This is a genomic window from Bartonella sp. AP58NXGY, from assembly GCF_042195785.1.
Classification (GTDB): Bacteria; Pseudomonadota; Alphaproteobacteria; order Rhizobiales; family Rhizobiaceae; genus Bartonella.
On the sequence record NZ_JBHIOY010000004.1, the window covers coordinates 115,344 to 173,014 of the forward strand.

General features: G+C 35.7%; 52 protein-coding genes, 2 tRNA genes and 1 pseudogene. 30 read left to right on the plus strand and 25 right to left on the minus strand.

Annotated elements, in window-relative coordinates:
* Positions 1 to 137: 137 nt before the first annotated feature.
* The 3 genes from pcsA to ACFINC_RS04255 are packed head-to-tail and all read left to right on the plus strand — an operon-like array spanning position 138 to position 2,422.
* Positions 138 to 956 carry a phosphatidylcholine synthase gene (pcsA, locus tag ACFINC_RS04245; RefSeq protein WP_375616241.1) on the plus strand — a complete coding sequence of 273 codons (819 nt, stop codon included), beginning with the start codon at positions 138 to 140 and terminating at the stop codon, positions 954 to 956.
* 21 nt (positions 957 to 977) lie between these two features.
* Complete coding sequence (locus tag ACFINC_RS04250; RefSeq protein WP_375616242.1) at positions 978 to 2,024, plus strand: enoyl-CoA hydratase/isomerase family protein; 1,047 nt, start codon at positions 978 to 980, stop codon at positions 2,022 to 2,024.
* Positions 2,021 to 2,422, plus strand: a complete 402-nt coding sequence (locus tag ACFINC_RS04255; protein ID WP_375616243.1) for a DUF6163 family protein — start codon at positions 2,021 to 2,023, stop codon at positions 2,420 to 2,422. The genes ACFINC_RS04250 and ACFINC_RS04255 overlap by 4 nt, the downstream gene beginning before the upstream one ends.
* Positions 2,423 to 2,784: 362 nt before the next feature.
* Here ACFINC_RS04255 and ACFINC_RS04260 read toward each other — a convergent pair whose 3' ends face one another.
* The 9 genes from ACFINC_RS04260 to ACFINC_RS04300 form a co-directional block, all read right to left on the minus strand.
* Positions 2,785 to 3,144, minus strand: coding sequence for a hypothetical protein (locus ACFINC_RS04260; protein ID WP_375616244.1), 360 nt, complete (start codon positions 3,142 to 3,144; stop codon positions 2,785 to 2,787).
* 109 nt (positions 3,145 to 3,253) lie between these two features.
* The gene (locus ACFINC_RS04265) at positions 3,254 to 4,063 is read right to left on the minus strand and encodes an MBL fold metallo-hydrolase (RefSeq protein WP_375616245.1); all 810 of its coding nucleotides are present in this window, start codon (positions 4,061 to 4,063) and stop codon (positions 3,254 to 3,256) included.
* A 10-nt stretch (positions 4,064 to 4,073) separates the two neighbouring features.
* Positions 4,074 to 4,847, minus strand: coding sequence for a TatD family hydrolase (locus ACFINC_RS04270; RefSeq protein WP_375616246.1), 774 nt, complete (start codon positions 4,845 to 4,847; stop codon positions 4,074 to 4,076).
* Positions 4,837 to 6,396: a methionine--tRNA ligase gene (gene metG / locus ACFINC_RS04275; protein ID WP_375616247.1), complete on the minus strand. Its 1,560-nt coding sequence runs from the start codon at positions 6,394 to 6,396 to the stop codon at positions 4,837 to 4,839. Before metG ends, ACFINC_RS04270 begins: the two co-directional genes overlap by 11 nt.
* A 76-nt stretch (positions 6,397 to 6,472) precedes the next feature.
* Positions 6,473 to 7,516, minus strand: coding sequence for a DNA polymerase III subunit delta' (locus ACFINC_RS04280; RefSeq protein ID WP_375616248.1), 1,044 nt, complete (start codon positions 7,514 to 7,516; stop codon positions 6,473 to 6,475).
* Positions 7,513 to 8,157, minus strand: a complete 645-nt coding sequence (tmk, locus tag ACFINC_RS04285; protein WP_375616249.1) for a dTMP kinase — start codon at positions 8,155 to 8,157, stop codon at positions 7,513 to 7,515. Before tmk ends, ACFINC_RS04280 begins: the two co-directional genes overlap by 4 nt.
* A gap of 30 nt (positions 8,158 to 8,187) precedes the next feature.
* Positions 8,188 to 9,351 carry a D-alanyl-D-alanine carboxypeptidase family protein gene (locus tag ACFINC_RS04290; RefSeq protein ID WP_375616250.1) on the minus strand — a complete coding sequence of 388 codons (1,164 nt, stop codon included), beginning with the start codon at positions 9,349 to 9,351 and terminating at the stop codon, positions 8,188 to 8,190.
* Between the two features lie 1,076 nt (positions 9,352 to 10,427).
* Positions 10,428 to 11,327 (minus strand): septal ring lytic transglycosylase RlpA family protein, encoded by a 900-nt coding sequence (locus tag ACFINC_RS04295; RefSeq protein WP_375616251.1) that lies wholly within the window; start codon positions 11,325 to 11,327, stop codon positions 10,428 to 10,430.
* Between the two features lie 586 nt (positions 11,328 to 11,913).
* Positions 11,914 to 11,989 (minus strand) — tRNA-Lys (locus ACFINC_RS04300).
* A gap of 1,244 nt (positions 11,990 to 13,233) precedes the next feature.
* On the opposite strand from ACFINC_RS04300, the gene lexA reads away from it, so the two are divergent.
* Complete coding sequence (gene lexA / locus ACFINC_RS04305; RefSeq protein ID WP_375606879.1) at positions 13,234 to 13,938, plus strand: transcriptional repressor LexA; 705 nt, start codon at positions 13,234 to 13,236, stop codon at positions 13,936 to 13,938.
* A gap of 485 nt (positions 13,939 to 14,423) precedes the next feature.
* Positions 14,424 to 15,737: a 30S ribosomal protein S12 methylthiotransferase RimO gene (gene rimO / locus ACFINC_RS04310; RefSeq protein ID WP_375616252.1), complete on the plus strand. Its 1,314-nt coding sequence runs from the start codon at positions 14,424 to 14,426 to the stop codon at positions 15,735 to 15,737.
* A 954-nt stretch (positions 15,738 to 16,691) separates the two neighbouring features.
* Here the strand turns inward: rimO and ttcA are convergent.
* The 4 genes from ttcA to ACFINC_RS04330 form a co-directional block, all read right to left on the minus strand.
* Entirely contained in the window at positions 16,692 to 17,567 is an 876-nt protein-coding gene (ttcA, locus tag ACFINC_RS04315; RefSeq protein WP_375616253.1) for a tRNA 2-thiocytidine(32) synthetase TtcA, read from the minus strand.
* A gap of 265 nt (positions 17,568 to 17,832) precedes the next feature.
* Positions 17,833 to 18,450 carry a 30S ribosomal protein S4 gene (gene rpsD / locus ACFINC_RS04320; protein WP_375606882.1) on the minus strand — a complete coding sequence of 206 codons (618 nt, stop codon included), beginning with the start codon at positions 18,448 to 18,450 and terminating at the stop codon, positions 17,833 to 17,835.
* A 170-nt stretch (positions 18,451 to 18,620) separates the two neighbouring features.
* Positions 18,621 to 19,448, minus strand: coding sequence for a glutamate racemase (murI, locus tag ACFINC_RS04325; protein ID WP_375616254.1), 828 nt, complete (start codon positions 19,446 to 19,448; stop codon positions 18,621 to 18,623).
* Positions 19,441 to 20,277 (minus strand): RNA methyltransferase, encoded by an 837-nt coding sequence (locus ACFINC_RS04330; protein ID WP_375616255.1) that lies wholly within the window; start codon positions 20,275 to 20,277, stop codon positions 19,441 to 19,443. The genes murI and ACFINC_RS04330 overlap by 8 nt, the downstream gene beginning before the upstream one ends.
* Positions 20,278 to 20,525: 248 nt before the next feature.
* Between ACFINC_RS04330 and sfsA the strand changes: the two genes are divergently transcribed.
* The 3 genes from sfsA to radC are packed head-to-tail and all read left to right on the plus strand — an operon-like array spanning position 20,526 to position 22,877.
* Complete coding sequence (sfsA, locus tag ACFINC_RS04335; RefSeq protein WP_375616256.1) at positions 20,526 to 21,242, plus strand: DNA/RNA nuclease SfsA; 717 nt, start codon at positions 20,526 to 20,528, stop codon at positions 21,240 to 21,242.
* Positions 21,235 to 22,065 (plus strand): type I methionyl aminopeptidase, encoded by an 831-nt coding sequence (map, locus tag ACFINC_RS04340; protein ID WP_375616257.1) that lies wholly within the window; start codon positions 21,235 to 21,237, stop codon positions 22,063 to 22,065. Before sfsA ends, map begins: the two co-directional genes overlap by 8 nt.
* 17 nt (positions 22,066 to 22,082) lie before the next feature.
* Complete coding sequence (gene radC / locus ACFINC_RS04345; RefSeq protein ID WP_375606887.1) at positions 22,083 to 22,877, plus strand: DNA repair protein RadC; 795 nt, start codon at positions 22,083 to 22,085, stop codon at positions 22,875 to 22,877.
* Between the two features lie 45 nt (positions 22,878 to 22,922).
* Here the strand turns inward: radC and ACFINC_RS04350 are convergent, their stop codons facing one another.
* The 4 genes from ACFINC_RS04350 to ACFINC_RS04365 form a co-directional block, all read right to left on the minus strand.
* On the minus strand, positions 22,923 to 23,135 hold the full coding sequence (locus tag ACFINC_RS04350) for a DUF3126 family protein (protein ID WP_375606888.1): 213 nt from the start codon (positions 23,133 to 23,135) through the stop codon (positions 22,923 to 22,925).
* A 608-nt stretch (positions 23,136 to 23,743) separates the two neighbouring features.
* Positions 23,744 to 24,517 (minus strand): alpha/beta fold hydrolase, encoded by a 774-nt coding sequence (locus ACFINC_RS04355; protein WP_375616258.1) that lies wholly within the window; start codon positions 24,515 to 24,517, stop codon positions 23,744 to 23,746.
* Positions 24,514 to 25,026, minus strand: coding sequence for a DUF192 domain-containing protein (locus tag ACFINC_RS04360; protein ID WP_375616259.1), 513 nt, complete (start codon positions 25,024 to 25,026; stop codon positions 24,514 to 24,516). The genes ACFINC_RS04355 and ACFINC_RS04360 overlap by 4 nt, the downstream gene beginning before the upstream one ends.
* A gap of 260 nt (positions 25,027 to 25,286) precedes the next feature.
* Entirely contained in the window at positions 25,287 to 25,862 is a 576-nt protein-coding gene (locus tag ACFINC_RS04365) for a cold-shock protein (protein ID WP_375606891.1), read from the minus strand.
* 324 nt (positions 25,863 to 26,186) lie between these two features.
* On the opposite strand from ACFINC_RS04365, the gene ACFINC_RS04370 reads away from it, so the two are divergent.
* The 5 genes from ACFINC_RS04370 (at position 26,187) to ACFINC_RS04390 (ending at position 31,056) form a co-directional block, all read left to right on the plus strand.
* Entirely contained in the window at positions 26,187 to 27,320 is a 1,134-nt protein-coding gene (locus tag ACFINC_RS04370; RefSeq protein WP_375616260.1) for an ABC transporter substrate-binding protein, read from the plus strand.
* 113 nt (positions 27,321 to 27,433) lie between these two features.
* A complete protein-coding gene (locus tag ACFINC_RS04375; RefSeq protein ID WP_375606893.1) occupies positions 27,434 to 28,510 on the plus strand; it encodes a branched-chain amino acid ABC transporter permease in 1,077 nt (358 codons plus the stop codon).
* The gene (locus tag ACFINC_RS04380) at positions 28,510 to 29,580 is read left to right on the plus strand and encodes a branched-chain amino acid ABC transporter permease (RefSeq protein WP_375616261.1); all 1,071 of its coding nucleotides are present in this window, start codon (positions 28,510 to 28,512) and stop codon (positions 29,578 to 29,580) included. The genes ACFINC_RS04375 and ACFINC_RS04380 overlap by 1 nt, the downstream gene beginning before the upstream one ends.
* Positions 29,577 to 30,359: an ABC transporter ATP-binding protein gene (locus tag ACFINC_RS04385; protein ID WP_375616262.1), complete on the plus strand. Its 783-nt coding sequence runs from the start codon at positions 29,577 to 29,579 to the stop codon at positions 30,357 to 30,359. The genes ACFINC_RS04380 and ACFINC_RS04385 overlap by 4 nt, the downstream gene beginning before the upstream one ends.
* Positions 30,346 to 31,056, plus strand: a complete 711-nt coding sequence (locus tag ACFINC_RS04390; RefSeq protein WP_375616263.1) for an ABC transporter ATP-binding protein — start codon at positions 30,346 to 30,348, stop codon at positions 31,054 to 31,056. The genes ACFINC_RS04385 and ACFINC_RS04390 overlap by 14 nt, the downstream gene beginning before the upstream one ends.
* A gap of 88 nt (positions 31,057 to 31,144) precedes the next feature.
* Here ACFINC_RS04390 and gatA read toward each other — a convergent pair whose 3' ends face one another.
* Both gatA and gatC read right to left on the minus strand, forming a co-directional pair.
* The gene (gene gatA, locus ACFINC_RS04395) at positions 31,145 to 32,632 is read right to left on the minus strand and encodes an Asp-tRNA(Asn)/Glu-tRNA(Gln) amidotransferase subunit GatA (RefSeq protein WP_375616264.1); all 1,488 of its coding nucleotides are present in this window, start codon (positions 32,630 to 32,632) and stop codon (positions 31,145 to 31,147) included.
* Positions 32,633 to 32,663: 31 nt separating this feature from the next.
* A complete protein-coding gene (gene gatC, locus ACFINC_RS04400) occupies positions 32,664 to 32,951 on the minus strand; it encodes an Asp-tRNA(Asn)/Glu-tRNA(Gln) amidotransferase subunit GatC (RefSeq protein WP_375616265.1) in 288 nt (95 codons plus the stop codon).
* Between the two features lie 163 nt (positions 32,952 to 33,114).
* Here gatC and ruvX point away from each other — a divergent pair, with 163 nt between their 5' ends.
* Positions 33,115 to 33,594, plus strand: a complete 480-nt coding sequence (ruvX, locus tag ACFINC_RS04405) for a Holliday junction resolvase RuvX (RefSeq protein ID WP_375616266.1) — start codon at positions 33,115 to 33,117, stop codon at positions 33,592 to 33,594.
* On the opposite strand, the gene ACFINC_RS04410 is transcribed toward ruvX, so the two are convergent.
* Entirely contained in the window at positions 33,579 to 35,198 is a 1,620-nt protein-coding gene (locus ACFINC_RS04410; RefSeq protein WP_375616267.1) for an acyl-CoA dehydrogenase family protein, read from the minus strand. The genes ruvX and ACFINC_RS04410 overlap by 16 nt on opposite strands.
* Positions 35,199 to 35,323: 125 nt before the next feature.
* Between ACFINC_RS04410 and ACFINC_RS04415 the strand changes: the two genes are divergently transcribed.
* The 4 genes from ACFINC_RS04415 to dprA are packed head-to-tail and all read left to right on the plus strand — an operon-like array spanning position 35,324 to position 39,420.
* Entirely contained in the window at positions 35,324 to 36,289 is a 966-nt protein-coding gene (locus tag ACFINC_RS04415) for an aspartate carbamoyltransferase catalytic subunit (protein ID WP_375616268.1), read from the plus strand.
* Positions 36,286 to 37,587, plus strand: coding sequence for a dihydroorotase (locus ACFINC_RS04420; RefSeq protein WP_375616269.1), 1,302 nt, complete (start codon positions 36,286 to 36,288; stop codon positions 37,585 to 37,587). The genes ACFINC_RS04415 and ACFINC_RS04420 overlap by 4 nt, the downstream gene beginning before the upstream one ends.
* Before the next feature lie 11 nt (positions 37,588 to 37,598).
* Positions 37,599 to 38,231 (plus strand): glycerol-3-phosphate 1-O-acyltransferase PlsY, encoded by a 633-nt coding sequence (plsY, locus tag ACFINC_RS04425; protein WP_375616270.1) that lies wholly within the window; start codon positions 37,599 to 37,601, stop codon positions 38,229 to 38,231.
* Complete coding sequence (gene dprA / locus ACFINC_RS04430; RefSeq protein WP_375616271.1) at positions 38,206 to 39,420, plus strand: DNA-processing protein DprA; 1,215 nt, start codon at positions 38,206 to 38,208, stop codon at positions 39,418 to 39,420. Before plsY ends, dprA begins: the two co-directional genes overlap by 26 nt.
* Here the strand turns inward: dprA and ACFINC_RS04435 are convergent.
* On the minus strand, positions 39,350 to 39,556 hold the full coding sequence (locus ACFINC_RS04435; protein WP_007347924.1) for a hypothetical protein: 207 nt from the start codon (positions 39,554 to 39,556) through the stop codon (positions 39,350 to 39,352). The genes dprA and ACFINC_RS04435 overlap by 71 nt on opposite strands.
* Before the next feature lie 265 nt (positions 39,557 to 39,821).
* Between ACFINC_RS04435 and topA the strand changes: the two genes are divergently transcribed.
* The 7 genes from topA to ACFINC_RS04470 all read left to right on the plus strand — a co-directional run bounded on the left by topA (position 39,822) and on the right by ACFINC_RS04470 (position 48,556).
* Entirely contained in the window at positions 39,822 to 42,395 is a 2,574-nt protein-coding gene (gene topA, locus ACFINC_RS04440; protein ID WP_375616272.1) for a type I DNA topoisomerase, read from the plus strand.
* Positions 42,396 to 42,398: 3 nt separating this feature from the next.
* Entirely contained in the window at positions 42,399 to 44,675 is a 2,277-nt protein-coding gene (rnr, locus tag ACFINC_RS04445) for a ribonuclease R (RefSeq protein WP_375616273.1), read from the plus strand.
* Positions 44,676 to 45,043: 368 nt separating this feature from the next.
* Entirely contained in the window at positions 45,044 to 46,216 is a 1,173-nt protein-coding gene (locus tag ACFINC_RS04450; protein ID WP_375616274.1) for an MFS transporter, read from the plus strand.
* Positions 46,217 to 46,317: 101 nt separating this feature from the next.
* A complete protein-coding gene (gene rpmG / locus ACFINC_RS04455) occupies positions 46,318 to 46,485 on the plus strand; it encodes a 50S ribosomal protein L33 (protein ID WP_004864083.1) in 168 nt (55 codons plus the stop codon).
* A gap of 340 nt (positions 46,486 to 46,825) precedes the next feature.
* Complete coding sequence (locus ACFINC_RS04460; protein ID WP_375616275.1) at positions 46,826 to 47,389, plus strand: thermonuclease family protein; 564 nt, start codon at positions 46,826 to 46,828, stop codon at positions 47,387 to 47,389.
* Between the two features lie 27 nt (positions 47,390 to 47,416).
* Positions 47,417 to 48,046, plus strand: a complete 630-nt coding sequence (locus tag ACFINC_RS04465; protein WP_375616276.1) for a uracil-DNA glycosylase family protein — start codon at positions 47,417 to 47,419, stop codon at positions 48,044 to 48,046.
* Positions 48,047 to 48,064: 18 nt separating this feature from the next.
* Positions 48,065 to 48,556 carry an Lrp/AsnC family transcriptional regulator gene (locus ACFINC_RS04470; RefSeq protein ID WP_375606910.1) on the plus strand — a complete coding sequence of 164 codons (492 nt, stop codon included), beginning with the start codon at positions 48,065 to 48,067 and terminating at the stop codon, positions 48,554 to 48,556.
* 28 nt (positions 48,557 to 48,584) lie between these two features.
* Here the strand turns inward: ACFINC_RS04470 and cobT are convergent, their stop codons facing one another.
* The 3 genes from cobT to glpD all read right to left on the minus strand — a co-directional run bounded on the left by cobT (position 48,585) and on the right by glpD (position 53,047).
* Positions 48,585 to 49,592 (minus strand): nicotinate-nucleotide--dimethylbenzimidazole phosphoribosyltransferase, encoded by a 1,008-nt coding sequence (gene cobT / locus ACFINC_RS04475; RefSeq protein WP_375616277.1) that lies wholly within the window; start codon positions 49,590 to 49,592, stop codon positions 48,585 to 48,587.
* A 382-nt stretch (positions 49,593 to 49,974) separates the two neighbouring features.
* Positions 49,975 to 50,955 carry a tRNA dihydrouridine(20/20a) synthase DusA gene (gene dusA, locus ACFINC_RS04480; RefSeq protein WP_375616278.1) on the minus strand — a complete coding sequence of 327 codons (981 nt, stop codon included), beginning with the start codon at positions 50,953 to 50,955 and terminating at the stop codon, positions 49,975 to 49,977.
* A gap of 562 nt (positions 50,956 to 51,517) precedes the next feature.
* Positions 51,518 to 53,047, minus strand: a complete 1,530-nt coding sequence (glpD, locus tag ACFINC_RS04485; protein ID WP_375616279.1) for a glycerol-3-phosphate dehydrogenase — start codon at positions 53,045 to 53,047, stop codon at positions 51,518 to 51,520.
* Positions 53,048 to 53,066: 19 nt separating this feature from the next.
* Between glpD and ACFINC_RS04490 the strand changes: the two genes are divergently transcribed.
* The 5 genes from ACFINC_RS04490 to ACFINC_RS04510 all read left to right on the plus strand — a co-directional run bounded on the left by ACFINC_RS04490 (position 53,067) and on the right by ACFINC_RS04510 (position 56,664).
* A complete protein-coding gene (locus ACFINC_RS04490; protein WP_375616301.1) occupies positions 53,067 to 53,267 on the plus strand; it encodes an OstA-like protein in 201 nt (66 codons plus the stop codon).
* 122 nt (positions 53,268 to 53,389) lie between these two features.
* Positions 53,390 to 54,256 (plus strand): DsbA family protein, encoded by an 867-nt coding sequence (locus tag ACFINC_RS04495; RefSeq protein WP_375616280.1) that lies wholly within the window; start codon positions 53,390 to 53,392, stop codon positions 54,254 to 54,256.
* A 254-nt stretch (positions 54,257 to 54,510) separates the two neighbouring features.
* On the plus strand, positions 54,511 to 55,011 hold the full coding sequence (gene accB / locus ACFINC_RS04500) for an acetyl-CoA carboxylase biotin carboxyl carrier protein (protein ID WP_375616281.1): 501 nt from the start codon (positions 54,511 to 54,513) through the stop codon (positions 55,009 to 55,011).
* Positions 55,012 to 55,025: 14 nt separating this feature from the next.
* Entirely contained in the window at positions 55,026 to 56,384 is a 1,359-nt protein-coding gene (gene accC / locus ACFINC_RS04505; RefSeq protein WP_375616282.1) for an acetyl-CoA carboxylase biotin carboxylase subunit, read from the plus strand.
* A 204-nt stretch (positions 56,385 to 56,588) separates the two neighbouring features.
* A tRNA-Thr gene (locus ACFINC_RS04510) sits at positions 56,589 to 56,664 on the plus strand.
* 100 nt (positions 56,665 to 56,764) lie between these two features.
* Here ACFINC_RS04510 and ACFINC_RS04515 read toward each other — a convergent pair.
* Positions 56,765 to 57,547, minus strand: a pseudogene (locus tag ACFINC_RS04515) (DNA adenine methylase).
* Positions 57,548 to 57,671 lie beyond the last annotated feature (124 nt).

Genomic DNA, 57,671 nt, shown 5'->3' on the forward strand with positions numbered 1-57,671 from the left:
TTCAAATGAATACTCTCTTTTTATTACATGAAACTATTCTATTATATTATGTATTAAATAATGCGATATAAAAAAGTAACCTTTTTATGATTTTTTTATGCTGAATCATATCATGGATAAAAGATGGCGTATAATAGATGGATGAAGACTTTAAAAACGAGGATAAAAAAACCTTGAAACGTAAGCTAACAAAGAAAATCAAAACAAATGCTAAATTATTACGCCATAAAAAAGTAACAATGCCACAAGCAAAGGCTTTTTCTGTTCATTTACTAACAGCTTCGGGATCATTTTTAGCATTTCTTTCTCTTATATCGGCCTCTCAAAAAGAATGGACAGCTATGTTCTGTTGGCTTGGGCTTGCACTTCTCGTTGATGGTATAGATGGACCAATTGCACGCAAACTTGATGTTAAATACGTACTTCCAACATGGTCTGGAGAGCTCTTAGATAATATCATCGATTACGTGACTTATGTCTTAATTCCTGCTTTTGCACTCTATCAAAGTGGTTTTATGGGGGTAGGGTTATCATTTTCATTGAGTGCAATCATTGTTATTTCATCTGCTATTTATTATGCAGATACTGGAATGAAAACCAAAGAAAACTTTTTTAAAGGATTTCCTGTTGTTTGGAATATGATGGTTTTTACGCTTTTTGTCGTAAGACCAGGGGAGTGGATTACTTTTATCATCATTGTTTTATCGGCTATTATATCTTTTTTGCCAATTTATTTTATCCATCCAGTAAGAGTTCTTCGTTTACGTAGAGTTAATTTTCCAATTTTTCTCTTATGGTGTGTTTTTGGTGTTTCTGCATTCTTTTATCAACTAGAGGCTCCAGATTGGGTTAAAATAGGAATTTCGGTAACAGGAATTTATATATATTGTATTGGCGCAATCATGCAAATGTTTCCTCAACTTGGGGCAAAAAATATAGAAAAAACAATAAAATAGTTGTTTTAAGAAGGGTGTGAGATGAAAATTGACTTTGGAGCAGGTGATGATATTTCTTTTACGAAAGAAGGGTGTGCTGGTATTATAAAGCTTACACGTCCTTCAGCATTAAACGCTCTTAATCAACGAATGGTTTCCGCTTTAAAAAAAGCTCTCAAGATATGGGAGACAGATAACGATATTTCTTGTGTCTTAATTGAAGCGGAGGGGCGTGCTTTTTGTGCTGGTGGAGATGTTGTAGAAATCTATCATATGGGAAAAAGTCCCTCTGCTTATCAATACTTTAGGGATGAATATAGTTTGAATGCTTATATCAAACGTTTTTCAAAACCCTACATCTCTTTTGTAAACGGTATTTGGATGGGGGGAGGGGTAGGTATTTCTCTATATGGTTCACATCGAATTGTTACAGAAAATACAGTTTTTGCTATGCCAGAAGGTGCGATTGGATTTTTTCCAGATGTGGGCGCAAGTTTTTTCTTACCATCTTTGCCCAATCATTTTGGCATTTATCTTGCATTAACTGGCGCATGCATAAAGTGGGGAGATTGCTTAAATTTAGGATTAGCAACACATGCTGTTCCTGAAACTGAATTCGATATGGTTAGAAAAGCTATTATCGAACAAGGAGATCCTCTTTTAGCTTTAAACGAGCGATCCGTTACAAAAGACTATGAAACGAGTTACGAAATACGTTGTATTATTGATACTTGTTTTAGTGCCCATAGCTTAGAAGAATGTTTTGAGTTGCTTCATAAAAAAAGTAAAGAAGGTATTTTATTTGCTAAAGAATGTTATGATATTTTGCAGTCACGTTCTCCAATAAGTTTAAAAGTTATCTGGAAACAAATGAAACAAAATTCACTTCAAACGTTGGAAGATTGTATGAAAATTGAAAACCGCATTGCACATCATATGATTAATTCACATAATTTTCATGAAGGTATACGTGCTATGTTAATTGATAAGGATAAAAGACCTCAATGGCAGCCAGATAAACTCTCAAATGTAACAGATGAAATGATAGATTATTACTTTCAACCTGTTGAACAAGAGTTATTATTGTGAAAAATAATCCTCACAAACGGGTTTCAAAAATCAATTTAATTTATAACTGTTACTTACGGTTTTTGGCACTTATTTGCTTAGTCCTAGGTATTTTTTATTGGATACGCCTTGTGGGTGTCTTCCCAGGTATTTTATGGCGTTTTGACCTTATGCCTTGGCAGTGGCAATTTGCCTCAGCTATATTGGCGATTCTCTATCCTATTGCCTTAATTGGACTTTGGATGTATTCACCATGGGGAATTATTTTATGGTGTATTGCAGCATTGATTGAAACAATAGCAATATATTATTCTGATTTTATTTATCAGCCATTTGTACCATTATTTCATGGAATATTATTTTTAACTTTTATGATACTACAAATTATGATGATTTTTTTTAAAAAGAGTAAAAAATAAAAAACTATAATGATTGAAATTTTCGAGCCAGAATAACAGGCTCGATTTTCAATCTTGAAAGGTTATCAGTTTTTTAAGTAAAGGCTATGCATCTCAATTGTCAAACACGAGTATTAGGAAGTACCCATAGTTAATGTTGCTATCATTCCTTAAAGTGGTGATGGCATACCCTTTTATCCTTTCTATAAAAGTTCCATAATATATATTATGCGATAATTTGGTAAAGCAATCCTCCTTTAAAACATCATCATATTTATATCATACAATCAATTTACTTTTAAAATAAAATTTGGTCTTTAAAGTACATTCTTTAAAGACCAAAAATAGTGATAGTGAAATTACGTATAATAAAATAAGGAAAATTATTGTGCTATTTTACAACGTTTCATACGTGCAAGATCACTTAAAACAGCATTACGATTATTTAAAGCTGAAATTTCATTACTTTCGCTTGATTTAGGGTCTATAAAAAACAAAGAAGGTAAAAATACAATACTTGCGGCTGCTAAAGCTACGTTTTTATTTCTTGCCTTAGAACGTTCTAAAATTGTATCATTAATCTGACGTTTATTAGCAAAAAACTCCCGTTGAATATCGGCACAACTCATTGTTCCGTCATGTAATGTTGTCGTTGAAATATTTTTTTCTAAACGCCCCCCACATGCTGTCAAGGAAACTGCTAAAACGGCAATACATACACCCCGCTTAAAATTCTTATACATAAAAACCTCATTTTAAACATAAAAAAGTGACATTTATGTCAAAAATAAAACAAAATAAAGGATATTCTTCAAAAAACTTTATTTAACGTAAAATATTGCATGAATAAACTTATGCAGTTGTTTCGAAAGTAAGTCCTTGATACGCAGGTTTTACATAGGATGGGACGTAATTTACGACCGCATTATAATCCAGCGATCTATCCATATGTGTGAGTATTGCTTGTTTTGGCTTTAAATGTTCTATCCATTGTAATGCTTGATCAACAGAAAAATGACTCGGGTGAGATTTAAATTGAAGAGCTTCAATGATGAGAACATCCAAACCCGTTAATTTGGATAATGTTTTTTCAGGAAACTCACTAACATCTGTACAATAGGCAACATTTCCGATACGGAAACCTAAAGAATAAATATTTCCATGGTGTTGTAAATGCGTATTAACGCTTATTGCTCCACCCTCCCCTTGAATAATAAATTGGCTATCTTCATTAATAAGATGCTCTTTTAAAATAGGAGAATAAGATGAATTTTTTGGTGTTTGAAAACAATATCCGAAAGCATTTTTGAGATGTTCTAGTGTAAATCTGTCAGCATAGATATCTATTAAACATTTTTGTGCAAGTGCATAGCTGCGTAAATCATCAATACCGTGGATATGATCTGCATGAGAATGCGTGTAAAGAGCAGCATCAAGATGGTCCACATGCGCTTCAATCATTTGTGAGCGAAAATCTGGCCCCGTATCAATAACGATTGTTGTTTTTTTTCCTGATGGTTTAATGCGTTCAACTAATAAAGAACTTCTGTAGCGTTTATTTTTAGGATTATTCGGATCACATGTTCCCCAATCACCATTAGGTCTTGGCACTCCTGGAGAAGGACCACAACCTAATATTGTAAATCGGTATTGATCACACATAGCTTTTGCCTTATTTCATTTTGCTAAATAAACGAAAAGCATTACGGGTTGTTATTTGAGCTGTTTCTTCAATGCTTAAGCCAATTGTTTCAGCCAAAACAGCTGCTGTATAGCATACAAAAGATGGTTCATTTGTTTTCCCCCGATGAGGGGTAGGTGCTAAAAATGGTGCATCTGTTTCCACCAACAGATGTTCATGGGGCACAATTTTTGCTATTTCACGGATTTCAAGAGCGTTTTTAAAAGTAATAATACCTGAAAAAGAAATATAACCACCAAGCTCAATTCCAGCACGAGCAAGTTGCATTCCAGATGAATAACAATGAAGGATAAAGGGAAAAGCTCCTTCTTTTATCTGTTTGCGCAATATTTTTTCCATATCGATATCGGCATTGCGTGAATGGATAACAAGAGGAATCTGTGTTTCTCGAGAAGCGATGATATGTTCTTGAAAAACTTTCTTTTGTTCTTCTGGTGTAGAGTAATCATAATGATAATCAAGCCCCCCTTCCCCAAACGCAACAATTTTAGGATGATTCGAGAGCTGTATAAGCTCTTCCGCTGTAATATTTTGTTCTTCATGCGCATGATTGGGGTGTGTTCCAACGGAACAAAAGACTTGATCATAGCTTTGCGCAATGGCTAACAGCTTATCTAACTTATGAACGTGGGTTGAAATTGTTATCATACGTTTAACGTTAGCATCTAAAGCCCGTTGGATAACATTATCCAAATCTTGTGAAAAATCTTCAAAATCAAGATGACAATGTGTATCAATCAACATGATGAGTATCTTCTTTCTTCAAGATATAACGAGGAAAAATTGGTTCTGGTGGTGGAAGATCAAGTCCTTCTTGAATTTTCGCATGGCTTATATGATATAACAACCGATCATCTTCAGCAATCGCAAGGCTATCAAGAAGTTTTGCTGCTGATTGAGGTATGAAAGGCAAAAGCATTATTCCTATTCGCCGCAAGATTTCTACAGTTATATAAAGAACTGTAGAAAATCGATCTCGATCATTTTTACGTAAACTCCAAGGTTGTTCGTTGGCAAAATAGCGATTGGCATCTGCTACAATTGAAAAAATAGCTGAAAGGGCTAAATGCATACTATAAGAAGACATTGCTTGATGTACAGTTTCCAGCACTTGAAGAGATTGTTCTAAAAGCTGTTTATCTTGAACTAAGAATGAAGTTGGTTTCGGGACTTGTGCATTACAATTTTTGGCAATCATAGATAAAGAGCGCTGTGCCAAATTACCAAGATCATTAGCAAGATCAGCATTAATACGGTTCACTAAACTCTCATGGCTATAACTACCATCTTGTCCAAATGGCACTTCACGGAGAAGAAAATAACGGACCTGATCAAGACCGTAATGATCAACCATTTCAAAAGGATCAACGACATTTCCAATGGATTTTGACATTTTTGCACCACGATTAAGTAAAAAACCATGTGCAAAAATATTCTTAGGCAAGTCAATTCCAGCAGACATTAAAAATGCTGGCCAATAGACTGCATGGAAACGAATAATATCCTTACCAATAACATGTGTATTTGCAGGCCAAAAATCACGTTTTGTTGAATTTTCATTGAAAAAACCAATTGCTGATAGATAATTCGTAAGCGCATCAACCCAAACATACATTACGTGCTTTGGATTATCAGGAACAGCAACGCCCCAATTAAAACTTGCGCGTGAAATAGAGATATCTTTTAAACCCGATTTGATAAAACTTATAATTTCATTACGCCGCTCAAGTGGAGCAATAAAATCAGGATGTTTTTCATAATATTCAAGAAGAGCCTTTTCATAACGAGAAAGTCTAAAAAAATAACTTTCTTCTTCATTCCATTCAACTGGAGAGCCTAATTCCTTCTCGCGACGGATATTGTCTGGTCCAACTTCCGTATCTTTCTCTTCATAATAGGCTTCTTGGCGAACCGAATACCACCCCGTATAACGGCCGAGATAAATATCGCCATTTGCTTCCATCTTTTTCCAAATTTCTTGACACGCTTGATAATGGCGTTCTTCTGTCGTACGGATAAAATCATCGTTAGAACAGTTTAATACCGCAAGCATTTTCTGAAACACAGCACTATTACGATTTGCAAGGTCTTTCGGTGCCATGCCCAATGCTGCTGCAGTTTGTTGCATCTTGAGACCATGCTCATCTGTACCAGAAAGAAAAAATACATTTTTTCCATTCAATCGTTGAAAGCGGGCTAAAACATCGCTTGCAATTGCACTATAGGCATGCCCAATATGTGGAGTACCATTAGGATAAAAAATGGGAGTTGTTATGTAATATGTGTCACGCATGTCATATCCATTGTAAAATGCCATAAAGAGAAGATACAATGACATAACGTCTGTTCATCACATTGTCACGGAAAAACTAATTTTCGTGAATGATCTTATGAATTCTAAAAAGAACGTTAATAACAAACTGCTTCTTATCGAGATTAAAAACTTGTACTTCCTCTATTTCTTGATGAATTTCTTGCCACTTTTGCGCATATTTTTTTGAGAGAAATAGATCTCCTTTTTCGACGAGCATGATAGCTTTTTTTTGAATTTTATCAAGAATTTCATCACAAAATTGTTGAAATTGAAATAGGGAAGAAACAGATGAAAATGTTTGTGCAAGATTATGTACAATAGTTGCATTACAAACAGGTTTCTCTAAGAGAGCATCTATCATTTTAATAACTTCAAGACCGCCATGGCGAATAAGTAAAGCAGCTTTTCGAGGGCTTCCTTTAGATTTTTTAATAATCATTTCAATAGTTTTCTCATCAGGTAAATCCTGATTGGAGAAAATATGTGTAATGACTTTTTTCATTTCTTCATTACTCAATGGACGAAAAGAAATTTTTTGACACCGTGAATGAATTGTTGGAAGTAATTTTCCTGAAGAATGCGCGATAATAATAAAGAGAGTCTTGGCAGGTGGTTCTTCAAGTATTTTAAGAATTGCATTTGCTGCATTTCTATTCATATCATCTGCAGAATCAATCATAACAATACGCCATCCATTATCTTGCGATGTTTGGCTTAGAAAATGCATAATATCACGGATATCATCAATAAGTATTCCTGTTTTAAACTTTTGCGTTTTTACATCAAATCGACGTGAAATATACAAAAGTCCAGGATGACTGCCTTGCGTAATTTGACACCATGGAATAGAATGGGGATCAGGGTTTAGGAAAGTATCCTTTTGAGAACTTAAAATATTCCAAGCAAGGTGAAAAGCTAATGTAGCCTTTCCAATTCCATATTCTCCTTCAAATAATAATGCATGATGCAAACGCTTTTCTTTAAGCATTTGTGTCAAAAAGTGGCGAACATCCTCATGACCAAAGAGAACATTATTCTGAGATGGTGATAAAATTGTATCAATATCATCATATTGGTGTGAGATATTTACATTACTCATGAAAACTGATCCAACAATACCTGATGACAAATGTTTTTTATTTGATCTGCAATGGATTCCACAGAACTAGTAGCATCAATGACTCGAAATCTATGGGGTTCCTGTTTAGCCAATTGAAGAAAAGCTTGACGCCTTTGCTCTTGAACTTCCAACTGATCTTTTTCAAAATAATCAATTACTTCTGTTTTTTTTCTTCGCAAATTTGCGCGCTTCATGCCCCATATTGCTGGCATATCTAATAAAAATGTTAAATGGGGCATGATACCATTGAGTGCAATACACTCTAAAACAGAAAGAAGAGAGGAGCTAATTCTATCATTGAGTCCTTGATAAACGCGTGTAGAATCAATAAAGCGGTCACATAAAACGATTTTACCTTTTTGCAAAGAAGGTGCGATAACTTCATGAACATGGTCGGCGCGTGCCGCTGTAAACAAAACAGCTTCAATCAACGGTCCATACTGTTGTGTTTGCCCCGATAACGCAATATGTCTGATTGCTTCTGCTCCTGCTGTTCCTCCTGGCTCTCGTGTTGTAACAACATCATAACCTTTTTGAGAGAGATATTCAGCAAGCAAAGAAATCTGTACTGTTTTTCCTACTCCCTCCCCTCCTTCGAATGTGATAAAATAACCTGACACGTATGAACCTTAACTTTATTTAATGCGTACCTACAAATATTTCCGTAACCATCCAATTGTTATTTCATAGAATGCATCTTTTACTTTTTCAAAGAAACTTCCTTTCTGAACATCCATTCCGGCAAAAACTGGTTTTTCCAAAAGAACCTTTTTATCTTCTAAAATTTGAATAAATCCAATCGATTGCCCTGAAACGATGGGAGCTTTCAATGGACCATGATATTTAATTTTTGCTTTGACATTTACTTTTTTTTCATTCGAAAGCATAAAACTTATTGGTTTTTTTACAATGAGTGGAACAAAGTTTTTTCTCCCACCATAAACAGAAGCACGACCAACCGTTTCTCCTTTTGTGAAAATCGTTTTGAGATCAAATGCAGTCATTCCCCATTGAAGAATACGTTCTATTTCTTTTGTATACTTTTTACCATCTTGCAAACCATTGATTGCTAAAAAAAGACGTCGATGATTTTTATACATAGTGGCAACCATTGAAAATCCTTCTTTTTCACTATAGCCAAAACCAAATCCTTCTACACCAATTTCCTTAGAAATAAGAGGGTTTTTGTTACGTTGAAAAATATTATTCCACGTAAAATGAGGTTCACGATAAAGTGCATAATAATCTGGATATTCCTGAGCAATGTAACGTGCTAATATAATCATATCACGCACTGTTACAAATTGCCCCTCTTCGGGAAGCCCTGTTGCATTAACAAAATGACTCTGAAATAATCCAATCATTTTAGCGCGCTGATTCATCAGCTTTGCAAAAAGAGCCTCATCTCCTGATATCCCTTCAGCAAGAATAATAGCAGCATCATTTCCATTGACAATAATTAAACCACGCAAAAGATCAGAAACGCTGATTTCTGTCTTTATCTTTGCAAACATAGTGGTTGTACCGGAAGGTGCTCCACCTTTGCGCCAAGCATTTTCACTGACTTTGAATTTGTGCGTACTTTTTAACAATCCTTCTTTTAATTGATGAAAGACAACTTCCGCTGTCATCAATTTTGCTAATGAAGCAGGAGGAAAAGGAATAGCACTTTGTTTTTCATAGAGTATTGTCTCTGTATCATCATCAAGTAACAACAATTGTGGTGCGGAAGTTTGAAAATCTTGCGCTCTCCCCCACGTATCAAATGCCAATACTCCCCATAAGGTTAATAAGATTCTTAATGCTGTATACATAGCCGCTTCTCCCATCCAAAGATCAGCATAAAGAATCTACTATATAGGAAAAAACTTTTTGATTTCTGCAAAGTGATAAATTATTTATAACTCAAAAAAAAGATTTTATTTGTATTCAGTCTTAGCAAAAGTAGTATAATACGCTTTTATCTTCCTCGTAGGTTCAGTTTAACGTTTTAAAGTATGAGAGACAAAAGACTTTTTTACTGTTGTTTTTTATTTATAATACATTGATTTATTAAGATAAATTATCATTTTTAAAGTTAGAGCTAACTGAAAATACTGTAAGCTTCTCTTATCATCCCCTCCTCTCATATTGGATTTATTAAAATTGCTTGTCTATGCCTCATAAGAAGATTGGTATATAGGTAAAAATTATTAAAGAAGAGAGTAAAAATACTTCTTATAATCCTCTCAAGTGTTAAGGATTATCGTAAAGCATTGAGGACAAAGTGTATGTTGGTGTGGGTTTATTCTTTATAAGTGAAAAAATAGTGATGCCTAAAGGTGTTATAATTATACTGTTCACGAATATTCTCGTAAAATTGGCTTGAAAGTATTGAGATATATCTCCTTAAAATAAGCGCGTGAATTAGAAATAAACAAGTGTATTTTGTTTGAGGCATCCTATTTTACAGGAGGAAGTTTCCCTCATTAAAGAACGTAATAAACAAAAGTATGAGGTAAAGCATAATCTCTTTATAAGATATTGCCATAGATGCTTAAGTTGTAAAGCCGCATCAAAAGAAAATATTTTTTAAGCTTTTTATTCTTCCCAAATTAGATTGTATAGCTGTTTTAGAGATAACACAAACAGACTTCATACAATACGCTTATCCTCATCTGGCAAAAGCTGTTATCGCAGGAAAAGTATGTTCTTTATTAAGCAAGTAATGTCATAAAACTACAAATAGAGCGGCAATGGATTGGAGAAACCTACCGAATTTATAATAATACTCAACCGCACTCTTTTAAAAGGACAACACACTTTAAGATGAAAGCACTACACCACATCCGAGACTTTTTATCATTTTTTATTTGAAAATTATATTGATTAAAAACTAACACATTTTTTCTTAAAACAGTTGTAGCCAATTTGCTTTTGTCTTCTTGTTTAGCTTATTTATAGAAGCAACTTGATCGAATGGTATCGGCTTATCAACCATGATAGGACCAACTTCTGGCAATTTCACTGCAACAGTTTTATTGCGTTGTTCCTGTTCAATAGCAGTTGCTTTAGCTAATTCTTCTTTGTTTCCTGTATTGCGCTGCTCCTTTAATAAAACAGTTTCTCTTTTTTTCGAAACATTCTCCGACGCTAATGAATATGACACGGCGTTTCCTGGAGTATAAGAGGCCATTAAATATGCAGCATCATAATAGCCAATGGGTGCTTCAGCGATATATTCCACCTTAACATCTGCTACTCCCTTATCGACATAACCAAGTATTGTCGCAGCTTGCCTTGATAAATCAATGATTCGGTCTTTCATAAAAGGTCCACGATCATTCACTCTAACAATGATTGAAGACCCATTTTTCAAATTAGTAACACGAGCATAGCTAGGTAAAGGCATTGTAGGATGAGCGGCAGTCAAAAGATTCATGTCATAAATTTCACCATTGGCCGTTAATCGTCCATGAAAGTCTGAACCATACCATGATGCCTCACCAACACGTTTATAAGTTGGATCATTTTGAGGATAATACCACTTCCCCTTTATTTGGTAAGGCTTACCAACAATGGCACGCCCACGTTTTTTTTCTTCCGATTGATTTTTCTTATTTGATACTTGTTTAGGTAGAACAGAAGTATTTACGTCAACTGGTTTATTATGATAAGAACTCTTTATCGAAAAAAGTGCAGTTTGGCTTGCGCAGCAAGACGCCAATAACTGAGAAATGACCATCATAGAGAATAATTGAAGTGTCGGTTTAATGATAGAAGTAAATTTTTTTTTGCTATTTAAAAGCATCTGTTCAGTCCACTTATCCTGTTAAGTACTACTGTAAAACCATGTCACGCCTTCTATACGTGATAGGAAAATTCACATTTTATGATTTTCCTGGCGCATATACTATCTTTGAATTTTTTCTCTATCAAAAAATTAACATATTGTTAACCTTTTTATAGTTCTCATAAGAAATAAATGCACTATTGTAGATGTAAAAAAAATAAAAAATAAATAAATCAATATCTTATTGAAAAAATCATCCCATAATATAAACTGTGAATAAGTATGGTGATTTGAACAATTTATTTTGTGAATTTTGTGAATCATGTAGCATGGTAAGTTTAAAAATCAGTCCGTGTATTGCTAAAATTAACGGTCACGCCTGCTGCGCTAACGCAGGTATAGCCGGATCACAAGTTTAAAGCACTTTTGGGTTGACAAAAGAGAGCATGGCATCACTTTGTACCAAAACAGCCGATAAAAAATAATCAGCAGTAGAATTAATCAAAGAAATCCAAAAATGTCCAAAAGTAATCAAAAAGAACTCAATAGAATTAAAGGAATCGAAATCTCTGAATTTTGTATAACTATTGATTTTATTTGAATTTGGTGAGCGCGCAGGGATTCGAACCCTGGACCTACTGATTAAAAGTCAGTTGCTCTACCAGCTGAGCTACGCGCTCCCACACAAGCTATCTAGTTTGCGGAAAGTGAAAGGAACATACGGTTGACTTTTCATTTGGTCAACACCTTTTGAAAAAAAATATTATTATTTTCTCTAGTTATCAATAATTTTCTCTTTTCCCATCATTATATAGCTCCCCTTTATCTTCTTTTTGAAGTCTCAATAAAGGGGGTATCTAACTATAAAAATATTTCATGGATTCGAAACGCTAAAATTATGAGAAATCCGCAAGCTTCTCCCTCATACATATGAGCTGTTGAGCATAATGAGTAAAGCAAAAATACTTCTCGCTATAGATCGTATATCATTTTTATATCGTTACATTTTCTTTTCCAATTTTCAAATATGAATACAGTTTTATAATACAAAATATTGGTCTATAATAATTTATCGTTTTATGTATTGAATAAGGGATCTGAATACCTTTGAGATTTTATTATTTCAAATCCCTTTATATTGAAACAATCAAAATCATTTGCTCGACCAATAAAAGTGAGGGAATAAAACTATATAAAAAAAGAAATGAAAATGATTCTTATGCCTTCTTTCAATAACTAAAAATTATCGAAACATTAAGGGGATAGCAAAATAGTATGATAGTGTCAGCACGTTTGATATAAAAATGCGGCAACCCAATAGATTTTATATTATTCATCACAAAATCTTGATGAAAGCAAGCACATCGAGAGATATCATTTTTTTAATGTACCAATGAGCAACAATAGCATTCTGAGGGTATAACTTTTATTCATACACAATGGCTATATAATGAAAGCCAATTTATTCTATAAAATAAAGCAGACATAATAATACAAAATGATTCTCGATACACATTGAGTGATCCATTCTATTATTGACAATAATGCCTTCTAATTCACTTTTTATATCAGAAATTACAAGATACGTATATATATTTTTAAAAGAGAAAGATACCACTGATCATAAACTTTAGTGTCGAATAATTCAGTTTATTTCAGAGCTATAAAATATTTTTATATATGATGTAATATTAATGTATTTATATAATATATAAATAATGTTTTAATAATGTTATTAAAGAAATAATTTTATATTTATAATACATTAAATATAAATATAAATAAACATATTAACTTATTAAATTCACTTATAAGATCAAAAATAAAGCAAATAATTTTTATTTAGCAAAAAAAACTTGTAGAATTATTATGTATACACGTATTTTTACTTTATTCCTTTTTATTATTTTGATTGGAACATTGAATGCTGACATGTAAACAATATGAGTTACTCTTGTTTATTCACAATCATATAAAAGAAACAGGGGTTTCTCCTTCTTTTGAAGAAATGAAAAACGCATTAGAACTTTCTTCAAAGTCTGGTATTCATAAGCTTATTATAGCTTTAGAACAAAGAGGTTTTATACGTCGTTTGCCCAATCGTGCGCGTGCAATGGAGGTGATTCGACTCCCTGAGAAAATAACATTCAATCTTTCTTTAGCACGTAAGATTTCTCCCAGTATGATAGAAAAAAATAAAAGAGAAATATCAAAAAACTTGAGTAATTTTGAGGTAGAAGAAAAAAAAAATACCACCATTCCCATTATGGGACGCATTTCTGCAAGCGTTCCTGCTTCTGCTATACTGCAACAAACAAGCACACTTTCTCTTCCACACGATATGGTTAATACAGGTGAGCACTATGCACTAGAAGTTAAAGATAATTCTATGGTGGAAGCTGGTATCCTTGATAAAGATACGATCATTGTGAAACGCCAAAATACAGCAATATCAGGTGAAATTATTGTCGCGTTTATTGATAAAAAAGAGGCAACATTAAAACGTTATCGACGCAAAGGAGCCTCTATTGCATTAGAAGCTGCGAATCCTCACTATGAAGTACGTACATACAAATCCGAGCGTGTAGAGATACAAGGCAAGCTTACTGGACTTATTCGTAAATATTAAATAACAATCGCATTTTATAGTATGCTATACATACGCCAATAAAATACAGTAAAAAAACCGTTGGATATTTTTAATATTGTGCCACAAGAAATTGATTTTCTTCTCACTCCTCAAAAGACATCCTCCCCCAATCTGATCTGTGAATAATTCAGATTCTTGTTGAATGAATTTTCTTTTTTCCCTTCCCTTTTACGCGCTTCACTTACGCAAGGCTTGATAAGTAAGCTTAGAAATATTCATCACACGCTCTAAAGTACTGAATGTTTTAAGGAGTTTGCTTTTTATATCATCGCTCTCAACGATGGTATTTTACAGTATAATAAGATAAAATCATATGCATACATAAAATCACGTAAAATATTGTAGAAAAAAATCAAATAAATTTGTAACAGATTGTATTGCATATGTATAAAAATAAAGAACATTTTTTCTTTTTAAGCCAATAAAAGAGTCATTCAATTGTTCATAGTCATTATAGGATTATTATGGTCGCACCTCGTATTAGTTTTGTCTCCCTCGGATGTCCAAAAGCACTCGTAGATTCTGAGCGAATTATCACAAGCCTCCGCTCTGAGGGATATGAAATTTCACATAAACATCAAGGAGCTGATGTTGTTATTGTAAATACCTGTGGTTTCCTTGACTCTGCCAGAAAAGAATCATTAGCCAATATTGATGAAGCTCTCAAAAAAAATGGAAAAGTTATTGTAACTGGGTGTCTTGGTGCTGATCCTGATGTTATTCGCCAAGCATACCCTAATGTATTGGCCATTACCGGACCACAAGCTTATGAAAACGTTATACAAGCTGTTCATACAGCAATTCCTCCCGTTCATGATCCTTTTCTTGATTTAGTTCCTCCCCAAGGTATTCGTTTAACCCCTCGCCATTATGCCTACTTAAAGATTTCTGAAGGATGCTCTAACCGGTGTAGTTTTTGTATCATCCCTACGCTGCGTGGTGATCTCACTTCACGCCCCATCAGTGATGTTCTTCGCGAAGCTGAAAAACTCGTACAAGCGGGCGTAAAAGAACTTTTGGTTATTTCACAAGATACCAGTGCTTATGGCATTGATCTTAAATATCTCGAGAATTCTTGGAAAGACCGCACGATCAAAACAAAATTTTTTGACCTTTGTCATGAACTAGGCGATATGGGTATTTGGGTACGTATGCATTACGTTTACCCTTATCCCCATGTTGATGACGTTATCGAACTTATGGCTGCAAAAAAAATTCTCCCTTATCTGGATATACCTTTTCAGCATGCATCACCGGCTGTTTTGCGTCACATGAAGCGTCCTGCACTTATGGAAAAAACAAATCGTAGAATTGAAAAGTGGCGAAAAATATGCCCAGATCTTGCTTTGCGATCGACATTTATTGTTGGTTTTCCTGGTGAAACGAACGAAGATTTTAATATACTCCTAGAATGGCTAGAAGAAGTAAAAATTGAACGAGCTGGGTGCTTTAAATATGAAGAGGTAAAAGGAGCAGTTGCCAATAATTTGGGGTTAGAAAATATTCCTGAAGACGTGAAAGAAAACCGCTGGCATCGTTTTATGGCAAAACAACAACAAATTTCTACACATCTTTTAAAGAAAAAAATTGGAAAAAGACTCCAAGTGCTTATCGATGAAAGTCAAGGAAAAGTTGCTAAAGGACGTAGTCAATATGATGCTCCAGAAATAGATGGTGCTGTCCATATATCATCACGACGTCCACTGCGTGTGGGTGAATTTGTCACTGTTAAAATTGAACAATCGGATGCCTATGACCTTTATGGCATAGCCGTTTAACAATTGAACGCTTTCTAGTCTCTAAATGACGAAGCTTCCTATCAAAGTCGATTTATAAAAAAGTGACTTCTCACAATGAGCCGTGTTCGAAGTGTGTGATGCACTTCATGAGAATTTACAGGAAATCCCTGCCTTGAATACTCGCTATACATTCTAAAAATGTAATATCAGATTTATATATTCTCTTAGTGCTCCACCCTAAATGATAGGGTTTTATAGCACAACAGGATAAAATAAAATCCCTAAAGATTGCCCCATATTTAATTAATAAAAGAATAAACTGATAATCATACTATTTTCCTGTTTTCAAATTTCAACAGTCATTGGTTTATGAAAGAAGTTTTTTTTCAATTGTGTTTTATACACACAAAAATACCACTTGTGATATGCAAGGAAATGTTTATGGATGTAATATAAGAAAATTTGAAATAAAATAATCTTATAGTTAAATTGCAAAACAATAAATTATCGTATTGTCTATGCTGCTGAGGAAGATATGGAAAAATTTTCTCAAGCAATGCAATTGCCGATTATTCTTTATAAAGCAATATATTGATTTATAATGATAATTCACTGTTTTGTATGTTGAATGATAGTCCAGAATATCGTAAGATTATCTCATTTTAGACCTGTTTATATTGAATCAATAAAAATCATTCGTTTGCACGTTACAAGCGGGATGAATGTGTGGATAAAAATTGTTAAAGAAAGGAGCTTTTATGAATCGTCTTAAGTGCTAAGGGCTGTCGCAACATCTACGAGCTGGTAAAATGAGTGATGGTGCCCAGCTTACTCCTTCATAAACGTAAAGATGGGAGTGCTTAATGGACTTTACAGTATATCCTTCATGGACGCGGTCGTGAAATGGGCTTAGATGCTCTTTGAGAGATGTCTCTTTAAGGAAGCGCCTTATTTCAAAATCTTTAAACTTATTTTTAGAGCATCTAATTTTTATTAACACGCTTTAAAGTTAAAGAATTTCTTATCAAGCAAATGACTTGGACGTACATTTGTTAAAGCGCGAATCATCGTATCTTTACGTCCTGGCATTTGTCTTTCTATATTTTTCAGCATTTCTTTCATTGCATTACGTTGTAAACCATCTTGACTACCGCAAAGATTACAAGGAATAATCGGAAACTGCATTGCTTGAGAAAATTTTTCCATATCTTCCTCAGCAGCATAAACAAGAGGACGTAACACAAAAAGATCTCCTTCATCATTTTTAAGTTTTCCAGGCATGGCAGCTAATCGACCACCGTGAAACAAATTCATAAAAAATGTTTCTAAGACATCATCACGATGATGACCTAAAACTAATGCAGAACATCCCTCTTCGCGTGCAATACGATAGAGATTACCACGTCGTAATCGAGAACAAAGTGAACAATATGTCTGCGACTCTGCCAATTTATCTGTAACAATGGAATAAGTATCCTGATATTCAATACGATATGGAATTTTATAAGAACTTAAAAAGTCTGGAAGAATATGTTTCGGGAATCCTGGTTGCCCTTGATCAAGATTACAGGCAAGAATTTCAATGGATAAAAGACCTCGCCACTTTAAGTCTAAAAGAAGCGCTAATAAACCATAAGAGTCTTTTCCACCGGATAAAGCAACAAGCCATTTTTTTCCTGTAGAGAGCATAGAAAAATCATCCAAAGCTTGTCGCATATGACGTAAAAGTCGTTTGCGTAATTTATTAAATTCTACGCTTGAAGGAGCAATACGAAACATTGGGTGACAATTATCTGCTTCTTTTTCCAAAGGATCATCTCTCCCTTCGTTTTCTTCTATTGCCTGATATTCAACTGAAACATCATTCATAATACCATATCCTGCACAATAAACAGCTCGTTTTGCAAAGATAAAAAAATATTAAAGCAAGCTTACATTCATGTTTTTTGAATTTATAAATTAGATACACAAAAAAGAAATGGAACTATATAAGTTATATCGCTATAAAATATAGCAATAAACTTATATAGAACCATTTACAGAAAGCCCCCATTAACTTCAAAGATTATAAAAATAACACAATACTTTGAAGTTATAATAATAGAAGAGAGAAACAATTTCTCTTACAGAAAAATTATCGAGAATAAAATTCAACAACCAAATTAGGTTCCATTTGCACAGCATAAGGAACATCTGCAAAAGCAGGAATACGTGTAAATGTTGCTTTCATCTGTTTATGATCTGCTTCAATATAATCAGGAACGTCACGCTCTGCCAATTGTACTGCTTCTAAAACTAAAACAAGTTGTTTTGATTTTTCCCGAACCTCAATAACATCACCAGGCTTACAACGATAAGATTGAATATTTGTACGCCGCCCATTTACGTTAACATGACCGTGGTTGATAAATTGACGAGAAGCAAAAATTGTAGGTACAAATTTTGCACGATAGACGACAGCATCCAAACGTGACTCTAACAGACCGATAAGATTTTCACCAGTATCACCCCGTCGACGAGCGGCTTCTTCATAAGTTTTATGAAATTGCTTTTCTGAAATATCTCCATAAAACCCTTTCAGCTTTTGTTTAGCGCGCAACTGCACCCCATAGTCAGAAAGTTTTCCTTTACGACGCTGTCCATGCTGACCTGGACCATAATCACGACGATTGACGGGAGATTTTGGACGACCCCAAATATTTTCTCCCATACGACGGTCAATTTTATACTTTGTTGTTTCGCGTTTACTCATCGCATTTCCTTTAAAATAAAACACGAGATCTTAAGACCCCAAGGAAACGCGCCCTCCTCTGCCTTTAAATGCTAAAGACTGACAGAATACCTTAACATATCAATATGCAAAGTTATCCACGGGACACGTCAATTAATGCCATTTTCTTGAAAGAAAAAGCTGGAATAGCTTTATTGATCTCGTATCCCAAAGTCAACTCTTTTCATGAGTTTTAAGCCAAATCCTTTTAATAAACGCTCCGTTGAAGAAGTGACCTTTTTTGATGTTAGCAATACAAAATCTTGAGATTTCTTTACAGGTTGCTGCTGTATTTTTTCCGACAATGGCAATAATGATCTGGTATGTTTAGCGATAGCTTTTGCTGGATCAATCCATTTAACGGACCATAAAGCTTGTTCACGAAAGAAGCTAATCAAAAAAGGATAATGTGTGCAGGCTAAAACAATAATATCAGTATATTTGCCATTTTTTTCCACAAAACATGGAAGGATTTCTTTCTTTATCTCTTTCGAATCGATAGATTTTCCCCGTAAATAATTTTCAGCAAATCCAGCAAGCTTTTCACTTCCCACAAGCTGAACATGACACTGTCCAGCAAAAGAGTTGATTAATTCATTTGTATAAGCACGTTTAACTGTTCCAGGGGTTGCTAATACGGAAATAAAACCAGATTTCGTCTGTTCAGCAGCTAATTTAATTGCAGGAACCGTTCCTACAAAAGGAACATGAGGAAAATTTTGTCGTAAATCTGCCATCATCAGTGTAGAAACAGTATTGCAAGCAATGACACATAAGGCGGGATTATAACGTGTTAAAAGATTTGTAAAAATCTTTAAAATATGGTCTTTCAAAATATTTTCTTCCCAATTGCCATAAGGGAATCCCGCATCATCAGCCACATAAATAAATTGCCTTTCAGGGATGAGAACACGCACTTCCCTTAAGACAGTTAAACCACCAATACCACTATCAAAAAAAAGAACAGGCCGTTCATCCATCAGTTTTCACACTTGTTTGTAATTTTTTACGATCGCGCTCTTTAGGTGCTCCACTCCCCCTTGGATATTGTGGTGAAAAATAATCCAGTGAAGATATAACGCCCCGCAATAAACGAACCTCAGGTTCACTAAAGTTAGCGCGCGTAAAAACAGAGCGTAAATTTGCAAGCATCACTTCTTTGCGTTCTGGGGGTCTAAAATACCCACGAATATCCAAAGCCTCTTCTAACTGAGATAAAAAACCATGAAATATTGTTTTATTTGCAGGTTCCATCTCTGCGGCACGAAATGCCGTATCGCTGACATTCTCTAGACCTGTTTTCATCCATTCGTAAGACATTAAAAGAACCGCTTGCGCGATATTGAGAGATGCAAAAGCAGGATTAACTGGAAAAGTGATGATTTCATCAACAAGGCTGATTTCATCATTTTCTAGTCCCCATCTCTCTCTTCCAAAGATAATACCTGTCTTATGTCCGATACTTTCACGCTGACGTAATACGCTTGCTGCTTCGACAGCACTTTTTACAGTTTTAAATCCACATCTTTCACGCGCTGTTGTGGCAAAAACATAGTGTAAATCTGCAATTGAATCACGCAATGTGTCAAAAATCACAGCGTTGTTAATGACATGATCAGCTTTACTTGCAGCAGCTCTAGCTTTTTCATTTGGAAATATTTCTCGAGGATTGACTAATCGAAGCTTAGAAAGCCCAAAATTTGCCATTGCCCTTGCGACCATACCAATATTTTCAGGAAGCTGCGGTTCAACTAAAATAATAACGGGACCATTTGTTAAATTTTCACGATTCTTATTCGTTCCAGCCATCAACACTCCCTAATTTCACTTAACTTATGCTCCATTCGCTGTTTTTTAAACGCAATCTTCTTCAAAGTACACCAATGCTTGTTAATAATAAATTTTAAAAGCCATTCAAAATAGACTATGGAGTTTATACAATTTATATAATATATCGTAACGTTTTTTACATTAATTTTATCTTGTTTAGTAGGTGACAACTCCTACCAGTCATAATCTCAGTTGAATTATGAAATCATAAATCCTAAAAAAGGAATATGTATTTTATTCCCAAACTTTTTCCTGCAAAGCTTATCCGTCGTTATAAACGTTTTCTTGCGGATGTTAAACAAGATGATCAACATGTTTTCACCGTGTCGGTTCCTAATACAGGATCAATGCTTGGATTAACAGCTTCCAACTCCAATATTTGGCTTTCATATCATAACAACACCAAGCGAAAATATGCCTATCAATTAGAAATTGTTGAAACCGATAATACTTTGGTTGGCATTAATACCACTTTACCCAATAAACTTGCACTAGAAGCAATTCAAAATGAATTACTACCAGAATTAAGTGGGTATAAAACAATTTTAAAAGAACAACGCTATGGGACACAATCACGAATTGACTTTCTTTTACGTGATGACATTCTTCCTGATTGTTACCTAGAAGTCAAAAATGTTCATTTTATTCGTCAGAAAGGATTAGCAGAATTTCCTGATAGCGAAACAAAACGTGGTGCACGTCACCTTGATGAGCTCATAGGAGTTGTACAACAAGGAAAACGAGCAGCTATGCTTTATATTATTCAACGAGAAGATTGCTCAGCTTTTACAATTTGTCATGATCTTGATCCACTCTATGGACGTAAGTTTGATTTAGCATTAAAATCAGGAGTAGAATGTTATGCTGTAAAGTGTCATGTAAGTGTAGAAGGCATTTTTCCGATTCAAAGAGTAAAAATAGAAAACAGAAGAAACAATGACTGAGTATATTGAATATAATGAAATACCTTTAAAATTTAATGGGAAAATTCGCATTTTTGATGATTATGCTTTTGCAAAAATGCGTGAAGTTGGTCGTATTGCTGCAGAATGCCTTGATGCGCTTACGGATATTATTAAGCCAGGCGTTACTACGCAAGAAATTGATGATTTTGTATTCATTTTTGGTGCTAAGCGAGGAGCTCTTCCTGCTGATTTAAATTATCATGGATACAGCCATTCATGCTGTACATCTATCAATCACGTTGTTTGTCATGGTATTCCCAATAAAAGACCCTTGCAAGAAGGCGATATTGTGAATGTTGATGTAACCTTTATCCTTGATGGTTGGCATGGAGATTCAAGTCGAATGTATCCTGTTGGAAAAATCAGACGTGCTGCAGAACGCCTTTTACAAATAACCTATGAAAGTCTTATGAAAGGAATTGCTGTTGTTAAGCCTGGAGCAACCACAGGTGATATTGGTGCTGCTATTCAACAGTATGCAGAATCTGAACGGTGCTCAATTGTGAGAGATTTTTGTGGACATGGTATCGGTCAGCTTTTTCATGATGCACCCAATATCCTCCATTATGGAAACCCTGGAGAAGGAGTCGAATTAAAACAAGGTATGATGTTTACAATTGAGCCTATGATTAACCTTGGTAAGCCACAAGTTAAGATTTTATCTGATGGTTGGACTGCCGTTACCCGCGACCGCTCTTTGACAGCACAATATGAACATACAATTGGTGTCACAAATGAGGGGTATGAAATATTTACACAATCTCCTAAAAATATTTTTTATATTCCCAATTCGTATACCTAATGCACTGTAGAGATGTTATGGCTAAAAAATTAAATCAAAAGGAAGATATTCAAAGTAATCACTTTGCATTAACATCAAGTTTTCCACTCATCCCAGTATCTGAAAGAAAAAGTAAAGAGCCTGAGAAAAATACACAGCTTCATAAACATTATCAAGGACATCGTGAACGTCTTCGGAAACGCTATTTAAAGTCAAAAGGAAATGCAATTGAAGATTATGAATATCTTGAATTATTGCTTTTTCGCACAATCCCCCGCGCAAATACAAAACCCATAGCTAAAAATTTGATAGCACGTTTTGGTTCATTAGCTGATGTATTGGGAGCTGATATTCACCGGCTTCAAGAAGTTCAAGGATGTGGTCCCGCAACTGCAATTGATTTAAAAATTATCTCAGATGTTGCTGGACGTCTTGCTCGTGCACAATTATTTAAACGCGATATTTTTTCATCATGGGATAAAGTGTTAGCTTATTGTAAAGCTGTTATGGCTCACGAAACCCGTGAACAATTTCGTATTTTATTTCTTGATAAGAAAAACGGCTTACTTGCTGATGAGGTGCAACAAACTGGAACTATTGATCATACCCCTGTTTATCCTCGTGAAGTTATTTCTCGAGCTTTAGAGTTATCCGCATCAGGATTGATTTTAGTCCACAATCACCCTTCTGGCGATTCCACACCATCTGACGCAGATATAACAATGACATACAGATTAAAAGACGCAGCAAATGCATTAGGCATTACTATCCACGATCACCTTATTATCGCACGAAATAACCACACGAGCTTTAAAGCATTAAAGCTTATATAAACCTTATAGGATGAAAAAAGGCTTCATTCAACGATGAATAACGAATCAATTTTCTAAATCAATATCTAATATAGCCATTGAAAAATTATAGGACAGCTCATCTTCATCTTCATCTCGATAAATAATACCTAAAAACTCATCCCCCATATAAACCTCACAAGAATCATCCTTCTTAGGCCGTGCTTTGACGTGCAATGCTGAGTTTTGGAATATATTTTTTAAATAATTATTAAGTTTTTTTATTTCATCAGCATTCACTATACTCTCCTATTTTTTGAGACAATTAAAGCAATTGCGTGTCATGCAAATAAGACACACCTATGATTCTATAAAGTTAGTAAAAAAGCTTAATCTGAATATTCACTTAATATTACATATATTTACACTGCTTTTTATACATTCATAAAAAACTTCTACAAAAGGAATCCTCATTATTAAATATACCCGTATAAATTAAAAAACGGCAGAAAATTGTATATTTTTAATAATTTTACTTTATTTCTAATTTTAGCATCTGCATTTACAGATTCCTATTCGGGAGAAAAATTGATCAACCATTTATAGTTTTGTTCCTTCTATAAAAAATTCAAAGAACAATACTTTTTTATTTAAAGCTACATTTTTTAGCAAAAAACATTATTATATCATTAAAAAATAATTCTTTTTAACGACTTTTTAAAGTAGATATTGTCTAACCTTAGAAGAATTACATCTCTAAAAAATATACAAAATAAGCTAATAAGAGTTCATTTTTCTCTCCATTTTTATAAGAATTTATTTCACAATGGGAAATTTTTAAATAAGCTTTCAGTTTATATAGAAGAATATTAGGTATTTTTGTAAATACTAAAATCTATGAAGAATGCTTATTTTATAGGATAACGAGAAAGAAAATCGATAACTCCTTTTTTATAAACTTTATCGCCTACAGCAAGCATATGATCACGATCAGGAATTAATAAAGCTTCACCACAAGGCAACAAAGCTGCTAATGGCTCTGCAGCGCCACCAATTTCATCTAATGAACCAACGGCAACAAGTGCAGGTTGTTCGATTTTGTAAATTTCAGATGCCGTTAACTCCTGTTTTGATGTGCTAATACAAGCAGCCAGAGCACGTCTATCGCTTTTCGTTTGATCAGCAAATTTACGGAACATTAAACCGCGCGTATTGGTAATGGTAGAAATATCTTCCGCTAGAAGAGCTTCAGCCACAGGCTCCCAATTTCCTGCTCCCGTTATCATACCAATACCTAAACCACCAAAAATAACGCTGTTCACATATGTTGGATGCAAAAGAGCCATAAAAGCACTAATACGAGCTCCCATAGAATATCCCATAACATGAGCTTTAGATAACTCTAAATGCTGTAGTAACTTTATCGCATCACCAGCCATAGCTTGAGGTGTATAAAAAGCAGGATCATAACTTTTAACTGAATCTCCGTGACCGCGATTATCAAGAGCAATAACACGATATCCTGCTTCCGTGAGAATACGAAACCAACCTGTTGCATACCAATTCACCCGTGCAGAAGATCCAAAACCATGGATCAACAAAACAGGAGCGCCTTGTCCTTCTTCTCGATAAGCAAATCGCAAACCATCATATTCAAAAAAACGAATATTTTCAGCTGTCATTTTTTATTGCACTTTCCACAAAGTACAGGATGAATAACACGTTGCCCTTTTTGTATCTGTTTTTCAGAAACTTCACCAGCATTAATTTCAAGTGCAAAAGCTGCAGGAACTCCTGATGAAATAGTGTTTGTTGAAAATGGAGAAGTATTTTCAATAATCGATACAATAATTCCCTCAGAGTTTAAAAAAATCATATCTAAAGGTAAAGGTGTATTTGCCATCCACATAAAAAACTTCTGCTCATCTCCCGATGGATAACTTTTTTGCTGCTTAAAGAGCATTGCACGATCGCGTGGAAAATCAGTCCGATACATTAAACCAGCTGCTGCTTGAGATGGTGTAAAAGCAAGCTCTACCTTATAATAAATCGCACCTTGCTTTGTATGTATTTCTAAAGGAATTGGATGAACGGGAATCTCGATGGGCTTCTTTGCTAAAACAACATGCACGTTTAACATAAAAAGTATCGCCAATAAAACGACATGCTCTTTTTTAAAAGGCTTTAACATTCTTGTCTCCACCACAGAAAAATTTCAAACTTTGTTTCTAAAATAAAAAGTGCTAAAAAATCAAAAAAAGAGAGCTGTTTCCTTGTTTTTCTCTCTTTTTTCTCAACTCAATAGGAGCAATTTTTCCATTTGGTTTATCGATTCACGAGAGTCATATTTTCTTGAAATATATTTACCTCTCTAGCTTTTTATGCAATAATCACCTTTAAAAAACACAGAAAACCTACTGATTTTATTAGTGAAATTCAATGTGTAATAATTTAATGCGTAGAAAAAGGAATACCTATATCTGGATAAATCTCTGCTGTCATTAAACCTTTTTCCCCTTTTCCAAAACGCACAAGAACAACTTGGCCCGAACGAAGCTCTGCTAAACCAAAACGGCGCAACGTCTCCATATGAATAAAAATATCTTCTGTTCCTTGTCCACGGCTAAGAAAACCGAAACCTTTATCACGATTAAACCATTTAACGATTGCACGTTCTAGGCCACTTTCTGGAGTAACAACAACATGGGTGCGGGCTGGAACTTCTGATGGGTGAACAGCTGAAGAACAATCTATGGATTTCACCTGAACGCATTTTAACCCTCGTTCAGTTTTTTCCACAGCACAAATAACTTTAGCTCCTTCCATCGCTGTTTGAAAACCATCCCGTCGCATTACCGTAACATGCAATAATATATCGGGAAAATGAGGTAAATCAGGTACAATAAATCCATACCCCTTACTACCATCAAACCACTTAATGACACCACTTATTTCAATAATCTCTCCACAAGCACCTATACTCTCCTCAGATAGGGAACAATCCTTTAATGCATCCTTACTCGTCATAATAACGTGATCCTGTAGCTTTTATAAATTGTACGATATTGATTCTCTAAGTTTAAGTAAACATTGCTCTTGTACCAACACGCAAGTCCCAAGATAAGATTTCCCCATATTGTCGTATCTTCTATGTTAACATCAGCGAATATCAACATGAATATTTGTAAAACTATTTGATTGTACGCTTTATATATCTTACAAAGAATGCCCTACAAAAGAGATCATATAAAAGGTTTTTTACATAATGATATTTTCATTAATGTGTAACTTGCATGATGAAGAAGATCAATATAAGGTGCAAAAACGACAATTCAATTAAGGAAAATGCGCATGCAATTGAAAAAAATCCTTACAACAATCACGGCATTCATGGCATTTACAGCAAATGTGTATGCAAGTGAACCTATCAAAATTGGTGTTTATCTTCCATTAAGTGGTCAAAATGCATTTGGAGGTCAGCTTGAAATTAGAGGTATAGAATTAGCCCATAAAAAAGTTCCAGAAATTTTAGGCCGTAAAGTGGAACTTGTTATTATTGATAATAAGTCTGATAAAGTAGAAGCAGCTAATGCTGTGATGCGTTTAACAGCAAGTGAAAAAGTGAGTGGAATCATAGGGAGCTATGGCTCTTCGCTTTCGTTGGCAGGGGGTGAAATATCTGAAAAAGCAAAGACTCCAACCATTGCAACGTCCTCAACGAGTCCTCTTGTTACACAGGGTAAAAAATATTACTTTCGCGCTTGTTTTATTGATTCCTATCAAGGAGTAGGAATCGCAACTTATGTAAGCCAAACTTTACACGCAAAAAAAGCCGCTATCCTTAAAGATATTTCAAACGATTATGCTATTGGTCTTGCAAGTTATTTTACACGTGCTTTCAAAAAATTAGGTGGTGAAGTTATCTCAAATTTAAACTATAATTCCGGAGATCAGGATTTTTCAGCTGTTCTTACGCAAATTATTGCACAAAAACCTGATATTTTATTCATTCCATCTTATTTTTCTGAAGGTGCTATCATCATGAAACAAGCACGAGAATTAGGAGCGAAGTTTCAAATTATGGGTGGAGATGCTATGGATAATCCAGAAACCATTACGATTGCAGGAAAAGCGGCAGAAGGTTTCTTACATACAACACTTCCCTATAGTGAGGATATGCCAAATATGTCAGTAGCTGCGCAAGAATTCACAAAAGAATGGAGAAAAGCTTACCCTGACAAAGAGCCAAATATCAATTCTGTTTTGGGATACACGAGTTATATGATGTTTATGAAGGCTATTGAAAATGCAGGGAGCGCTGATCGTGAAAAAATTACTATCGCACTTAGCAAATTAAAAGATTTTCCAACCCCTTTTGGTGATATGTCCATGGATGAAAATCATAATCCTAAAATTCCTATTGGTATCATTAAAATACAGGATGGAAAACGTGTTTATTTAGAAGAAGTTAAACCTGCTTTTTAATTAAGAAGTTTTACTAATGAAAATACAAGAATTGGTTGAGAATCTTTTCTCAACCAAAGACTTAAAGGTTTCTTGTTGTCTTATGTAAATTAACAAATGTGGAAGGATGAGAGATGAGCACTGAAATGTTCATCCAGTATTTTTTTAATGCACTGGCATTGGGATCTCTTTATGGACTTATCGCTATTGGTTATACTATGGTCTACGGTATACTGAGACTCATTAATTTTGCTCACGGTGATATTTTTATGCTGGGAGCATATTTTGTTTTCTTTTCCACAATTGGCTTTATGCCTGCTTGGGCAGCACTTCTTCTTTTGTTCCTCGCTGCTCTTGTTTATTATTCGGTCTTTGTAGGGTTTAAAAGGCGTCCTCCAATTTATTGGATTGCTGTTTTTTTAATTCTTGCTTTAGGGTTTGTTTATTACTTTAAAATTTCTCCACAGGATTTCACTCCGATTTGGGTTTTAGCGCTTTGTTTTTCCATTTTTATTACAAGTGCAGTGGGTGTTACTGTTGATCAACTCGCCTATAAACCTCTACGTCATGCTCCACGTATCTCGGCATTGATCGGTGCAATCGGTGTTTCTTTTTTTATTGAAAATCTTGCTACTGTACTCTTTAGTGGTATTCCGAAAGGTGTAAAACAGCCAGATTTTCTTGTAACACCATTTTTATGGCATCTAGGATCAGACGCAGATGGTATCATTAGAATTGCTCCTATGTCTCTGATTGTTCCCGTTGTGTCATTAATTCTTATTGTATTACTGTTATGGATTATCCATAAAACGAAACCGGGTCTTGCTATGCGTGCAATCTCCCATGATATTGAAACGACGCGTTTGATGGGTGTATCTGTTAATAAAGTCATTGCATTTACATTTGGAATAGGCTCAGCACTTGCCGCTATATCAGGCATTATGTGGTCTTTGCGCTATCCTCAAATTCAGCCTTATATGGGTGTTCTTCCTGGCCTCAAAGCATTTATCGCTGCTGTTATCGGAGGGATTGGTTCGATACCAGGAGCAATGTTGGGAGGATTGTTATTAGGGTTTATTGAAATTATGATTATCGCATTTTTCCCCGCGCTATCTGGGTATCGAGATGCCTTCGCTTTCATTTTATTGATTCTGATTTTATTGATATTGCCCACAGGATTAATGGGTAAAAAAAGTCAGGAGAAAATCTAATGGCAAAGTCAGTGACAACTATTTTATCGTGTATAAGTGTTTTAGTTCTCATAGGTTTTTTATTTTATGCTGATAGCCATTTTAATGACTATACGCTTCGTATCATAAATCTGATTGCTATTAATGCGATACTGGCAATTTCGCTTAATTTGATTTATGGTTTTACAGGTATGTTTTCTCTTGGACATGCTGGCTTTATGGCTATTGGTGCTTATGTCTGCGCAATTTTACTGCTTTCTCCTGAACAAAAAGAGATGATGTGGATTCTTGAGCCTATCGCTGAACCATTGTATCATCTGCAATTACCTTTTTTTATTGCTGTTGTTGTAAGTGGTTTGTGTGCCGCAGTTGTAGGTTTATTGATTGCTTTGCCAATATTGCGTCTTGGTGGTGATTATCTTGGAATTGCAACATTGGGTTTTGCAGAAATTATTCGCATTGTCATTACAAATGCAACATCGCTCACAAATGGCTCTTTAGGAATCAAAGGAATACCTCAAAATGCAACATTATGGTGGAACTATGGTTGGTTAGCATTCACAGTTCTCTTTATTGTTCTCTTACTGCGAAGCAATACTGGTAATGTATTACGTGCTATTCGTGATGATGAAATAGCTGCGAAAACTATGGGAATTAACGCTTTTTTCTACCGTAGTTTTTCTTTTACTGTTGGAGCGTTTTTTGCAGGTATAGGTGGAGCATTAATGGCTGCTCTTATTTCAACCATTGATCCAAAAATGTTTAATTTTCTTCTCACTTTTAATATTTTGATGATTGTTGTTGCTGGTGGTTTGGGTTCAATTACAGGGAGTATTATTGGTAGCATTGTTATTACAGTTATGCTTGAATGGCTTCGTATTATTGAAAGTCCATTTGACTTAGGTTTTATACATATTCCAGAAACACCAGGACTTCGTATGGTTGTTTTTTCTCTTTTATTGCTGGTAATTATCTTGTTTTGGAGAAAAGGCTTGATGGGACAACGTGAATTCTCATGGAATGGAATTTATAGCTTTCTGATACGCAAACTGATACGCAAAAAACTTTCTAATACTGAGGGAAATCTATGAACGACACCATCCTTTCACTCAACGAGATCGTCATGCGTTTTGGCGGATTAGTTGCTGTAAATAATATTAATATGGCAATTAAACGAGGAAGTATTACTGGATTAATTGGTCCCAATGGTGCTGGAAAAACAACAGTTTTCAATATGATTTCGGGATTTTATGCCCCTACGAGCGGTATCATTCTTTTTGATGAGAAAAAAATTTCTGGAGCACCTCCTTATATTATCTGCAGACGCCATATCGCCCGAACATTTCAAAATATTCGTCTTTTTTCAGGGTTAACGGTTTTGCAAAATGTTATGGTGGGGGCGCATGTTCGACAAAAATATCCTTGGTTTTCTTCAGCTCTATTTTTTTCAAAAGCAATGAAAGAAAAAAAAGAAATTTATAAAAATTCCATGGAGCTTCTTGAACGGCTACAACTTGATCACCTTGCCAATCAATCGGCAACAGCTTTACCTTATGGTGTGCAGCGACGTCTAGAAATTGCACGTGCGTTAGCCACAAAGCCCAAATTGCTTCTTCTTGATGAACCTGTTGCTGGCATGAATCCACAAGAAAGCGAAGATCTTAAAGAATTTATAACAAAAGTGCAAAAAGACTTTGATCTTACAATTCTTCTTATCGAGCATGATATGAAAGTGGTTATGGGACTTTGCCAACATATTTTAGTCATGGAACATGGCTGTTGCATTGCCAATGGTACACCAGATGAAATTCGTAATAACCCTAAAGTTATTGAAGCTTATCTTGGCGGAGATGTGTATGGATATTCTTAAAATAAAAAATCTTCACGTTCATTATGGTGCCATTAAAGCTGTCCAAGATCTTTCTATGTCCATAAAAAAAGGAAGTATTGTCACTTTAATTGGCGCCAATGGTGCAGGAAAAAGCAGTATTGTACGTTCTATTACAGGACTTAATCGCTCAGTGTATGGGGAAATTACCTATAATGGCAAATCAATTATTAAAAAGTCACCAGAAGAGATTTTGCGTTTAGGGATTGCTCTCAGTCCTGAAGGGCGTCGTATTATGCCTCATCTCACTGTTTTAGAGAATCTCCATCTAGGTGCTTATATCCGTCATGATAAACAGGGAATTTCTCGTGATATTGAATGGATATTTGATCTTTTTCCACGCCTACGTGAAAGATCAAAACAGTTGGGAGGAACAATGTCAGGTGGGGAACAACAAATGGTTTCTGTAGGCCGCGCACTCATGAGCAATCCTGATATGGTCATATTAGATGAACCGTCGTTGGGATTAGCGCCCCTTCTCGTTCGGGAGATTTTTTCAATTATCCGAAAAATTAATGATATGGGAAAAACTGTTCTTCTTATTGAGCAAAATGCATTTGCTGCACTTTCCATAGCTGACTATGCTTATATTTTAGAGGTAGGGCATATTTTATTTCACGGTGAAGGTAAAGCTATGCTTTCTGATCCACGTGTTAAAGAAGCCTATCTTGGTGGATAAAGGCTACAAATTAAGGAAATAAAGTTCTCCCCTCCTCCTTTTTAAAAAGCATCTCTCTATTTAATGAGAAATGCTTTTTTGCGCTTAACTATGATATCCACCATTTTTCTGCACAGTATACTCCTGCTGCTTGTTCAATAATGTGCGCTATCTGAAAAATAACTTCCTCAGAAAAAGGTTTACCAATCAATTGCAATCCTAACGGTAAACCATTTGATGACAGACCAGCAGGAACAGAAATTCCTGGTAAACCAGCCATATTAACTGGTACCGTAAAAATATCATTAAGATACATTGCGACAGCATCATTTTTTATTTTTTCATCAGCAATACCAAAAGCAGGTGTTGGTGTTGCTGGTGTCAAAATAGCATCAATGCCTGAAGCAAAACATTGGTCAAAATCACGCTTTACGAGTGTTCTTACTTTTTGAGCTCTTAAATAACAGGCATCATAATACCCAGATGAAAGAACATAAGTACCAACCAAAATACGCCGCTTAACCTCATCACCAAAACCAATAGAACGGGTGTTTTCATACATCTCAATGATGTCTTTTCCAGGTACGCGCAAACCAAAACGCACACCATCATAACGCGCTAAATTAGAAGATGCCTCTGCAGGAGCTATAATATAGTAAGAAGGCAGAGCATATTTTGTATGGGGTAAAGAAATATTCCTAATTTCAGCTCCTGCTTCTTTTAACCAATTTATTCCTCTTTGCCAAAGTTCAATAATTTCTTGAGACATTCCATCTAGATGATATTCTTTTGGAATACCAATTTTCATTCCTTTGATTGATTGACCAAGATAACTTTCATAATCAGGAACTGGTAAATTGACGGAAGTAGAATCCTTTTCGTCAAAAGAGGCCATTGATCTTAGTAAAATAGCACAATCACGAACATCTCTGGCAATAGGCCCAGCTTGATCAAGGGATGAAGCAAAGGCGACAACTCCCCATCGTGAACAACGTCCATAAGTTGGCTTTATTCCTACAGTCCCAGTAAAAGCCGCCGGTTGACGTATTGAGCCACCTGTATCTGTTGCTGTTGCACCAGCACAAATTTGTGCCGCAACAGCGGCCGCAGAACCACCTGAAGAACCACCTGGTACGAGTTTTTCATTCGAGCCTTTTTTTCTCCATGGATTAATAACGGGACCATAATATGATGTCTCGTTGGATGAGCCCATAGCAAACTCATCCATATTAAGTTTTCCTAACATCACCGCCCCATCTTGCCATAAATTAGCAGTGACAGTTGATTCATAGTGCGGTTTAAAACCATCAAGGATATTTGAACAAGCTTGCGTATGAACACCATAGGTTGCAAAAAGATCTTTAATCCCCAAGGGGATTCCTTCTAAATGCCCTCCCTGCCCTTTTGCCAAGCGGCACTCTGATTCAGCAGCCATTTTTCTTGCCTGTTCTGCTGTTATTGTTACATAAGCATTCAAAGTTGGATTAGCCAATTCTATTGCTTGTAAATAAGCTTCTGTTAATTCCGTTGCTTTGAGCTTTTTCTTTGTTAGAGCATCACGAGCTTGTGCAATTGTAAGGGTTGTTAAATCAGTCATATTGGTTCTCAAATTTTAAAAATATAAAAAGTTACTCAACAATTTTTGAGACAAGAAAAAAATTTTCTTCTGTAATAGGTGCATTGGCTACAATATCTGCTGCTTTATCGCCATCTGTAACACTATCTTCACGCATTCGTAGAGTCATCGGCATCACAGATGTTAATGGCTCAACCCCACTGACATCAACTTCATTCAATTGCTCTACAAAACCTAAAATAGCATTGAATTTTTTTGTCACAGGTTCTATCTCATCATCGTGGAGGGCAATCCTTGCTAAATGTGCTATCCGCTTGACTGTCTCTTGATCAACAGACATACTCTTTACGCCTTTCTGCTTTTTTGTTTATTTATTTGATCTTTATTCTGGCTATACAAGGCTGCACTTGTAAGTGCAAGAATATTAGATAACATGAATTTAGATAACATGAATAAAGAATATAACTATAGATCTGAAACATTAAAAAACGTATTATACCTTTATGACTGTTATTAATATAGATGAAGTTATGACACATCTTTTGCCTGGACAAACAGTAGCAGCTTTAGATTTGGGTACAAAAACGATTGGAATTGCGATTTCTGATATGAGGCTCGTTGTCTCAAATCCACGTCCTGTATTGCAGCGAAAAAAATTTACAGAAGATGCTCGCACACTTATTAAAATTTTTGATCATGAAAATGTAGGTGTTATCATCATTGGCTTACCTCTTAACATGAATGGAAGCAGCGGCTCTCGTGTTCAAGCAACCAGAGCTTTTGTGAGTAATATGAAAGCTTATACAAAAATTCCATTTGTTTTTTGGGACGAACGCTTATCAACAATTGCCGCAGAACGTGCTCTTCTGGAAATGAATGTATCGCGCGCTAAAAGAGCAAGTAGAATTGATTCGGCAGCCGCTGCTTTTATATTGCAAGGTGCTCTCGATAGAATTAAAAACTTTCATCATATGGAAGGATAGAGGACATTGAGCAAATGCCCTGCATTATATCGTGCAATAAGCATCCCATAAGAAGCTCTCCATTGTCCTCCAAGACGGCTTTCCATATAGGCATTTGCAACATGTTCTATGTCTGTCGAACATAAGGAGGCGGCAGCTGCTGCATAGGCTACTTGTTCAACAAAAAATCTTCCAGCTCCCTCATTTGCTGATGCCATATCACCTGCAGACTTAATAATTTCAATTGCTCGGGGTCCTGCTGGTCCAATATCAAGAGCAATTTTTTCTAACAATTTCTGAAACAATCCCGGTGCTTTTTCAGCAATAAGAATAGCATCTTTTACCAATTGATTAGCAGAACTATTTCTCACAATCCGCGCAGGCCCATTATGCAACATTTGCGATAATGGATTATTCTCTATAAAGCTTTCAATACCAAGTTGTGCAATAATTTCACCAATAATAGGCACAACCAATTGACTTACATGATAAGCAATAATAGGTGTCATAATGCGGGCAAAAGCTGCTTCAGAACGATCATTTGCTGCATTGTCAAATGCTCGCGCTAAACGTAAAATCAATGCTTGTGAAGCAGCAATATCTAATGCAATATCTGCAAAAATACGTTCTGTCAGTGGTGGTAAAGGCTGATTTGGCATTTTTTTCCGGAAAAAATCTATGCCAAACTGAAGGGCTGCTCGCAAAACACCTGCCGATATGACAGATTGATCGAAACGCATCATCGTTTCGATGTCTTTAATAACTTTTAGTCCTTCTCCAGCGTTTCCCAAAAGCCAGCCATAACTGCCTTGAAAATCAACAACTCCTTCTGGCGTTAAGAGTTCTCCGGAACGCTGAATTAAATGACGAATCGATATAAATCCATTTAATGCACCATTGTCTTGTATGCGTGGAACGAAAAAACAACTTAAATGACCATTTAAATCTGCACTAACAAGGTATCCATCAGCTGTAGGATTAATAACATTGGTTTTTACAACATTTAAACGATACAGATCACGTTCCATATTTTCATCGAAAGAAATTTTCTTAACACTTGGAAAATTGAAAGCGCCTTTTTCAATATCATCAAATGCACAAGTCAAAGAAGCGGACTTTTTATGATGAATAGGCTTTGATGAGGAATCATATTGGCGTGATAAAAGGACATTTTGCCATTTTTTGAAGAGCTCAATATCACTAATTAAGACAGCAATTGCTGCACTTGTTATAATAACCTCATTTAAATGTCCTGTTTCTAAACCAGCAGATAAAGCTAAACGAATCGCACGTGCTTGATAGCGTACCCCATTTTCTGAGCTTTTATTTTCCCAAAGAGAGGTAACCAAACCCGCTTGTCTAGAATATTGTTGAAGAGCTTGATAGGAAGAATGTATTTCTAATTTCTCTGTTGGCTTCCCCCATTCATCGTTATAATACAGTAAAGGCTTATAATGATTCGCTAAGCAGGAAAGCTTCCAAGCTTCTCTACTCGCTGCAAAATCTCCTATTTCTTCAAAGCTTGCTAATAAAAACTTAGGCAAGCTAGAGGCGATACGAAACATAAGCGTGTCGCTAAGAAAGGTATTTTTTCGACGAGCATTTTGCGCAGATACAGCACTCATAGGTATATTCCACTATTCAAATCATTCATATCATAGACTATTTGTCTTTTTAGAGTTAAGAAACATTTATCATATTCAAACAAATGCTTGTTTAATCTGTTTAGAGAGAGATAAAGAAGAATGCTATGATTCAAGATAATTTTTTTCCACTTTTCCCTCATCAACATCTTTTAGCTATTAAAGATCTAAGTGTACAAGATCTTAATACATTGCTTGATCGTGCAGAAGCAAATGTTATCCTTTCTAACAAAATTGATAAAACAAAACCTATTTTGCGCGGACGGACTCAAATTAATCTTTTTTTTGAAGCCTCTACGCGAACACAATCTTCTTTTGAATTAGCAGGTAAAAGGTTGGGAGCAGATGTGATGAGTGTTGCGATTGGTAACTCATCTGTAACAAAAGGAGAAACATTGCTTGATACAGCCACAACGCTCAACGCGATGAAGCCAGATATACTGGTTTTTCGCCATAGTAGTGCGGGAGCAGCAGCCTTATTAGCGCAAAAAGTTGATTGTTGTGTCATTAATGCTGGTGATGGTGCTCATGAACATCCAACTCAAGCTTTATTAGATGCTCTCACCATTAAAAGAGCAAAAGGTCATATTGAAGGATTAACTGTTGCAATTTGCGGAGATATTTTGCACTCACGTGTTGCGCGTTCTAATATTCTTAGCCTTAATGCTTTAGGTGCTCATGTACGTGTTGTTGCACCTTCAACACTCTTACCTACAGAAATTGCTCATATGAGTGTTGAGGTTTTTAACACAATGAAAGAAGGCCTTAAAGGTGCTGACGTTATCATGATGTTACGCTTACAGCATGAACGGATGACAGGCTCTTTTATTCCTTCCACGCGTGAATATTTTCATTATTTTGGCTTACATAAAGAAAATTTAGCCTATGCTAAAGGCGATTGCATTATTCTGCATCCTGGCCCAATAAACCGTGGTGTGGAGATTGCATCTGATGTAGCAGATGGACCACAAAGTATGATTCATACACAAGTAGAAATGGGAATTGCTGTGCGTATGGCTGTCATGGAGGCTTTATTAGATTCACGCTTGAAAATCAGTGGAGAAAAAAAATGATAAAACCAATTGTTTTTCAAAAGGCTCGTATTGTTGATCCTTCGCGTGCAATCGATGAAATTGGTACAGTTATTGTTGAAAATGGACTGATTATAGCTGCTGGGAAAGAAGCTCTGAATCAAGGAATCCCTGAAGGGGCAGAAGTTATTAATGCACAAAACAAAGCGATTCTGCCTGGACTTGTAGATGCGTGCGTTTTTGTTGGAGAACCAGGAAATGAACATCGTGAAACAATTGCATCTGCAAGTCAAGCGGCCGCAGCAGGTGGTGTTACTTCCTTTCTGATGATGCCAGACACGCACCCAGTCATTGATAATGTAGCACTCGTTAAATTTATTACGCGTACAGCACAGGAAATGTCATCGGTCAATATTTATCCCGTTGCTGCCATCACACAAGGTTTCAACGGACAAGAAATAACCGAATTTGGTTTGCTCAAGGATGCAGGGGCTGTTGCTTTTAGTGAAGGAAAAAAAACACTTCAAAATTCATCTGTTATGCGACGGGCAATGAGTTATGCACGCGATTTTGATGTTCCATTGATGCATGAAACGCAAGATAAAGATCTTACAGAGAAAGGCGTAATGAATGAAGGACTGCTCGCCAGTTGGCTTGGTCTTTCTGGCATCCCGCGGGAAGCAGAAGTCATCCCACTTGAAAGAGATCTGCGATTAGCAGCATTAACGCAAACACGCTATCATGCCGCCCAAATATCGACAGCACTCTCTGCTGACGCACTTCGTTTAGGCAAAAAACGCAGTGAGAAAATTTCAGCTGGTGTATCTATTAATCACTTATCTCTCAACGAAAATGACATTGGCCAATATCACACTTCTTTTCGCTTCATGCCTCCATTACGTATAGAAGAAGACCGAATAGCAATGATTGAAGCGGTAAAGGATGGTACTATAGATATTATTGTCTCTTCCCATGATCCGCAGGGTAAAGATACAAAATATCTCCCCTTTAATGACGCGCCAGTTGGCGCTATTGGTATGGAGACCTTATTGAGTGCAACCTTACGCCTTTATCATGATGAAAGTCTATCTCTTTTACGGATAACTGAACTTTTATCAACGATGCCTGCAAAACTCTTTGGACTCAATGCAGGAACACTTAAAAAAGGGGCTCGTGCGGATCTTATTGTGGTTGATCTTGAAGAACCATGGGTTGCTTCTACAGAGAAGTTCTATTCGCGTTCAAAAAATACACCTTTTGAAAATGCACGTTTTCAAGGGCGCGTGCTCCAGACCTTTGTGAAAGGGAAATCGATTTTTAAACTTAATCAACAAATTTAATGAGATTCTTAATGAATGAAACAGAGATATTTTTTCAATCGATTCCATGGTTTATTTTCCTAATATCGTATCTCATTGGCTCGATTCCCTTTGGTCTTATTTTTACGAGATTGGCCAAACTTGGCGATGTAAGAACTATCGGTTCCGGCAATATTGGAGCGACGAATGTTTTACGAACAGGAAATAAAAAAGTTGCAGCCCTGACACTTCTTTGTGATATATTAAAAGGGACAGTTGTTGTTTTCGTTATAAAGTTTTTGAGTGATCCGCTAGATAATACTATCCTTATTTCTCTAGCGGGTTTTTTTGCTTTCTTAGGACATCTTTTTCCCGTATGGCTTAAATTTAAAGGTGGCAAAGGTGTTGCTACCTATCTAGGTGTTTGCTTGGGGTTTTACTGGCCCGCAGCAATTATTTTCATTATTGTATGGAGTGCGTTTTTTCTCCTTATGCGTTATTCTTCATTATCTGCCCTTGTTGCTGTTAGTATCACGCCGGTATTTGTTTTTTATTTTTCTGATTCTTATTTCTGTTGTATGCTGATTATGATGAGCATATTTGTTTTCATAAAACATTATGCAAATATCGGTAGATTACTCATTGGGGAAGAAAGTAAGATTGGTACGAAAAACGGAGATAAATAAAGGAATCCTACTTACTGATCGTCAACGTCTAAGCTGGTTACGGTTATTTCGTAGTGAAAATATTGGAGCTGTCAGTTTTCGCAATCTCATTGATCATTATAAAACAGCAGAAAATGCTTTGGCCGCACTTCCTGAGCTTAGTAGAAAAGGGGGTGGTTCTGCATCTATTAAAATAGCAAGTTTAGAAGATGCAGAAAAAGAAATACAAGAAGCTGAAAGATTAGGTATTCGGTTTATCGGTATAGGAGAACCAGATTACCCAGCCTTTCTTAGGGTTACAGAAGCATCCCCACCGCTTATTGCTATAAAAGGCAATGTTTCGGTTTTTCAAAAAACTTCTATTGGAATCATAGGATCTCGAAATGCCTCTGCTGCTGGCAAAAAGCTTGCATTTCAATTTGCACATTTTCTTGGAGAAGCCGATTTTGTAACAATTTCTGGGCTCGCTCGTGGAATTGATAGCATTGCGCATCAAGCCAGTTTAAAAACAGGGACCGTTGCAGTCATGGCTGGCGGAATTGATCATGTTTATCCTCCTGAAAATAAAAAGTTGCATGAAGATATTATTGCCAACGGTGGAGCCATTATCAGCGAAATGCCCATCTCATGGAAACCTCGAGCTATTGATTTTCCAAGAAGAAACCGTATTATTGCAGCTTTGTCACTCGGCCTCTTGGTTATAGAGGCCGCACTGCGCTCAGGGTCCTTAATTACTGCACGTCAAGCAGTTGAAATGGGGCGGTTGATTTTTGCCATTCCCGGTTCTCCACTAGATCCAAGATCTGTTGGTACAAACAACCTGATCAAGGATGGCGCTCTGCTCACCACACATCCTTCTGACATCATAGAAACACTTATGCCATTAGTTCCACCGCTTCCAAATTCCCAACTCAATTTTTTTGAGGAATCACCCTCTTTACAACTTGAAAAGGAGAATTTTAGTTCAGCAGACGAAAAAAACAACAAGATCTCTTTAACAGGAGATGACACAGAACGTGCAGCCGTCCTTTCCGCTCTTTCAACAACGCCAATCGACTTAGACACACTGAGTACCCATTCAGGTGTCTCACTCCCAACACTCTACCTTTTATTGGTAGAACTCGAACTTGCTGGAAAGCTTATTCGACACTCTGGTGGTTGTGTGTCATTGTCGAATTTTGATCTTCACCAAGAGCCTCAGCACTATTAATAATGCTTTGCCCTTCTTTGGCAACCATATCCAAAAGCAAAGCTAAAAGCGGACTATGCGCTTGACGCGCCATCTGATTCATTTGCTTTGACATGTCTGTAATATATTGGATAACTTTTAAATGATTTATAAACATAATCCTCTATCCTTGAGCATTTCCCCTCCTACTTCTCAATAGACGTTATCTTAGTATTTCGCCGTATGTTTTTGTAATAACAGTGGAAAATAAATCGTGTAATTCTATATAGGGTGTATTCTAATAATAACAATCACAAGTTGTACAATATTCATGTTTTTTATATGGCTAATATTTTTTTATGTGCTCTTAAGCAATTGCCATTAGCTATTCGTGTGAAAGGCGTTTATAAAAAAAATTTTTATTTCAATATTTGGGTAGAATTATGAATATCGTTATCGTTGAATCTCCAGCAAAAGCAAAAACAATTAATAAATATCTTGGGTCTCAATACAAAGTTGTTGCATCATTTGGACATGTTCGTGATTTGCCTGCAAAAGATGGTTCCGTTTTACCGGATCAGGATTTTTTTATGAAATGGGATGTAGATTCTGCCGCCGCTAAACGTTTAAATGAAATAGCAAAAGCCGTTAAAGAAGCCGATAGCCTTATCTTAGCAACAGACCCTGATCGTGAAGGGGAAGCTATTTCATGGCATATTCTAGATGTTCTTCGTCAAAAAAAAGTTTTAAAAGATAAACCTATTAAAAGAGTTGTCTTCAATGCTATTACCAAAAAGTCTGTGCTTGATGCTATGAACAATCCACGTGATATTGATACATCACTTGTAGATGCTTATCTTGCACGTCGTGCTCTTGATTATCTCGTTGGTTTTACACTTTCACCTGTTTTATGGCGTAAGCTTCCTGGTGCACGTTCGGCTGGTCGCGTTCAATCGGTTGCTTTGCGTATCATTTGTGATCGTGAATCAGAAATAGAACATTTCATTAAAGAAGATTATTGGACAATTACAACACAGTTAAAAACTATCCGAAATGATAGTTTTCAAGCAAGGTTGACGATGTTTAATCAAAGCAAGATTGGCAAGCTTGATATTCAATCTCAAGAACAAGCAGATCAAATTCGTTTTATGTTGGAGAAAGCCCAATATCATACACTCAGTGTTGAAGCAAAACCCACAAAGAGAAATCCTTTTCCTCCGTTTACAACCTCTACACTACAACAAGCGGCTTCTTCAAAATTAGGCTTTTCAGCTTCTCGCACTATGCAAATTGCCCAAAAGCTTTATGAAGGGATTGAAATTAACGGTGAAACGGCAGGACTTATTACTTATATGCGTACTGATGGTGTGCAAATAGCACCAGAAGCCATTGATGCAGCACGAAAAGTTATTCTTGAATCTTTTGGAAATGACTATATTCCTGAAAAACCACGTTTTTATTCAACAAAGGCAAAAAATGCACAGGAAGCACATGAAGCTATCCGCCCAACAGATTTTCAACGTACCCCTAACCAAGTCCGCAATTTTCTTGATAGTGATCAGGCAAAACTCTATGAACTGATATGGAAGCGCGCTATTGCTAGCCAAATGCGTTCCGCTGAAATTGAGCGTACAACTGTTGAAATTGAAGCACAACAAGGAGAAAATCGTGCAAATCTACGGGCAACAGGTTCTGTTGTTCGCTTTGACGGTTTTATTTCTGTCTATACAGATCAACAAAACGAAGAAAATAATGAAGAAAATGAATCAACACGTTTACCACAAATAAACACTGGTGAATCACTTACAAAAGAGAAAGTTGAATCTGTACAACATACCACAGAGCCCCCCTCTCGTTATTCTGAAGCTTCATTAATTAAAAAGCTTGAGGAGTTAGGAATTGGTCGTCCTTCAACTTATGCATCCACATTGGCGACATTGTGTGACCGTGGATATATTGTCATTGATAAACGAAAGCTTATTCCCGATGCTAAGGGACGTATTGTTACAGCCTTTCTTGAAAATTTTTTTAATCGCTATGTAGAATATGGTTTCACAGCAGATCTTGAAGAAAAGCTGGATCTTATCTCTGATGGCAAACTTTCTTGGAAAGACGTATTGCGAGATTTTTGGGATGGATTTAATGCATCTATTAGCAATATCCAAGAACTCCGTATAACCAATGTCCTTGATGTTTTAAATGTAACATTAGCACCTCTCGCCTTTCCTGAACGCGAAGATGGAAGTGATGTGCGTTCCTGTCCTCTTTGTAAAAGTGGTCAATTATCATTAAAACTCGGTCGTTATGGTGCTTTTGTTGGCTGTTCCAATTATCCCGAATGTAAATACACACGCCAACTTGGTACAGATACTGGAGAAGAGAATGAAGCTGTACGCAATGATGAACCTGTTATACTTGGTATTGACCCTGAAACAGGAAAAGATATCTCTCTTCGCAAAGGCCGGTTTGGTCCCTATATTCAACTTGGTGAAAGCAAAGAAGTTAAGCGTGCAGGACTACCAAAAGAATGGCAGGCAGAAAATGTAACCCTTGATAAAGCCTTGGCTTTACTATCCCTTCCCCGTGAAATTGGCATTCATCCTGAAACCGGAAAAACAATCACGGCTACGATTGGACGATATGGTCCCTATCTTAGCCATAACGGAAAATCTGCGCGCCTTCTTCATGCAGATGAAGTTTTTGATATTGGTATCAATCGCGCTGTTACAGTATTGGCAGAACAACAAGAAAACAAAACCAGGCAAAGCAGAACAACACCTGAAGCATTGGCAACATTAGGAGAGCATCCTGAAGGAGGAACCATTACCGTACGCAACGGGCGTTATGGTCCTTATGTCAATTGGGGTAAAATTAATGCAACATTGCCAAAAGATAAAGATCCCATTAATGTAACACTTCCAGAGGCACTAGAACTTATATCGGCTAAAGCATCGAGTAAAAAAACAACTTCAAAAAGAGCTTCTTCTAAAACAAAAGCAAAAATAAAAGAGACATAAATTTTGGCTAAAGGTGAAAAAAACATAAAATATCTCTCTTCATTCAAGGGAAAAACTTTTCCCAATAAGGAAGCAATCCTTTCCTTTATAATTGAGAATCCTAACCACTCAAGTAAACGAGAAATCGCTAAAGCTTTTAACTTAAAAGGCGATTCTCGTATTTTGCTTAGAGATATGTTACGTGAGTTAAAGGATCAAAATCTCATATCTAAACACCACAAAAGAGCAATCAACAAAGGAAAATTACCCCCTGTTTCTTTAGTAAAAATTAGCGGACGTGATAAAGATGGAAGTTTTATTGCACAACCTCTTGAATGGGAAGATTCTCCAAAGCCCAATATTGAAATACACTCTTTTCATCACATAAAAGGAAGTAATATTGGTGTTGGAGATCATATTCTTGTAAAAGTTTTTCGAAATAAAAATTCTGAAAGCTCAAGCCATCCTTATACGGGACGAATTATTCGTAAAATTGAACTATCCCCAAAGAGCACATTTGGTGTTGTACGAAAATTGGAAAATAATCAATGGCGCCTTGATCCTATAGACCGCAAAACCAATGAACTCATTGTTGAAATGTCTCCAGAAATGAAGATTCAAATTGGTGATCTCGTTGAAGTCGAAATAAAAAAAAATACTGGTTATGGATTAAAGAGCGCAAAAATAAAGAATGTTTTAGGGCATATTAAGAGTGAAAAAACACTCTCAATGATTGCTCTTCTCTCAAAAGGAATTCCTTATATTTTTCCTGAAAGCGTTCTTGAGCAAGTTAAACATATCAAAGCTGCCAATATGGATAATCGCGAAGATTGGCGACAATTACCCTTTATTACAATTGATCCACCAGATGCAAAAGACCATGATGATGCAGTTTATGCAACCAAGGATAAGGATCCAGCAAATAATGATGGTTGGATTATTATTATAGCTATTGCAGATGTTTCTTATTATATCAAAACAGGAAGCGCTTTAGATAAAGAAGCATTGAAACGTGGAAATTCTGTTTATTTTCCCGATACCGTTGTGCCAATGTTACCTGAACGCCTTTCTCATGATTTATGTTCTCTACGTGAAGGAAAAGAAAGACCAGCTTTAGCCGTTCGTATGATTTTTGATGCAAACGGTAATAAACGAAAACATAGTTTTCATCGTACTATGATTCGTGTAAGAGCCAAACTTTCTTATCAAGAAGTACAATTGGCAATTGAAGGTAATATAAATGAAAAAATAGCCCCTCTTTTTGAGAGCATTTTGCGCCCCTTATGGGAAGCCTATGCATGCCTTAAAGCTGCGCGAAATCGTCGACAACCACTAGAATTAGAAATTGCAGAAAAAAAGATTATTCTTGATCAAAATGGATGCATAAAAGATGTTGTGAGTGAAACACAATTAGAAGCGCATCGTTTAATTGAAGAGTTTATGATACAAGCCAATATTGCAGCTTCTGAAACATTAAAACAACATCACCAGCCGCTCATTTATCGTATTCATGAAAAACCTTCTCTTGCTAAGCAAGAAATACTTCGGAGCTTTCTTCAAAGTTTGGGGATACCACTCTCCCGAGGAAGCGAACTTACCTCAGCGCGCCTTAATAGAACTTTAGAAAAGGTCGCTCATACTCAACAACAAGAACTAGTCAATCAAGTTATTTTGCGTTCACAATCACAAGCAGAGTACAACCCTAAAAATAGTGGCCATTTTGGTTTGAATTTGCAGAACTATACACATTTTACATCACCAATCCGTCGTTATGCTGATCTCATTATTCATCGAGCACTCATTAAAGCTCTCAAATTAGGAAATGATCAATTAACAGATACACAAGAACAAAATCTTGCAGAAATTGCTACGCAAGTTTCTTTATACGAACGCCGTGCAATGATGGCTGAAAGAGAAACGATTGATCGGCTTGTTGCTCACTATTTAACGAATAAAATCGGTCGTATTTTTACAGGTCGCATTTCCGGAGTTACAAAAGCAGGTCTTTTTATCTCACTTGATAAACTCAATACAGATGGTTTTGTCCATATTTCTACACTTAAAAATGATTATTATCATTTTGATGAAGCACAACATGTTCTTGTAGGACAGCGTAGCCATAAAGGCTATCAGTTAAGTGATGTTGTAGAAGTAAAACTTATAACTGTACAACCTTTTGCTGGCGCTTTATGCTTTGAACTGTTAACAAAACCTCGTCCAATAAAACTTTCACCGACATCCTACCATAAACACAAATTAAAAAAACAAAAGTATACTTTTTATGGGAAAAGAAAAAATTAATTAAAAATAAAAAGTAAAAAACATTTTTATAATTTTCGTTGTATTATTTTTTATTTTAAAGTCTAAAAAGCTTTATTAAAAATAATTAAACCTCTGGTTTCTCGCTTTAAAAGCATATAAATAATAATGACTTCAAATTAAGAAAATACCTATAATATGTAGTATTTATATTATTTTATGTACAAAATATGTTTTATTTAGGATATAAAGATATGTGATTTATTTTATAAATATAGTAATTTTATAAAAATCTTGCAGGCTTTTTATACTTAATAGGTGAGAAAATCTGCAAAAGGGAGCTTGGGCTTTTTTCATTTCAGCACACCTTTTTATTATTCGGATAAACAAAAGTATCTTAAGTCATTCTCATGAAAAAAAAAGCTTTTGACTCTCAAAATAATTCTTTGCGTGCCATTATTGCAGCTATTGCAACCATTGGCACTGTTGGAACAGCATTGGCAATGGGAACACAACTTGTCTCTCTTCTTATGGCAGAGAAAGGACTTTCCAACAGTACAATTGGCTATAGTGGAACAGTTGGTGGAATCGCCACAATTATTGCAGCTATTTTTACGTCTCGAATTGCCTTATGCTTAGGAATCGCTCAAACAATATTGCTTATGATGGCGATAGAATCTTTAAGTTTTTTAGGATTCTATTTTTTTGATCCCATATGGATTTGGTTTATTTTAAAGTTTATATTACATTTCAGCGTGACAGTTATGTTTATCCTGTCAGAGTTTTGGATCAACAGTTATGCTCCCCCCAAAAAACGCGGTTTGATCCTTTCTATTTATGCTATTGTCTTAGGATTAGGGTTTATAATAGGTCTAACGCTGCTAGCAAAAGTGGGAACACAAGGATTTATTCCTTTTGCTGTTGGATATAGTCTTATTATACTTGCTACTATACCAATTCTTACCGCTTGGAAATTAAGTCCAGAATTTCAAAAAAATCAATATATGCCATTTTTTCATTATCTTTTTCACGTTCCAAGTGCAATGATGGCGGTCCTTGTTTACGGGTCCATTCAAATGGGCGTATTAACTCTTATAATACCCTTTAGTTTATCCATTGGTTATAATGAGAATGAAGCAGCACATTTTATGGCAACCCTTGCACTTGGAAATATTTTCCTCTTAATTCCTATCAGCATTATAAGCGACTACGCCAAAGATCGACGTTATTCACTGATGAGTTGCGCTATTCTAGGTTTTATAGGAACTTTTATAATACCATGGATTCTTCAATATCCATGGATTCTGATGCTTGATTTGTTTTTTCTGGGTGGTGTATCAGCGAGCCTTTATACAATTAGTCTTGCACATTTAGGAGCCCGTCTCAAGGGGCAAGAACTTGCTGCTGCTAATTCTGCTTTTATTTTTTGTTATGGAATTGGTATGCTCATCGGACCGACCTTTATCGGAAAATCCATGGATATCTTTAAACCCTTCGGTTTTTCAATAGCCATGGCTGTTTTTTTCGGTTTATATGCCATTTTGGTGTTTGTCCAACTTATGAGAAAATTAATCAGCTCTTGACTTTTTTGAGAACATCCGTAGTGTTGCTGGAGAATCTGATGATGTCGGAAATAAGTTTTGACAGCAATAATATTTTTTCAGTATAACAGGGTATTTACATTATGGCTAAAGCAGCAACCATTAAGATCAAGCTTTTATCAACTGCAGATACTGGTTTTTTCTATGTAACAAAGAAAAACAGCCGTACAATGACAGATAAAATGAGCAAGCGTAAATATGATCCAGTTGTAAAAAAGCACGTTGAATTTAAAGAAACAAAAATTAAATAAATAGCGTATTATTGAATTGATAGGTTTTATATTCTAAGAAAAATGTGGGAGCATTGCCTTCAGAGTTATTGTCTGAGGGATTTTTTGTCTCTTAATAAAGTTTACTTTAAAATTTGTATGGCCTTAAATTTTTATGTTCTGTATGGATTTGGATGAGTTGATTTATTGTTTAAGGTGCTTACATATATCTTGCATGAATATTTGATTGTTGTCATATTGAACAAAAATTTTTTCGTTAAAATGAGATGGTATTTTGTCATATAAATCAAAGTTTCTTGAAAGAATTATAAGCAATACTCGATAGAATGCGTTATAATAATGTAAGCAGTTTCTTTATTTCATGAAAAATTTTTTTTCTCATTTTAATCTAAGAAGCTTTACTCTAAAAGTTACCGGTTTCAGTATTTTTATTGCTGCTAGCATTCTTATTATTAAGTTAACTTATTTTAAGCAGGCTCAACCGTTGCCTCAAAAAGGAAAATTTTCTTTTCAAAACTCTGTTGAAGGAAATGCATTAATCATTGATGGTGATTCCATCATGATTTCTTCAATTAAAGTTCGACTGGCTGGAATTGATGCTCCCGAACTCCACCAGTTTTGCGGAAAAAAGGAGGCACAATACCCTTGTGGGCTTGAGGCAAAAAAATATTTAGAACAACTACTCAAAAATCAAACTGTTACATGTTACTGGCATAAAACAGATAAATATCGCCGCATCCTTGCAACATGTAAAACAAAACAAGTTAGCAATATCAATGCAATGCTTGTACAGAATGGTTGGGCTGTAAGTTATTATGAATACCCCAAAGAAGAGCAAGAAGCGAGAAGGAAAAAGAAGGGAATCTGGGCATCAAGTTTTCAACGACCGAAAGAATGGCGCAAAGAAAATCCTCGCACAGAATAAGAAAATATCTTTTAATTTTATGTACCAATGAAACAATGTAGCCCAATTATCAAACTTGAAAAAAAAATCTATTCCTGTCGTGTTTGTATCCAACAACCACGTTATTTTCCTCCTCTGCCTCATGAGCCCAATCCCGTCGTTTACTTATCTAATACGGCTTTGATTGTAATTGCAGGACAAGCACCAGGATTGCGTGTTCATGAAACTTCTATCCCTTTTAATGATCGTTCCGGCGAAAGATTGCGTAATTGGCTGGGTGTTACAAAAGAAGAGTTTTATAATAAATCTCTCTTTGCTATTGTTCCTATGGGATTTTGTTTTCCAGGTTATGATAAAAATAAAGCTGATTTACCACCAAGACCTGAATGTCGAGAAATATGGCATGAAAAGATATTTCGAGCGATGCCTCAAATAAAGCTTGTTCTTGCCATTGGTCGTTATGCGCAAAAGTGGCATATTACAGAATTAAAACATAAAACCGTTTCAGCAACTGTTCGTGATTGGAGAAATGTCCTTTCCATCCCCCAACCTCGAGGCTATAATGTTATGCCTTTGCCTCATCCATCATGGCGAAATACTTCTTGGTTACAGAAAAATCCATGGTTTAACGATGAGCTTATTGTATATCTGCGCCTTTTAGTACGTAAGTTTTTATAATTAAAATATGAGAAAAATATGGACCGTCTTGACCGAAAAATTTTACATCTTTTACAAGAAAATGCAACGCTTTCTGTTGCTGATATTGCTAAAAAAGTTGGACTTTCAACCACGCCTTGCTGGCGTAGGATTCAAAAACTTGAAGAAGATGGTGTTATTCAGCGGCGTGTTGCTGTTCTTTCCCCAGAAAAAGTAAATGCGCACGTCACTGTTTTTGTTTCTATTCGTACAAATACACATAGTCATGAATGGTTTAAGCGTTTTTCACAAATTGTGCAGGAGTTCCGTGAAGTTATTGAATTTTACCGAATGAGTGGAGATATTGACTATTTATTGCGTGTTGTTGTTCCCAATATTGAAGCTTATGATCTTTTTTATAAAAAATTAATTTCTAAAATTGATATCCGTGATGTCTCATCTTCTTTCGCAATGGAACAGATTAAATATACAACGGAGCTTCCGCTGAATTATATTAAATTACATGAAAAGGTAAATGAGCACAACTCTTAAGCGTTTTTTATATCCGTCTCATCATCTTTTAAGTGTTCAAACTTTCTTGTTCCAAAACCGCCATTTGTGCATGAGTTAAAACAGCAGCTTTGACAATTCCAGCTGCTATAGCTGCTCCTGTTCCTTCACCAAGACGCATTCCAAAATCTAGAAGTGGTTCTTTGCCAATTTTTTGTAAAAGTTTACGATGGACTTTTTCAGAAGAAACATGTCCAACAAGAGTATGATCAAGAGCTTTTGGATGCATTTTATAAAGGATCGCTGCCGCTGCTGTTGCCACAAAACCATCTAAAATAACGGGTATCTTTTCCATTCTTGCCGCTAAAATAGCACCAACCATAGCAGCAATTTCACGTCCTCCTAAGCGACGCATTATCTCAAAAGGATCATTTAAATGCTCCTTATGCAAGGAAACTGCTGCCTTAACTGCTGCTATTTTACGCTGATAAAAATCACCCTCCGCCCCCATACCATTTTCTGTCCACTCTTCAACGTCTCCACCAAACAATGCTAAACATAAAGCTGAAGCTATGGTTGTGTTTCCAATCCCCATTTCACCAATACATAAAAGATCTGTTCCACCAGCAATGGATTCCATTCCAAATGCCATTGTGGCTGCTGCACTTCTCTCGTCCATTGCGGCATCCTTGGTAATATTCATTGTTGGATATTCCAATGCTAAATCAAAAATTTTTAATCCAAGATCATAAGCGATACAAATTTGGTTGATAGCAGCACCACCAGATGCAAAATTTTGTACCATCCTTTGTGTCATAGACTGTGGAAATGGTGTAACATTCTCTTCTACGATACCATGGTTTCCAGAAAAAATAGCGACCAAAGGTCGCGTTACGATAGGTTTTTCTGTACCCCTCCACCCCGCATACCAAACAGCAATATCTTCCAGTTTCCCTAATGTTCCTTGCGCTTTTGTTAAGTTTTTTTGCCTTTTTTTTGCCAAAATTATAGAAAATTCATCAGCAACAGGTAAATTTGTAAGCAAAGCACGAAAATCATCAAATGGGCTAGCGGTCATGAGGATACCTTTTAAAATCTACAATGTTTAATGAAAATCACGTCATATAGATAGGATATGAATAATTTATTGCTTTTTTTAACAGGGCTTTAAAAACGTTAAGTATTCTAAAAACAATGATTTTTATATTTTATTTTCTAACCAGATAACGAACATGCAAGATTCAATATCTTATACTATCTTTACACGATACCCTTAACCTATTCTTCTAATAAATAGGAGCAATCCGCATGTTATTTAATATATAAATCCTAATATTCTTTCTATAACAGAAGTTATAAGCTTTTAAAAACTCATTAAAATTAAAGTCATCAAAATCATCGCAAAGCAATCAAAGAGCAAAAGATCTTAACTTTAACATAGGTTAATTGTCAGGCTGTTATTAAATGAGAGCATGAAAAGCTTCTTTCAAAATATATATATCTGCATTTGGTTTTGTCGCATCATTTGATAATATTTGCCGCCATCGACGCGCCCCACCCCGCCCATGAAATAAACCAATCATGTGACGCGTCACATGAGCAAGCCGCCCCCCCGATGCAATATGTCGAGCCGCATAATCACACATAATCTCAATAAGATCACTCTCACTCAAATTATTCTGCGACTCACCATAGAGTTCAAAATCAATATATTTTAACAAAGTTGGATCATGATAAACTTGGCGACCAACCATCACAGCATCACAGAAAATCAAGTGCTGTTTGATCTCATCAATAGATTTAATTCCACCATTTATTCCAATGAATTTATGAGGATATTTACGTTTTAATTTATAAACCCTTTCATAATTAAGGGGCGGAATATTACGATTTTCTTTCGGACTCAATCCTTGTAGCCATGCCTTGCGAGCATGGATCCAGAGTGCATCACATCCAGCATTCCAAACCTGATTAGCCAAAAGATCTAATGCTAATTCTTCATCTTGTTCATCCACTCCAATCCGACATTTAACAGTTACAGGTATCGTAACCACTCGTTTCATCGCTTCCACAGCATTTGCTACAATGTCTGGATGTAACATCAAACAAGCTCCAAATACTCCTGCTTGAACACGATTTGATGGGCAACCAACATTGAGATTTATTTCGTTGTAGCCAAAATCCTCAGCAATTCGCGCAGCTTCTGCTAACTTTTTCGGATCTGCCCCCCCTAATTGTAATGCAACTGGACGTTCTTTGTCGCTAAAAGCCAACAATTGTTCGCGAACACCATAAATGACAGCATCTGCTACCATCATTTCCGTATAAAGGAGTGTTTTTTCCGTTAAAAGACGATAAAAGAATCTGCAATGTCGGTCTGTCCAGTCCAACATTGGTGCTACTGCAAATTTTACAGGTGATGGAAGGTTGTAAAATATCATGAGGGTATTACTCTCATGTCCCTATAGCTCTCTCTTTATACATAAAAAAATTCTTACTTTTAGTTTGCAGAAAGTTTTATTCTCTTATACTATCATGAGTATAATAACAGCTTATTATTTTTAATTGATATCAAGGCTTACTACAATCAATCATGATAAAACACAATTTTGCATTTCTTATAGATTAGTGTTCAGGTATATTATAAAATTTTATGATAGGCTTAATTTCCTTTAGAATTTCCCAATTTATTGTACACAAAACACTATAAAAAGTATTTTTATCTCCTCCTTAAGAAAAGAACAAAACTTCTTATTCATACGAATCTGATTATAAATCACTTTTTCTCAATGAGTTATTTGGGGATTTTACTGTATAAGATAGACAAATTTCACTCTAAATATTCAAACTAATTTTTCCATTGTATGGTTGTTGCAAACAAACAACTAAAATGAGGGCATAGACGAGCATTATTTTTTAACATGTGTGAATGCACCTTATATCAATATCTCTTGAAGAAAAATATTTTACAATATTGCAGATAAAATCTGTAAAATGAAATGATCATAAACGTTGTTCAATCTCTTGTTTATTTTGCATATAGGAAGAAAGGGTATCAACTTCTTGTTCATTAAATAGGAGACCAAGTTTTGAACGACGCCATAACACATCTTCACATGCTTTAGCCCATTCTTTTTCCATTAACCATTTTACTTCTACTTCATAAAGCCCATGTCCAAAATTTTTTCCTCTATCCGCCTTACCATTTGCAAATATCACTAATGCTTCTGTACCGTAGGAGCGTGCAAGTCTGCGGTGTGTAAAGGCATCTAAATCTGGCGTCAAAAGAGCAATTTTATTTTCAATTATATCTAATTTATTATAGTGAAAATTACCCCCTGGAAGTGTTGCATTAGCTGTCCATGACGCTCCCTTTTTACCAAGTGCTTTTTCAACAAATTTCATTGCATCTTCAGCCAACTTACGATAAGTTGTGATCTTTCCACCATAAAGATTAAGAATCTTTGGTGCACTTCCTGTTCCCATTTCTCTTAAAACATAATCGCGCGTAATTTCTTGTGCTTTTGAAGCTCCATCATCATAGAGTGGACGAACTCCAGAGTAAGACCAGACAATCGTTTCAGGTAATACTGGTTGTATGAAATATTCACTGGCTGCTGTGCAGAGATAGTTAATTTCTGTATCCGTAATATGAACATCAGCTGGATCTCCCTGATAGTTACAATCTGTTGTTCCAAGCAAGGTAAACTCTTCTTGATATGGAATAGCAAATATAATACGCCCATCACCATTTTGAAAAATATAAGCACGATCATGAGTATAAAGCTTAGGAACCAAAATATGAGAACCTCTAACAAGCCGTATTGGTGTATGTTCTTTACAGTCTAATACGCTTGCCAAAACATGATCAATCCAAGGTCCTGTCATATTCGCGACATAAGAAGCAGTGACATTATATTCTTTACCGCTTAACTTGTCTTGAAGAAAGATACGCCATTTTTTGTCTTCTCTTTTTAAAGATAGAACTTTTGTCCGTACTTTTATATCAGCTCCCCACTTTTCTGCATCACGAGCATTGGCAATGACTAAACGTGCATCATCTACTCTTGCATCAGAATATTCAAAACCTCTCTGATATTCTTTTTTCAGTGTAGAGCAAAACTTTTTTGAAAAATTAATCGTTTTACTGCGCCACAATTTCTGATTCCAGTTCCCTAAATAATCATAAATAAAAAGTCCAAAACGCAATATCCAAGCAGGGCGCAATTCTTTATGATAAGGAAGAAGAAAACGTAAAGGACGTACAATATGTGGAGCTATGCGTAAAATGATCTCGCGTTCTTTGAGTGCCTCACGAACAAGTTTGAACTCATAATGTTCAAGATAACGAAGACCACCATGAATAAGTTTTGTTGATGCACTTGACGTCCCTGATGCAAGATCTTTCATTTCAGCTAATCCTACTTTAAAACCGCGTCCAGCTGCATCTCTTGCCAATCCACACCCGTTTATCCCTCCCCCAATGATAAACAGCTCATAATGCATTGTGGTTTTCATAATTTTACTTTTCATTATTTAATTTTGTTTCACAATCTTCAATAAAGCAACAGTAAAAAACGATACAAGTGCTCTTCATTGTATTCTCAACGTGCTTTTTTCCAAAACAAATACGCATAAAAAGTTTTTTGATACCCTTATACAGCAAAACAATATTTTACAAATCAAAGAGAGGATTTTTTATCCTGTAGGCAATATAATCTTTGCAAATGTACATCATATGAAAGCTTTTTAGAGAAAAATTAATGTTTTTTATCATTTGAGAATACATACTATAGCTAAATGCTTTATTGCACATAGAGAACGCTTTTCATATAGTTCACTCAATGACACAATAGAAAATGTAAAGGTATACAGATGACTCATCAACCTGAAAACTCGAAAATAACACTTGTTTCAAAAATTTTAGTCCCAGTTATGTTGAGTATTTTAACCTTTTTACCTTCTTTATCAAACGCAACATCACAGCAGACAGTAACCAATCATTTAAGCTTAGAAAAACTTAAAGTACAACTTTTAGAAGATTCTAGCTTTTTATCTAAGCTTAAAGAAAAAATGACACCGCATACTGATTCTCAGCATATTCAACAAATTGTTAGAGAGTATCTTCTTACTCATCCAGAAATTTTGATTGAAATGCAGCTTATCCTTCAAGATAAGCTGGAAAAACGAAATGAAGACGAAAGTCAAAGCTCAATTATTCATTTATTAGAAAAGGAAATTTTTCACTCTCCTCATGACGCTGTTTTGGGGAATCCAAATGGTAAAAAAATACTTGTTGATTTTTTTGATTACAATTGCAGATTTTGTAAAAGTGCCTATTCAGATATAGAAAGCTTGATAAAAGAATATCCAGATCTACGGGTTATTACCAAGGATTTACCGATTTTGGGATCTGATTCTATGGCGGCTCATACCGTTGCCTACGCATTTCGAAAACAATTTCCAGAAAAATATCCTCAGTTTCATAAAAAGCTTTTAATGCATCAAGGGCGCGCAAATGAAGCTAAAGCTATAAAAATAGCTGTTTCATTAGGAGCAGATGAAAAAAAACTCCGTAATGCAATAAAAGACCCTAATCTGCAAAACGCTTTTAAAGAAAATATTCACATTGCCTCTACACTTCATATTACGGGAACACCTTCTTATATCATTGGTGATAAAATATTCATCGGCGCAGCCAGACAAGATATTCTAAAACAAGCGATAGATAATACACAGTAAATACCTATTCTATACCTGATTAGTTTTAGGAAGAATACTGTAAATGAGGTAATTTTATGCTTTCTCTTTTTTGACAACAAGCTTATAAATGCAATTTTGCGTAAAGCAGATACGAGTTTAAAATTGCAAAACATAATGAATTTAAAGGAAATAAATATCTTTAAAGCTTCAAAAGATATCATCCCTAATCTAGAGATATTCTGTCATAAAACGAAATAATGACGATCTTCATTGATCAAGGAGTTAGAAATAAAATGGCAACAAAAAAAATGGATTTGGCAAAATATACCGCAATTGATACGAACATTATTCGTGATCTTGCTGAAATTTTGAATGATACAAATTTAACGAACATTGAAGTTGAACAAGGGGAGCTTCGTATTTGTGTCTCACGCCAAAATACCTCAACTTCTTCCGAGCAAGCGATCTATGCTCCTGTTTCTACTCCTACTTTTTCTGTCACATCTTCTCCAGTTCCAATAACTGAATCTCCTATACAACCTAGCCAAGAAGATAAATCAAAAAACACGATAACTTCTCCAATGGTTGGGACAGCTTATCTTGCACCTTCACCAGGCGCGCAACCTTTTGTAGAAGTAGGACAAAATGTTTCTGAAGGGGAGACATTACTTATCATTGAAGCCATGAAAACAATGAATCAAATTTCCTCACCACGTTCAGGCACGGTAACCACTGTTCTTGTCAAAGATGGCCAACCTGTTGAGTTTGGTGAACCACTTATTATTGTTGAATAAAGCGAGGGGCAACTATGATTCGAAAAATCCTCATTGCTAATCGGGGAGAAATTGCTCTTCGCGTTTTACGTGCATGTAAAGAACTTGGCATAAAAACCGTTGCTGTTCATTCTACAGCTGATGCAGATGCAATGCATGTTCGTCTTGCTGACGAAAGTGTTTGTATTGGCCCTCCTCCTGCTCGTGATTCTTATTTGAGTATTCAGCAAATTATTGCTGCTTGTGAAATTACAGGAGCGGATGCTGTTCATCCAGGATATGGCTTTCTTTCTGAAAATGCAAAATTTGCAGATGTTCTAGAAGCCCATGATATTACATTCATCGGTCCGACGGCTGCTCATATTCGAATCATGGGCGATAAAATCGAAGCAAAAAAAACCGCCCAAAAACTTGGTATTCCTGTTGTTCCAGGTTCAGATGGTGCTGTTACTGAAGAATCAGATGCTTTACGCACTGCTCGTGAAATTGGTTATCCAGTTATTATCAAAGCTTCTGCCGGTGGTGGTGGGCGTGGTATGAAAGTCGTTCATTCTGAACGAGAATTTTCTATAGCTCTCAAAACAACGCGTTCAGAAGCGAAGGCAGCTTTTGGTGATGACGCTGTTTATATAGAGAAATATTTAGAAAAACCTCGTCATATCGAAGTTCAAGTCATAGGTGATGGTGCGGGAAATGCTATTCATTTAGGAGAACGCGATTGTTCGCTTCAACGACGGCATCAAAAAGTATGGGAAGAAGCCACGTCACCTGCTCTTAATGAAACTGAACGAAAAAAAATTGGCAATATTGTTGCAAATGCTTGTGCTCAACTTGGATACCGTGGAGCAGGTACTATTGAATTTCTTTATGAAAATGGTGAATTTTATTTTATTGAAATGAACACACGTTTACAAGTAGAACATCCTGTAACTGAAGCAATTACAGGTATAGATTTAGTTCATGAACAAATTCATATTGCATCAGGCAACAAGCTTTCTGTGACACAAGATGATGTCTGTTTTTCTGGTCATGCCATTGAATGCCGTATTAATGCAGAAGATCCTATTCACTTTACGCCATCACCTGGGACCATTACCCATTTTCATACACCTGGAGGTTTAGGAATTCGCGTAGATTCAGGTGCTTATTCAGGTTATCGCATCCCTCCTTATTATGATAGCATGATTGGAAAGCTGATTGTTCATGGACGTACCCGTTTAGAATGTATGATGCGTTTACGGCGTGCTTTAGATGAATTTGTTGTTGATGGAATAAAAACGACACTACCTCTCTTTCGTGATCTCATTAATAATCAAGATGTTGCTGATGGTAATTATAATATCCACTGGCTAGAAAAATACCTTGCTCATCAGTCCATGTCTTCAGATTCGTAAGTTCAATAGCGAAATAGTGAATTTTCATTATAGGTTCTATAAAATATTAACATAAGGATAATTCCAACGTTGCTGTAAAAAGTGTTAAAAAAGAAATAAGCTGATTATTTTTTATTTGTTATATAATTTTCTTTTAATATACACAAAAATTGATAATTTTCTGTTTTCCTTTTTGTGAGTTTGTGCTAACTGCTACATAGTTACGCCCTTATAGCTCAGTTGGTAGAGCACCTGATTTGTAATCAGGGGGTCGGGAGTTCGAGTCTCTCTGGGGGCACCATTCAATTTTATATCAATAATAACTCGTTGGTTTTCCAAGTATTTTTTACAGTGAGGGACGCGTAAATAAAAGTGAGGGAATAGGGTTTTGCAATATGTTCTCAATTATTGCGAATCAGAAGTTCTTTTCGGGGTGTTTTTTAGCAAAACCTGCTGTCCAAAGGATCTCTAATTCTAAAAAGTCAAAATCCTTAAAAATCTCTCGAACCGCATCACAATCATTCAGACTTAAAACAAATTTGCCTTGGATGCTTTTAAGAACTTTTGCCATATTCACAAAATCATTTTCAACAAAATTCCCAGAGCTATAGCACTTCTTCTTCACAAGATAAGGCAGGTCTAGGTAAAATAAACTGTCGGGTGCATCAAATAGCTCGATAATCCGCTCCCACGACAAATTTAAAATCGTCGTATCAAGAAGCTTCTGTCTAACACGTTTCATCCTCGCTAAAAGCTTTTCGGGATTAAATGCTATAGGCTTTTTTCTTCCAAAGCTAAAAGAGACATACTCTTTTTTCCATACATCACACAGCGCTGGAGAAATAAAAAACGGGCGGCTCTTTCTACCTTGGTAAGGCTTTTGGGGTCAATTGCCGCAAGGTCAAAAAACAACTGTCTTGAACAAACAAACCACTCCAATCGTTTGGCTAAATCATCAAAATGGTTTTGAACGCATTGAAATAGCTTCGTGATCTCTCCATTCAAATCATTAATTATGGAATATTTTGCTGGTCGTTTATTCAAGAAAATAACACCAGTCCTAAAAATGGTTCAACATAGGTTTCATGGTCAATACTATTTAAAATCGGTATAATTTTCTTACGCAGATAGTGCTTACTATCCATCCACGCAAACAGCGTTTGTGTAAATTCTTGTTTCGTCATATTTTAAAAGGAGAGATTTTGTACACTCTTCGAGTATTTTTTTACTGTTTTTTTTATTACAAAATAATTTTAGAATAAAAAATCTTACGGTATTTCTTGCTTGCTAAATGAAGTGGCAAACTGG

Coding starts and splice junctions, on each gene's coding strand:
- ACFINC_RS04250 (WP_375616242.1), top strand. CDS start 978: ATGAAAATTGACTTTGGAGCAGGTGATGATATTTCTTTTACGAAAGAA.
- rimO (WP_375616252.1), top strand. CDS start 14,424: ATGGTCGCACCTCGTATTAGTTTTGTCTCCCTCGGATGTCCAAAAGCA.
- ACFINC_RS04375 (WP_375606893.1), top strand. CDS start 27,434: ATGAGCACTGAAATGTTCATCCAGTATTTTTTTAATGCACTGGCATTG.
- ACFINC_RS04360 (WP_375616259.1), bottom strand. CDS start 25,026: ATGTTAAAGCCTTTTAAAAAAGAGCATGTCGTTTTATTGGCGATACTT.
- ACFINC_RS04280 (WP_375616248.1), bottom strand. CDS start 7,516: ATGAGTAATGTAAATATCTCACACCAATATGATGATATTGATACAATT.
- ACFINC_RS04415 (WP_375616268.1), top strand. CDS start 35,324: ATGATTCAAGATAATTTTTTTCCACTTTTCCCTCATCAACATCTTTTA.
- ACFINC_RS04270 (WP_375616246.1), bottom strand. CDS start 4,847: ATGTTGATTGATACACATTGTCATCTTGATTTTGAAGATTTTTCACAA.
- accC (WP_375616282.1), top strand. CDS start 55,026: ATGATTCGAAAAATCCTCATTGCTAATCGGGGAGAAATTGCTCTTCGC.
- pcsA (WP_375616241.1), top strand. CDS start 138: ATGGATGAAGACTTTAAAAACGAGGATAAAAAAACCTTGAAACGTAAG.
- rpsD (WP_375606882.1), bottom strand. CDS start 18,450: ATGAGTAAACGCGAAACAACAAAGTATAAAATTGACCGTCGTATGGGA.
- ACFINC_RS04450 (WP_375616274.1), top strand. CDS start 45,044: ATGAAAAAAAAAGCTTTTGACTCTCAAAATAATTCTTTGCGTGCCATT.
- sfsA (WP_375616256.1), top strand. CDS start 20,526: ATGTATTTTATTCCCAAACTTTTTCCTGCAAAGCTTATCCGTCGTTAT.
- ACFINC_RS04330 (WP_375616255.1), bottom strand. CDS start 20,277: ATGGCTGGAACGAATAAGAATCGTGAAAATTTAACAAATGGTCCCGTT.
- cobT (WP_375616277.1), bottom strand. CDS start 49,592: ATGACCGCTAGCCCATTTGATGATTTTCGTGCTTTGCTTACAAATTTA.
- gatC (WP_375616265.1), bottom strand. CDS start 32,951: ATGTCTGTTGATCAAGAGACAGTCAAGCGGATAGCACATTTAGCAAGG.
- ruvX (WP_375616266.1), top strand. CDS start 33,115: ATGACTGTTATTAATATAGATGAAGTTATGACACATCTTTTGCCTGGA.
- ACFINC_RS04495 (WP_375616280.1), top strand. CDS start 53,390: ATGACTCATCAACCTGAAAACTCGAAAATAACACTTGTTTCAAAAATT.
- ACFINC_RS04460 (WP_375616275.1), top strand. CDS start 46,826: ATGAAAAATTTTTTTTCTCATTTTAATCTAAGAAGCTTTACTCTAAAA.
- dusA (WP_375616278.1), bottom strand. CDS start 50,955: ATGATATTTTACAACCTTCCATCACCTGTAAAATTTGCAGTAGCACCA.
- ACFINC_RS04465 (WP_375616276.1), top strand. CDS start 47,417: ATGAAACAATGTAGCCCAATTATCAAACTTGAAAAAAAAATCTATTCC.
- ttcA (WP_375616253.1), bottom strand. CDS start 17,567: ATGAATGATGTTTCAGTTGAATATCAGGCAATAGAAGAAAACGAAGGG.
- plsY (WP_375616270.1), top strand. CDS start 37,599: ATGAATGAAACAGAGATATTTTTTCAATCGATTCCATGGTTTATTTTC.
- map (WP_375616257.1), top strand. CDS start 21,235: ATGACTGAGTATATTGAATATAATGAAATACCTTTAAAATTTAATGGG.
- ACFINC_RS04290 (WP_375616250.1), bottom strand. CDS start 9,351: ATGTATACAGCATTAAGAATCTTATTAACCTTATGGGGAGTATTGGCA.
- ACFINC_RS04470 (WP_375606910.1), top strand. CDS start 48,065: ATGGACCGTCTTGACCGAAAAATTTTACATCTTTTACAAGAAAATGCA.
- metG (WP_375616247.1), bottom strand. CDS start 6,396: ATGCGTGACACATATTACATAACAACTCCCATTTTTTATCCTAATGGT.
- ACFINC_RS04295 (WP_375616251.1), bottom strand. CDS start 11,327: ATGCTTTTAAATAGCAAAAAAAAATTTACTTCTATCATTAAACCGACA.
- ACFINC_RS04365 (WP_375606891.1), bottom strand. CDS start 25,862: ATGACGAGTAAGGATGCATTAAAGGATTGTTCCCTATCTGAGGAGAGT.
- ACFINC_RS04265 (WP_375616245.1), bottom strand. CDS start 4,063: ATGTGTGATCAATACCGATTTACAATATTAGGTTGTGGTCCTTCTCCA.
- topA (WP_375616272.1), top strand. CDS start 39,822: ATGAATATCGTTATCGTTGAATCTCCAGCAAAAGCAAAAACAATTAAT.
- murI (WP_375616254.1), bottom strand. CDS start 19,448: ATGGATGAACGGCCTGTTCTTTTTTTTGATAGTGGTATTGGTGGTTTA.
- ACFINC_RS04410 (WP_375616267.1), bottom strand. CDS start 35,198: ATGAGTGCTGTATCTGCGCAAAATGCTCGTCGAAAAAATACCTTTCTT.
- ACFINC_RS04370 (WP_375616260.1), top strand. CDS start 26,187: ATGCAATTGAAAAAAATCCTTACAACAATCACGGCATTCATGGCATTT.
- ACFINC_RS04380 (WP_375616261.1), top strand. CDS start 28,510: ATGGCAAAGTCAGTGACAACTATTTTATCGTGTATAAGTGTTTTAGTT.
- ACFINC_RS04390 (WP_375616263.1), top strand. CDS start 30,346: ATGGATATTCTTAAAATAAAAAATCTTCACGTTCATTATGGTGCCATT.
- glpD (WP_375616279.1), bottom strand. CDS start 53,047: ATGAAAAGTAAAATTATGAAAACCACAATGCATTATGAGCTGTTTATC.
- gatA (WP_375616264.1), bottom strand. CDS start 32,632: ATGACTGATTTAACAACCCTTACAATTGCACAAGCTCGTGATGCTCTA.
- lexA (WP_375606879.1), top strand. CDS start 13,234: ATGCTGACATGTAAACAATATGAGTTACTCTTGTTTATTCACAATCAT.
- rpmG (WP_004864083.1), top strand. CDS start 46,318: ATGGCTAAAGCAGCAACCATTAAGATCAAGCTTTTATCAACTGCAGAT.
- radC (WP_375606887.1), top strand. CDS start 22,083: ATGGCTAAAAAATTAAATCAAAAGGAAGATATTCAAAGTAATCACTTT.
- ACFINC_RS04385 (WP_375616262.1), top strand. CDS start 29,577: ATGAACGACACCATCCTTTCACTCAACGAGATCGTCATGCGTTTTGGC.
- ACFINC_RS04260 (WP_375616244.1), bottom strand. CDS start 3,144: ATGTATAAGAATTTTAAGCGGGGTGTATGTATTGCCGTTTTAGCAGTT.
- ACFINC_RS04435 (WP_007347924.1), bottom strand. CDS start 39,556: ATGTTTATAAATCATTTAAAAGTTATCCAATATATTACAGACATGTCA.
- ACFINC_RS04355 (WP_375616258.1), bottom strand. CDS start 24,517: ATGACAGCTGAAAATATTCGTTTTTTTGAATATGATGGTTTGCGATTT.
- ACFINC_RS04420 (WP_375616269.1), top strand. CDS start 36,286: ATGATAAAACCAATTGTTTTTCAAAAGGCTCGTATTGTTGATCCTTCG.
- accB (WP_375616281.1), top strand. CDS start 54,511: ATGGCAACAAAAAAAATGGATTTGGCAAAATATACCGCAATTGATACG.